Origin of the sequence: Micromonospora sp. NPDC005686, from assembly GCF_042871665.1 — a bacterium.
Taxonomy (GTDB): domain Bacteria; phylum Actinomycetota; class Actinomycetes; order Mycobacteriales; family Micromonosporaceae; genus Micromonospora.
Genome location: NZ_JBIAIY010000019.1, coordinates 1 through 51,934, shown reverse-complemented (window position 1 = coordinate 51,934; position 51,934 = coordinate 1). Strand labels below are relative to the sequence as shown.

54 protein-coding genes are annotated in these 51,934 nt (G+C 73.8%); 21 read left to right on the top strand and 33 right to left on the bottom strand.

The genetic code is table 11. From position 1 onward, the window contains the following. Nucleotides 1–118: 118 nt before the first annotated feature. The 8 genes from ACFYON_RS28525 to pgsA all read right to left on the bottom strand — a co-directional run bounded on the left by ACFYON_RS28525 (nucleotide 119) and on the right by pgsA (nucleotide 7,734). Complete coding sequence (locus ACFYON_RS28525; RefSeq protein ID WP_355096299.1) at nucleotides 119–1,780, bottom strand: recombinase family protein; 1,662 nt, start codon at nucleotides 1,778–1,780, stop codon at nucleotides 119–121. A gap of 20 nt (nucleotides 1,781–1,800) precedes the next feature. Then, nucleotides 1,801–2,550 (bottom strand): YebC/PmpR family DNA-binding transcriptional regulator, encoded by a 750-nt coding sequence (locus ACFYON_RS28520; protein ID WP_355096301.1) that lies wholly within the window; start codon nucleotides 2,548–2,550, stop codon nucleotides 1,801–1,803. Between the two features lie 230 nt (nucleotides 2,551–2,780). Continuing rightward, nucleotides 2,781–3,386: a pyridoxal 5'-phosphate synthase glutaminase subunit PdxT gene (gene pdxT, locus ACFYON_RS28515; RefSeq protein ID WP_355096302.1), complete on the bottom strand. Its 606-nt coding sequence runs from the start codon at nucleotides 3,384–3,386 to the stop codon at nucleotides 2,781–2,783. Between the two features lie 7 nt (nucleotides 3,387–3,393). Next, the gene (pdxS, locus tag ACFYON_RS28510; protein ID WP_355096304.1) at nucleotides 3,394–4,305 is read right to left on the bottom strand and encodes a pyridoxal 5'-phosphate synthase lyase subunit PdxS; all 912 of its coding nucleotides are present in this window, start codon (nucleotides 4,303–4,305) and stop codon (nucleotides 3,394–3,396) included. Between the two features lie 125 nt (nucleotides 4,306–4,430). Continuing rightward, entirely contained in the window at nucleotides 4,431–4,934 is a 504-nt protein-coding gene (locus tag ACFYON_RS28505) for a hypothetical protein (RefSeq protein WP_354867051.1), read from the bottom strand. An 83-nt stretch (nucleotides 4,935–5,017) separates the two neighbouring features. After that, nucleotides 5,018–6,178 carry a glycosyltransferase family 4 protein gene (locus ACFYON_RS28500; RefSeq protein WP_355096857.1) on the bottom strand — a complete coding sequence of 387 codons (1,161 nt, stop codon included), beginning with the start codon at nucleotides 6,176–6,178 and terminating at the stop codon, nucleotides 5,018–5,020. A 9-nt stretch (nucleotides 6,179–6,187) separates the two neighbouring features. Further along, complete coding sequence (locus ACFYON_RS28495) at nucleotides 6,188–7,117, bottom strand: phosphatidylinositol mannoside acyltransferase (RefSeq protein ID WP_357706861.1); 930 nt, start codon at nucleotides 7,115–7,117, stop codon at nucleotides 6,188–6,190. Beyond that, a complete protein-coding gene (gene pgsA / locus ACFYON_RS28490) occupies nucleotides 7,114–7,734 on the bottom strand; it encodes a phosphatidylinositol phosphate synthase (RefSeq protein ID WP_354867057.1) in 621 nt (206 codons plus the stop codon). Before pgsA ends, ACFYON_RS28495 begins: the two co-directional genes overlap by 4 nt. Nucleotides 7,735–7,986: 252 nt before the next feature. Between pgsA and ACFYON_RS28485 the strand changes: the two genes are divergently transcribed. Then, a complete protein-coding gene (locus ACFYON_RS28485) occupies nucleotides 7,987–10,143 on the top strand; it encodes an elongation factor G-like protein EF-G2 (RefSeq protein WP_357706864.1) in 2,157 nt (718 codons plus the stop codon). Between the two features lie 142 nt (nucleotides 10,144–10,285). Here ACFYON_RS28485 and ACFYON_RS28480 read toward each other — a convergent pair whose 3' ends face one another. The 4 genes from ACFYON_RS28480 to thrS form a co-directional block, all read right to left on the bottom strand. Further along, nucleotides 10,286–11,344 (bottom strand): aldo/keto reductase, encoded by a 1,059-nt coding sequence (locus ACFYON_RS28480; protein ID WP_354867061.1) that lies wholly within the window; start codon nucleotides 11,342–11,344, stop codon nucleotides 10,286–10,288. Between the two features lie 111 nt (nucleotides 11,345–11,455). Continuing rightward, nucleotides 11,456–12,094 carry a hypothetical protein gene (locus ACFYON_RS28475; RefSeq protein ID WP_355097600.1) on the bottom strand — a complete coding sequence of 213 codons (639 nt, stop codon included), beginning with the start codon at nucleotides 12,092–12,094 and terminating at the stop codon, nucleotides 11,456–11,458. Nucleotides 12,095–12,146: 52 nt separating this feature from the next. Continuing rightward, the gene (locus ACFYON_RS28470; RefSeq protein WP_387187862.1) at nucleotides 12,147–12,707 is read right to left on the bottom strand and encodes an HIT family protein; all 561 of its coding nucleotides are present in this window, start codon (nucleotides 12,705–12,707) and stop codon (nucleotides 12,147–12,149) included. A 64-nt stretch (nucleotides 12,708–12,771) separates the two neighbouring features. Beyond that, nucleotides 12,772–14,790, bottom strand: a complete 2,019-nt coding sequence (gene thrS / locus ACFYON_RS28465) for a threonine--tRNA ligase (protein ID WP_355097076.1) — start codon at nucleotides 14,788–14,790, stop codon at nucleotides 12,772–12,774. Between the two features lie 200 nt (nucleotides 14,791–14,990). Between thrS and ACFYON_RS28460 the strand changes: the two genes are divergently transcribed. Then, a complete protein-coding gene (locus tag ACFYON_RS28460; protein ID WP_354867067.1) occupies nucleotides 14,991–15,863 on the top strand; it encodes a DUF1775 domain-containing protein in 873 nt (290 codons plus the stop codon). Nucleotides 15,864–15,982: 119 nt separating this feature from the next. Here ACFYON_RS28460 and ACFYON_RS28455 read toward each other — a convergent pair whose 3' ends face one another. Then, nucleotides 15,983–16,912, bottom strand: a complete 930-nt coding sequence (locus tag ACFYON_RS28455; protein WP_355095913.1) for an ADP-ribosylglycohydrolase family protein — start codon at nucleotides 16,910–16,912, stop codon at nucleotides 15,983–15,985. A 73-nt stretch (nucleotides 16,913–16,985) separates the two neighbouring features. On the opposite strand from ACFYON_RS28455, the gene ACFYON_RS28450 reads away from it, so the two are divergent. The 3 genes from ACFYON_RS28450 (at nucleotide 16,986) to ACFYON_RS28440 (ending at nucleotide 19,600) form a co-directional block, all read left to right on the top strand. Next, entirely contained in the window at nucleotides 16,986–17,675 is a 690-nt protein-coding gene (locus ACFYON_RS28450; protein WP_354867071.1) for a response regulator transcription factor, read from the top strand. A 29-nt stretch (nucleotides 17,676–17,704) separates the two neighbouring features. Then, complete coding sequence (locus tag ACFYON_RS28445) at nucleotides 17,705–19,096, top strand: HAMP domain-containing sensor histidine kinase (RefSeq protein WP_354867615.1); 1,392 nt, start codon at nucleotides 17,705–17,707, stop codon at nucleotides 19,094–19,096. A gap of 228 nt (nucleotides 19,097–19,324) precedes the next feature. Further along, nucleotides 19,325–19,600: a hypothetical protein gene (locus ACFYON_RS28440; protein WP_354867072.1), complete on the top strand. Its 276-nt coding sequence runs from the start codon at nucleotides 19,325–19,327 to the stop codon at nucleotides 19,598–19,600. On the opposite strand, the gene ACFYON_RS28435 is transcribed toward ACFYON_RS28440, so the two are convergent. Beyond that, nucleotides 19,557–20,582 (bottom strand): adenosine deaminase, encoded by a 1,026-nt coding sequence (locus tag ACFYON_RS28435; RefSeq protein WP_355095915.1) that lies wholly within the window; start codon nucleotides 20,580–20,582, stop codon nucleotides 19,557–19,559. The genes ACFYON_RS28440 and ACFYON_RS28435 overlap by 44 nt on opposite strands. Next, nucleotides 20,579–21,370: a trans-aconitate 2-methyltransferase gene (locus tag ACFYON_RS28430; RefSeq protein ID WP_354867076.1), complete on the bottom strand. Its 792-nt coding sequence runs from the start codon at nucleotides 21,368–21,370 to the stop codon at nucleotides 20,579–20,581. Before ACFYON_RS28430 ends, ACFYON_RS28435 begins: the two co-directional genes overlap by 4 nt. 84 nt (nucleotides 21,371–21,454) lie before the next feature. Here ACFYON_RS28430 and ACFYON_RS28425 point away from each other — a divergent pair, with 84 nt between their 5' ends. Further along, on the top strand, nucleotides 21,455–22,438 hold the full coding sequence (locus tag ACFYON_RS28425; protein WP_355015141.1) for an aldo/keto reductase: 984 nt from the start codon (nucleotides 21,455–21,457) through the stop codon (nucleotides 22,436–22,438). A 79-nt stretch (nucleotides 22,439–22,517) separates the two neighbouring features. After that, entirely contained in the window at nucleotides 22,518–22,709 is a 192-nt protein-coding gene (locus tag ACFYON_RS28420; protein WP_355015140.1) for a hypothetical protein, read from the top strand. Nucleotides 22,710–22,781: 72 nt separating this feature from the next. Here ACFYON_RS28420 and ACFYON_RS28415 read toward each other — a convergent pair whose 3' ends face one another. From ACFYON_RS28415 to ACFYON_RS28385, 7 genes are all read right to left on the bottom strand, one after another. Next, nucleotides 22,782–22,985: a cold-shock protein gene (locus tag ACFYON_RS28415; protein ID WP_091424054.1), complete on the bottom strand. Its 204-nt coding sequence runs from the start codon at nucleotides 22,983–22,985 to the stop codon at nucleotides 22,782–22,784. 289 nt (nucleotides 22,986–23,274) lie between these two features. Continuing rightward, nucleotides 23,275–23,547, bottom strand: coding sequence for a DUF4235 domain-containing protein (locus tag ACFYON_RS28410; RefSeq protein WP_354867083.1), 273 nt, complete (start codon nucleotides 23,545–23,547; stop codon nucleotides 23,275–23,277). After that, nucleotides 23,544–23,885: a DUF3618 domain-containing protein gene (locus ACFYON_RS28405; protein ID WP_354867084.1), complete on the bottom strand. Its 342-nt coding sequence runs from the start codon at nucleotides 23,883–23,885 to the stop codon at nucleotides 23,544–23,546. Before ACFYON_RS28405 ends, ACFYON_RS28410 begins: the two co-directional genes overlap by 4 nt. Further along, nucleotides 23,882–24,316, bottom strand: coding sequence for a phage holin family protein (locus ACFYON_RS28400; protein WP_354867086.1), 435 nt, complete (start codon nucleotides 24,314–24,316; stop codon nucleotides 23,882–23,884). The genes ACFYON_RS28405 and ACFYON_RS28400 overlap by 4 nt, the downstream gene beginning before the upstream one ends. Before the next feature lie 239 nt (nucleotides 24,317–24,555). After that, entirely contained in the window at nucleotides 24,556–25,752 is a 1,197-nt protein-coding gene (locus ACFYON_RS28395; protein WP_355015139.1) for a mechanosensitive ion channel family protein, read from the bottom strand. Between the two features lie 78 nt (nucleotides 25,753–25,830). Then, nucleotides 25,831–26,652 (bottom strand): DUF1206 domain-containing protein, encoded by an 822-nt coding sequence (locus tag ACFYON_RS28390; protein WP_355015138.1) that lies wholly within the window; start codon nucleotides 26,650–26,652, stop codon nucleotides 25,831–25,833. A 65-nt stretch (nucleotides 26,653–26,717) separates the two neighbouring features. Beyond that, nucleotides 26,718–27,077 (bottom strand): hypothetical protein, encoded by a 360-nt coding sequence (locus ACFYON_RS28385; RefSeq protein WP_354867092.1) that lies wholly within the window; start codon nucleotides 27,075–27,077, stop codon nucleotides 26,718–26,720. 99 nt (nucleotides 27,078–27,176) lie between these two features. Between ACFYON_RS28385 and ACFYON_RS28380 the strand changes: the two genes are divergently transcribed. Beyond that, the gene (locus ACFYON_RS28380; RefSeq protein WP_354867094.1) at nucleotides 27,177–28,403 is read left to right on the top strand and encodes a cysteine desulfurase-like protein; all 1,227 of its coding nucleotides are present in this window, start codon (nucleotides 27,177–27,179) and stop codon (nucleotides 28,401–28,403) included. Then, nucleotides 28,400–28,687 (top strand): GNAT family N-acetyltransferase, encoded by a 288-nt coding sequence (locus ACFYON_RS28375; RefSeq protein WP_354867095.1) that lies wholly within the window; start codon nucleotides 28,400–28,402, stop codon nucleotides 28,685–28,687. The genes ACFYON_RS28380 and ACFYON_RS28375 overlap by 4 nt, the downstream gene beginning before the upstream one ends. 39 nt (nucleotides 28,688–28,726) lie before the next feature. Here the strand turns inward: ACFYON_RS28375 and ACFYON_RS28370 are convergent, their stop codons facing one another. Continuing rightward, complete coding sequence (locus tag ACFYON_RS28370; RefSeq protein ID WP_354867617.1) at nucleotides 28,727–30,226, bottom strand: glycoside hydrolase family 3 protein; 1,500 nt, start codon at nucleotides 30,224–30,226, stop codon at nucleotides 28,727–28,729. Between the two features lie 139 nt (nucleotides 30,227–30,365). Here ACFYON_RS28370 and ACFYON_RS28365 point away from each other — a divergent pair, with 139 nt between their 5' ends. The 5 genes from ACFYON_RS28365 (at nucleotide 30,366) to ACFYON_RS28345 (ending at nucleotide 34,952) form a co-directional block, all read left to right on the top strand. After that, complete coding sequence (locus ACFYON_RS28365) at nucleotides 30,366–30,488, top strand: hypothetical protein (RefSeq protein WP_013285408.1); 123 nt, start codon at nucleotides 30,366–30,368, stop codon at nucleotides 30,486–30,488. 97 nt (nucleotides 30,489–30,585) lie between these two features. Next, entirely contained in the window at nucleotides 30,586–31,536 is a 951-nt protein-coding gene (locus ACFYON_RS28360; RefSeq protein ID WP_354867098.1) for a TIGR03557 family F420-dependent LLM class oxidoreductase, read from the top strand. A gap of 50 nt (nucleotides 31,537–31,586) precedes the next feature. Continuing rightward, entirely contained in the window at nucleotides 31,587–33,218 is a 1,632-nt protein-coding gene (locus ACFYON_RS28355) for a RecQ family ATP-dependent DNA helicase (RefSeq protein ID WP_354867100.1), read from the top strand. A 63-nt stretch (nucleotides 33,219–33,281) separates the two neighbouring features. Continuing rightward, nucleotides 33,282–33,785, top strand: a complete 504-nt coding sequence (locus ACFYON_RS28350; RefSeq protein WP_354867102.1) for a hypothetical protein — start codon at nucleotides 33,282–33,284, stop codon at nucleotides 33,783–33,785. 123 nt (nucleotides 33,786–33,908) lie between these two features. Further along, on the top strand, nucleotides 33,909–34,952 hold the full coding sequence (locus tag ACFYON_RS28345) for a helix-turn-helix domain-containing protein (RefSeq protein WP_354867104.1): 1,044 nt from the start codon (nucleotides 33,909–33,911) through the stop codon (nucleotides 34,950–34,952). Nucleotides 34,953–35,128: 176 nt separating this feature from the next. Here ACFYON_RS28345 and ACFYON_RS28340 read toward each other — a convergent pair whose 3' ends face one another. From ACFYON_RS28340 to ACFYON_RS28305, 8 genes are read right to left on the bottom strand one after another with little or no spacing between them, the layout of a single operon-like run. Continuing rightward, on the bottom strand, nucleotides 35,129–36,118 hold the full coding sequence (locus tag ACFYON_RS28340; RefSeq protein ID WP_355015136.1) for a DNA topoisomerase IB: 990 nt from the start codon (nucleotides 36,116–36,118) through the stop codon (nucleotides 35,129–35,131). Beyond that, a complete protein-coding gene (locus tag ACFYON_RS28335; RefSeq protein ID WP_354867108.1) occupies nucleotides 36,102–37,061 on the bottom strand; it encodes a glycosyltransferase family 9 protein in 960 nt (319 codons plus the stop codon). The genes ACFYON_RS28340 and ACFYON_RS28335 overlap by 17 nt, the downstream gene beginning before the upstream one ends. Further along, entirely contained in the window at nucleotides 37,058–37,759 is a 702-nt protein-coding gene (locus ACFYON_RS28330; protein ID WP_354867110.1) for an SDR family oxidoreductase, read from the bottom strand. Before ACFYON_RS28330 ends, ACFYON_RS28335 begins: the two co-directional genes overlap by 4 nt. 55 nt (nucleotides 37,760–37,814) lie before the next feature. Beyond that, on the bottom strand, nucleotides 37,815–39,305 hold the full coding sequence (locus ACFYON_RS28325) for a PfkB family carbohydrate kinase (RefSeq protein WP_355015135.1): 1,491 nt from the start codon (nucleotides 39,303–39,305) through the stop codon (nucleotides 37,815–37,817). Further along, nucleotides 39,302–39,994 carry an SIS domain-containing protein gene (locus tag ACFYON_RS28320; RefSeq protein ID WP_354867114.1) on the bottom strand — a complete coding sequence of 231 codons (693 nt, stop codon included), beginning with the start codon at nucleotides 39,992–39,994 and terminating at the stop codon, nucleotides 39,302–39,304. Before ACFYON_RS28320 ends, ACFYON_RS28325 begins: the two co-directional genes overlap by 4 nt. Further along, complete coding sequence (locus ACFYON_RS28315) at nucleotides 39,994–41,211, bottom strand: glycosyltransferase (RefSeq protein ID WP_354867116.1); 1,218 nt, start codon at nucleotides 41,209–41,211, stop codon at nucleotides 39,994–39,996. Before ACFYON_RS28315 ends, ACFYON_RS28320 begins: the two co-directional genes overlap by 1 nt. Then, nucleotides 41,196–42,170, bottom strand: coding sequence for a glycosyltransferase (locus ACFYON_RS28310; protein WP_354867118.1), 975 nt, complete (start codon nucleotides 42,168–42,170; stop codon nucleotides 41,196–41,198). The genes ACFYON_RS28315 and ACFYON_RS28310 overlap by 16 nt, the downstream gene beginning before the upstream one ends. After that, the gene (locus tag ACFYON_RS28305) at nucleotides 42,167–43,831 is read right to left on the bottom strand and encodes an HAD-IIIA family hydrolase (RefSeq protein ID WP_387187853.1); all 1,665 of its coding nucleotides are present in this window, start codon (nucleotides 43,829–43,831) and stop codon (nucleotides 42,167–42,169) included. The genes ACFYON_RS28310 and ACFYON_RS28305 overlap by 4 nt, the downstream gene beginning before the upstream one ends. A 184-nt stretch (nucleotides 43,832–44,015) precedes the next feature. Here ACFYON_RS28305 and ACFYON_RS28300 point away from each other — a divergent pair, with 184 nt between their 5' ends. After that, nucleotides 44,016–44,462, top strand: a complete 447-nt coding sequence (locus ACFYON_RS28300) for an SRPBCC family protein (protein WP_354867121.1) — start codon at nucleotides 44,016–44,018, stop codon at nucleotides 44,460–44,462. Nucleotides 44,463–44,552: 90 nt separating this feature from the next. Then, a complete protein-coding gene (locus ACFYON_RS28295; protein ID WP_354867123.1) occupies nucleotides 44,553–45,320 on the top strand; it encodes a polyprenol monophosphomannose synthase in 768 nt (255 codons plus the stop codon). A 368-nt stretch (nucleotides 45,321–45,688) separates the two neighbouring features. Here the strand turns inward: ACFYON_RS28295 and ACFYON_RS28290 are convergent, their stop codons facing one another. After that, nucleotides 45,689–47,281: an NAD(P)/FAD-dependent oxidoreductase gene (locus ACFYON_RS28290; RefSeq protein ID WP_355095218.1), complete on the bottom strand. Its 1,593-nt coding sequence runs from the start codon at nucleotides 47,279–47,281 to the stop codon at nucleotides 45,689–45,691. Nucleotides 47,282–47,351: 70 nt separating this feature from the next. On the opposite strand from ACFYON_RS28290, the gene ACFYON_RS28285 reads away from it, so the two are divergent. Then, nucleotides 47,352–48,785 carry an aldehyde dehydrogenase family protein gene (locus tag ACFYON_RS28285; RefSeq protein WP_354867127.1) on the top strand — a complete coding sequence of 478 codons (1,434 nt, stop codon included), beginning with the start codon at nucleotides 47,352–47,354 and terminating at the stop codon, nucleotides 48,783–48,785. Nucleotides 48,786–48,845: 60 nt separating this feature from the next. Here ACFYON_RS28285 and ACFYON_RS28280 read toward each other — a convergent pair whose 3' ends face one another. Further along, entirely contained in the window at nucleotides 48,846–49,250 is a 405-nt protein-coding gene (locus ACFYON_RS28280) for a ChaB family protein (protein WP_354867129.1), read from the bottom strand. A 139-nt stretch (nucleotides 49,251–49,389) separates the two neighbouring features. Between ACFYON_RS28280 and ACFYON_RS28275 the strand changes: the two genes are divergently transcribed. From ACFYON_RS28275 to ACFYON_RS28260, 4 genes are all read left to right on the top strand, one after another. After that, nucleotides 49,390–50,442 carry a YihY/virulence factor BrkB family protein gene (locus ACFYON_RS28275; protein WP_354867131.1) on the top strand — a complete coding sequence of 351 codons (1,053 nt, stop codon included), beginning with the start codon at nucleotides 49,390–49,392 and terminating at the stop codon, nucleotides 50,440–50,442. 57 nt (nucleotides 50,443–50,499) lie between these two features. Next, on the top strand, nucleotides 50,500–50,916 hold the full coding sequence (locus tag ACFYON_RS28270; protein ID WP_354867132.1) for a DUF2795 domain-containing protein: 417 nt from the start codon (nucleotides 50,500–50,502) through the stop codon (nucleotides 50,914–50,916). Between the two features lie 55 nt (nucleotides 50,917–50,971). Continuing rightward, entirely contained in the window at nucleotides 50,972–51,433 is a 462-nt protein-coding gene (locus ACFYON_RS28265) for an SRPBCC family protein (RefSeq protein ID WP_354867134.1), read from the top strand. A 100-nt stretch (nucleotides 51,434–51,533) separates the two neighbouring features. After that, the gene (locus ACFYON_RS28260; RefSeq protein ID WP_354867137.1) at nucleotides 51,534–51,797 is read left to right on the top strand and encodes a hypothetical protein; all 264 of its coding nucleotides are present in this window, start codon (nucleotides 51,534–51,536) and stop codon (nucleotides 51,795–51,797) included. The last annotated feature ends 137 nt before the right edge of the window (nucleotides 51,798–51,934 follow it).

Genomic DNA, 51,934 nt, shown 5'->3' with positions numbered 1-51,934 from the left:
GCACAGCCAGACGCAACCAGCCGAACCACCTATCGCCACCCCTGCACCAGCCGGCAGCAGGTAACCACCGCTCCATCAAAGCGGGGGGAACTCACTGTCCCTTTCTCTATGGGAACTGTTACGCGCTCGACTGAGCCTTAATTCTTGCCGCCAGGTCACCATGCCAGCCGACCCACACATGGCAGCCTCCGGTGTCCTTAGGCTCAAAGTGCACCAGGACACGGTTACCCTCAGTAGCCGTCAGGCTATCCCACCACTGCGAAACAGCCTCAGGCTTCTCGGATTCTGTCATCTTCGCAGCGAAAATCCTTACATCAGACTGACGGAGCAACGCCCTGCGTGCCTCAACATCAGCAGCCGTCCACGCTTCAGCGTAGGTCTGCCCTGTGGACACGTACTCCCATCCGTCCGGACGGGACGGCTTAGCCGCTAGCTCTTCTCGCTGCTGCTCAAGGCTGGAATACATCTGCCTGAACTCAGCGGAACCCTGCTCGCCTCGGTACAGGCCTGCTTTGCGATCCTCCCGCAGCTCACTCATCCGCTCTTCAATGTCCGCTAGCTGCGCTGCTGTGTCGTCACCGGGCACGTACACCTTCCGCATCACGTCCAGATGCCCGACAGTGCCGTAGATGACATCTGAGACAGCCTGCTCGACCTGTTCGGCACGGGGAGCGGCAGCAGTGCAGCCGTTGTTTTTGCGGGTACGTCCCGAGCAACGGTAGTAGCGGTATTCCTGCTTCCTGTCAGGCTTGACCATCCAATGAAAGTGAAGCGGCTCCCCGCACTTCGGGCAGTCCACCTCACCGGACAGCAGCGCATTAGGCGCTGTCCGATGCTTTGGCTTCTTCACGCCGTTAATAGCGTCCTGCAAAGCCGACCAGTCTTCTTTGGAGATCAGCGGCTCACCACGCAGAACCGGATTGCCGTCGTCGTCACGAACAACCCTACGGTTTTCGTCGGTGAGGTAGCCAAGCATGACGGGATTGGTCAGCATCCTCCTGAGAGTCGTGTCAGTCCAAAGCTGAGGAGCTAGCGGCTCGCCGCTGTCCCGATCCTTGCGCGGCTCGCCAGTGTCACGCATAGCCGCATGATCCCTAGGAGACAGCACTTTCTTATTGTTCAGATCCTTGACGAGGCTGAGGATGCTGCTGCCCTTGATGACCTTACGGACCACATCACGCAGGATCGGCGCACTGACCGGATCATGCTCAAGCTCCAACGGTCCTCTAGGGGCACGCTGATAGCCGTACGGCGTCAGGCCTCCTGTTGAACGCTTCTGCTTCCTCAAGCGCTTAACGCGCGCCTGACTACGTGCCTTCATCCGTTGAAGTTCAGCCCTGGCGAACTCTGCCTTGATGAGGAAGTTCAGCCGGAAGCCTTCACCATCGGCAGAGTCAAGCCTGTCGTCATAGCCGATCAGCCGCACAGGTGGCCGGACAACCTTGCCTGTCTCCAAATCCTTGCCCTCTACCACGTCCAGGATCGTCGCTGCGACGTTTAGGCCTTCACGGGACAGCCGGTCTACGTGCCACGCCAATAAAACGTCAGCGCGCCCCTCAACGGCGTCAGCGAGCCATGCCCGGAACTCTGGCCGGTCACGGACGCCACCAGACTTGCCGTCATCGACGTGAAGCGCTACCTCAGCAAAGCCCCTGGCAGCACAAAGCGCCTGAAGATCATCAATCATGCCCTGCTTGGACAGGTTGCGATCATCGGACGCCTTGGACAGCCGGACGTAGAGGCTGGCACGCTGCCCGCGCAGCAGCTCAGTTGGAGTCATGCTGCGCAGGCTAGACAGTCTCAGGCCAGTTGTGCAACTATGTCGTCGGACACGTCGAAGTTGGCGTAGACGTTCTGCACGTCGTCGCAGTCCTCCAGCACGTCGATCAGCTTGAAGATCTTGCGCGCGCCCTCCTCGTCCAGCGGCACGTTCACGCTGGGGATGAGGGAGGACTCGGCCGACTCGTACTCGATGCCGGCGTCCTGCAGGGCGGTGCGGACCGCGATCAGGTCACCCGGCTCGGAGACCACCTCGTACGCCTCACCGAGGTCGTTGACCTCCTCGGCGCCCGCGTCGAGGACTGCCATCATCACGTCGTCCTCGGTCGTGCCGCCCTTGGGGACGATCACCACGCCCTTGCGGGAGAACATGTACGACACCGAGCCGGCGTCGGCCAGCGAGCCGCCGTTGCGGGTCAGCGCGGTGCGCACCTCGGTGGCGGCGCGGTTGCGGTTGTCGGTGAGGCACTCGATCAGCATCGCCACGCCGCTCGGGCCGTAACCCTCGTACATGATCGTCTGCCAGTCGGCGCCGCCGGCCTCCAGGCCGGAGCCGCGCTTGACCGCGCGGTCGATGTTGTCGTTCGGGACCGAGTTCTTCTTCGCCTTCTGGATGGCGTCGTAGAGAGTCGGGTTGCCGGCCGGGTCGCCGCCGCCGGTACGGGCGGCCACCTCGACGTTCTTGATCAGCTTGGCGAACATCTTGCCGCGCTTGGCGTCGATGACCGCCTTCTTGTGCTTGGTCGTCGCCCACTTTGAGTGGCCGGACATCTGTTACCTCCGTTGCTACCCGCCGTCTGCATCGACCGCACCGCACACGCCCCGCTCCCCCACCGGCGCACGTCGAGGTGCTGTGATCTTCGCTGGGGGCCGCGGCGGGCTGATGGCCCTGCCGAATCTCGGCAATCCTACCGGCGGCGGGCGGGTCGCTGTCACGCGCCGCACGGCACCGGCCCGTCCCAGGCCGCCCGAACCGGCACAACAGAGGACGGACCGGGTGCTCAGGAAGCGGCGTGGACGAGTTCCACGAAGTGGCGGTGCAGCCGCAGGTCGCCGGTCAGTTCCGGGTGGAACGAGGTGGCCAGCAGGTTGCCCTGCCGGACCGCGACGATCCGGTCGGCGGCCGGGCCGTCGGTCACCCGGCCGAGCACCTCGACGTCCGGGCCGACCCGCTCGACCCAGGGCGCCCTGATGAACACGGCGTGGAACGGGCCGCCGTCGACGCCGGTGAGCGCCACCGGGGCCTCGAACGAGTCGACCTGACGGCCGAACGCGTTGCGCCGCACCGTCATCTCGATGCCGGCGAAGCCGCGCTGGTCGGGGCGGCCGTCCAGCACCTCGGCCGCCAGCATGATCATCCCGGCGCAGGAGCCGTAGACCGGCATGCCGGCGGCGATCCGCTTGTCGATCGGCTCGCGCATCTCGAAGATGTCCACCAGCTTGCTGATCGTGGTCGACTCGCCGCCGGGCACCACCAGCGCGTCGACCGCGTCCAGCTCGCCGGGGCGCCGCACCGGCCGGGCGTCGGCGCCCGCGCCGGTCAGCGCCGCGACGTGCTCGCGTACGTCGCCCTGCAGGGCGAGCACGCCGATCACCGGTACGGTCACGCCCGGCTCACCAGCCGCGCTCGGCGAGGCGGTGCGGCTGGGGGATCTCGTCGACGTTGATGCCGACCATCGCCTCGCCGAGCCCGCGCGACACCTTGGCGAGCACGTCCGGGTCGTCGTGGAACGTGGTCGCCTTGACGATCGCCGCGGCCCGCTGCGCCGGGTTGCCGGACTTGAAGATGCCCGAGCCGACGAAGACGCCCTCGGCGCCGAGCTGCATCATCATGGCCGCGTCGGCAGGGGTCGCGATGCCGCCCGCGGTGAACAGCACGACCGGCAGCCTGCCCTGCTCCGCGATCTCCTTGACCAGCTCGTACGGGGCCTGCAACTCCTTGGCCGCGACGTACAGCTCGTCCTCGGGCAGCGACTGGAGCCGGCGGATCTCCTGCCGGATCTTCCGCATGTGGGTGGTGGCGTTGGAGACGTCCCCGGTGCCCGCCTCGCCCTTCGAGCGGATCATGGCGGCGCCCTCGGTGATCCGGCGCAGCGCCTCGCCCAGGTTCGTCGCCCCGCACACGAACGGGACGGTGAACGCCCACTTGTCGATGTGGTTGGCGTAGTCGGCCGGGGTGAGCACCTCGGACTCGTCGACGTAGTCGACGCCGAGCGCCTGGAGGATCTGCGCCTCGACGAAGTGGCCGATGCGGGCCTTGGCCATCACCGGGATCGACACGGCCTGGATGATGCCGTCGATCATGTCCGGGTCGCTCATCCGGGACACGCCGCCCTGCGCGCGGATGTCGGCCGGCACGCGCTCCAGGGCCATCACCGCGACCGCGCCGGCGTCCTCGGCGATCTTCGCCTGCTCGGCGGTGACCACATCCATGATCACACCGCCCTTGAGCATCTCGGCCATGCCGCGCTTGACGCGGGCGGTGCCGACGGCGGTGGCGGCGGTCGGGGCTGCGGACTCAGACACGGGACATCGCTCCTCGGCGCACTCGGGAGGTGACTGCGCAGGAATGCTATGGCCGGCGCGACGCCGGACCGAGCGCCAATCGGACCCCCGGTGGCCTGCGATGTGGCCGCCGTCACGGGCGACGGTCAGCCGGTGGTCACGTCCGCGGGGGAGGCCAGCGTCGGGTCGTCGATGTCGAAGTAGCGCGGCCACTCCCGCCCGCGTCCCATCCGGAACAGCCGCACCACCGGACGGCCGCGTGCCGAGCGGGCGTCGCGGACCAGATCGGTGTGCACCTGCCGGGCCAGCGCCAGCCGCCGGCTCGCCGCGATCACCGCCGCGCAGGCCGGGTCGTCCGGGTCCAGCCGCACCGCGCGCAACTGCCGGGTCAGGTCGTTCTCCGCCGCCTCGCGCTCCTCCGGCACGGCGTCCAGCGCGATCCTGGCGGCGGCGTACAGCTCCACGCCGTACCGCTGCTCGGCCAGGACCGCGGCGGCGGCCGCGCGGCGCAACAGGTGCGCGTCGAGCGCGCGGGCCGCCGAGTCCGCGCGGACCTGGAGCCGCTGCACCCGGCCGGAGGTCCAGATCAGGTACGCCGAGACCAGCCCGAGCACCACGATCGCGCCCACCACCCACCACATGCCCGGCATCGTAGTGCTGCTCCTCATCCCGGCCGGCCGGCGCGGTGCACCGGCAGACGCGCTCGTCACATCGGCCGCAGCGGCCACCCAGGTCAGCCCAGTCCCGCCCACTCCTGGTCCATGACCCGGCCGTCGGTGGCCTCGATCGCGGCTGCGTATACCTCCAGAACGCGGCGGGCAACCACGGGCCAGTCGAAATTCGCCACCACCTGGTCGCCGCAGGCGGTCAGCCCGGCCCGGCGGCCGGCGTCGTCCAGCAGCTCGGACAACGCCTCGCCCAGCCCGGCGGCGTCACCGGTCGGGAACAGCCGCCCGGCCCGCCCGCCGTCGAGCACCCGGCGGAACGCGTCGAGGTCGCTGGCGACCACGGTGGTGCCGGCGGCCAGCGCCTCGGTGAGGATCATCCCGAAGGACTCCCCGCCGGTGTTCGGTGCGACGTAGAGGTGCACGCTGCGCAACATGCGTGCCTTGTCCGCCTCGGAGACCAGGCCGAGGAACGTGACCCGGTCGCGCAGGCCGGCCGGGAAGCGCCCGTACAGCTCGTCGGCGTCGCCCGGCCCGGCGACCAGCAGGCGCAGCCCGGGACGGTGCGGCGCGAGCGCGACGAACGCGTCCCGCAGGATCGGGAAGCCCTTGCGCGGCTCGGTGAACCGGCCCAGGAACCCGAGCGTGCCGCCGGTGCCCGGGGCGCACTCCCCCGGCCAGCCCGGCAGCGGCGGCACCCCGGCGAACTTCGCCACCGCCACCCCGTTCGGGATCTCCACCGCGCCGCCGTCCATGTGCTCGACCTGCACCTTGCGGGCCAGCGCGCTCACCGCGATCCGGGCGGTGATCCGCTCCAGCACGATCTGGAGCGCGCCCTGCGCGGCCGACAGCACCCGGGAGCGGGTCATCGCGGTGTGGAAGGTGGCCACCACCGGGCCCCGGGCGCAGAGCACGGCCAGCATCGACAGGCTCGGGGTGAGCGGCTCGTGCACGTGCAGCGCGTCGAACTCGCCCCGGGTGATCCAGCGCCGCACCCGGGCGGTGGAGACCGGGCCGAACGCGATCCGGGCCACCGACCCGTTGTACGGCAGCGCCACCGCCCGCCCCGCCGAGACCACGTACGGCGGCAGCGCCGACTCCTCGTCGGCGGGCGCCAGCACGCTCACCTCGTGACCGAGCCCGAGCAGCGCCTCGGCCAGGTCCATGACGTGGTTCTGCACGCCGCCCGGGACGTCGAAGGAATACGGGCACACGATGCCGATCCGCATGGCGTCCCCCTAGACCGTCCCGGTGGTGGCCGGCGGCGCCGACGCGGGCGTGCCGTCCCGGCCCTGGTCCAGCCACATCCGCTGCAACATGTGCCAGTCTTGCGGATGCCGGGCGATGCCCGCCGCCAGACCGTCGGCAATCCGCTGCGTCACCGTGCGCACCCGCGCGTCGAGCGGGGCGCTGTCCGGGTCCGGAAGCGGCAGCGGGCCCTCGAGCGACGCGCACGCGGCGTCCGGTTCGTACCACAGTGAGGCCACGTAGAGCGGCGCGCCGGTGCGGATGGCCAGCAGCGCCGGCCCGGCCGGCATCCGGGTCCGGCCACCGAAGAAGTCCACCTCGACGCCCCGGGCCGACAGGTCCCGGTCGGCGAGCAGGGGCACCACGTACCCGGCGCGCAGCCGGTCCACCAGCACGTCGAACGCGGGACGCGGGCCGCCGCGGTTGGGCAGGATCTCCATCCCCAGCCCTTCCCGGAACCCGACGAACCGCTCGTAGACGCCGTCCGGAAGCCGCTCGGCCACCGTCGTCATCGGCCAGCCGGTGGCCGCCACCCAGGCGCCCGCGGCATCCCAGTTGCCGGCGTGCGGCAGCGCCACCACGGCGCCCCGCCCGGCCGCCACGTCGGCGGCGAGCAGTTCCTGCCCGGCGAGGCGGAACCCGGCGAGGATCTCCGCCCGGCTCAGGCCGGGCAGCCGGAACGCCTCCATCCAGTACCGGGCGTACGAGCGCAGCCCATCGCGCACCAGCGCGTCCAGTTCCGCGTCGGGCATCTGAGGGCCGACCACCCGGCGCAGGTTGGCGCGCAGTCGACGCGTACCCCCGCCGTCCTTGCGGTGGGCGCGGTCGGCGCCCACCCGGAAGGCCGCCGCCGCGACGGGCCGGGGCAGCGCCCGGACCAGGCGCCAGCCCGCGACGAAGCCCGCCTCGGTGAGGTTCACTCCGCGCCGACCCGCTGGGCCTGCCGGTACACGTGGGCCATCCGCTGCCCCACGGTGAAGATCGAGACGGCGGCGAGCAGCCAGAGCGCGATCTCCAGGGCGTGGGGGACGCCGACGCCGGTGAGCAGACCGCCGACACCGACGATGAGCAGCCGCTCGGTGCGCTCGGCGATGCCCACGTTGCAGGTCATCCCGAGGCCCTCGGCGCGGGCCTTGACGTAGGAGACCAGCCCGCCCGCGGCCAGGCAGATCAGCGCCGCAGCCACGCCCGAGTAGTCGTGCTCGGTGGCCAGCCAGTACGCGACAGCGCCGAACACCGCGCTGTCGGCGACCCGGTCCATGCTCGAGTCGAGGAACGCCCCGAAGCGGGTGGATCCGCCGCTCATCCGCGCCATCGTGCCGTCGAGCAGGTCGGTGAGGGCGAAGACCGTGACGATCAGCGCGCCGGCGACCAGATGGCCGCGCGCGCCGAAGCCGAGCGCGCCGGCGAGCACGCCGACGGTGCCGGTCACGGTGACCGCGTTGGGGGACACGCCCGCACGGAGCAGGGTACGGGCGATCGGCTCCACGACGCGGGTCATGCCCGCGCGGGCCGTCACTTGGAAGATCTTCGCCATGGCGGTCCCACGATAACGGCCCGCAACCGTCGGGGACACAGCCGGGCGTGCGACCCGCCCGACGGCCCTTGTGCCCGCACCCGCGCGGGTGTGAGATCGAGCCAGGAGGTGAGCCAGTTCACCGGATCACCGGTCCGCGTTCGCGTCCGGCAGCAGATCACCGGAAGATATCGCCGCGGCGCCCGTCCCGGGTCCGCTCCCCCGTCGCCCGCGGCGGTCGCCACCACCACCGGTTGAGGGAGGTGCGCCGCGATGGCGCAGAAGAACGAGAAGGGTGCCACCGGCGGCGCGCCGGTGGTGACGGAGCCCGGCAGGGTCCGCAACGTGGTGCTCGTCGGGCACTCCGGCGCCGGCAAGACGACGCTCGTCGAGGCGCTGCTGGCCGCCGGCGGCACGATCGGCCGCGCCGGCGCCGTCACCGAGGGCACCACCGTCTGCGACCACGACCCCGCCGCCGTACGCCAGCAGCGCTCGGTGAGCCTCGCCTGCGCCCCGCTGGTGCACCGCGACGTCAAGGTCAACCTGCTGGACACGCCGGGCTACGGCGACTTCGTCGGCGAGCTGCGCGCCGGGCTGCGCGCCGCCGACGCGGCGCTGTTCGTGGTCTCCGCCGTGGACGGCATGGACGCCGCCACCGCCGCCCTCTGGGAGGAGTGCGCCGCCGTCGACATGCCCCGTGCGGTGGCGGTCTCCCGGCTGGACCACCCGCGCGCCGACTTCGACGAGGCGGTGGCGCTCTGCCAGCGGGTCTTCGGCGACAACGTGCTCCCGCTCTACCTGCCCATGCTCGGCGACGACGGCGAGTCGGTGGCCGGTCTGATGGGGCTGATCACCCGCCGGGTGTTCGACTACTCCGGCGGGCTGCCGGCGGCGGTGCGGGAGCCGGACCCGGAGCACCTGCCGGCCATCCAGGAGTCCCGCAACGAGCTGATCGAGGGGATCATCGCCGAAAGCGAGGACGAGACCCTGATGGACCGCTACCTCGGCGGCGAGGAGATCGACCCCGAGGTGCTGATCACCGACCTGGAGAAGGCTGTCGCGCGCGGCCACTTCTACCCCGTGGTGCCGGTCTGCGCGGAGACCGGCGTCGGCCTGGACGCGCTGCTCGACGGGCTGGTCGCAGCGTTCCCGTCGCCGCTGGAGCACGAGCTGCCGGCGGTCACCGGCGTGGACGGCTCGCCCCGCCCGCCGCTGACCTGCGACCCGGACGGCCCACTGGTCGCCGAGGTGGTGAAGACGACAGTCGACCGGCACGTCGGGCGGGTCTCGCTGGTGCGGGTCTTCTCCGGCACGCTCCGGCCCGACCAGGTGATCCACGTGTCGGGTCACGGCATGGCCGAGCGCGGCCACCCGGACCACGACGCCGACGAGCGGGTCGGCCACGTCTACAGCCCGCTGGGCGCGACCCTGCGCGAGGTGGCCGCATGCGTCGCCGGTGACCTGTGCGCGATCACCAAGTCGGGCAGCGCGGAGACCGGCGACACCATCTCCGCCAAGGACGAGCCGCTGCTGATCGCGCCCTGGGAGATGCCGGAGCCGCTGCTGCCGGTGGCGATCACGGCACGCAGCCGGGCCGACGAGGACGCGCTGGCCCGCAACCTGTCCCGGCTGGTCGCCGGCGACCCGACGCTGCGGCTGGAACGCAACCCGGAGACCCACCAGCTCGTGCTCTGGTGCATGGGCGAGGCGCACGCCGACGTGGTGCTCGACCGGCTGCGCGGCGGCGGGGTCGAGCTGGACACCGAGCCGGTCCGGGTGCCGCTGCGCGAGACGTTCGGCGCCGCCGCCCGGGGGCACGGCCGGCACGTCAAGCAGTCCGGCGGCCACGGCCAGTACGCGGTCTGCGACATCGAGGTGGAGCCGCTGCCCCGGGGCGCCGGGTTCGAGTTCGTCGACCGGGTGGTCGGCGGCGCGGTCCCGCACAACTACATCCCGTCGGTGGAGAAGGGCGTCCGGGCCCAGATGGAACGCGGTCTGGTCGCCGGCTACCCGGTGGTGGACCTGCGGGTGACGCTCGTCGACGGCAAGGCGCACAGCGTCGACTCGTCCGACGCGGCGTTCCAGGCCGCCGGCGCGCTGGCGCTGCGCGACGCCGCCGAGAAGGGCCAGCCGGCGCTGCTGGAACCGGTCGACGAGATCACCGTGCGGGTGCCCGACTCGTCCGTCGGCGCGGTGATGGGCGACCTGTCCGGCCGGCGCGGCCGGGTGCTCGGCACCGAGCCCGATCCGGATGCCGAGGGGCGCACGCTCGTCCGCGCCGAGGTGCCCGCGACGGAGCTGCTGCGGTACGCCGTCGAGCTGCGCTCGATGACCGCCGGCACGGGCACGTTCCGCCGCGAGTTCGCCCGCCACGAACCCATGCCCGCCCACCTGGCCGACCAGGCCCGCAAGGAGTCCACCACCCACTGACCCCCTCCTCCGCCGGCCCTTCGCCCTCCCTCCCGGCCCTCGCGATCTTGCACTTACCGCCCCCCGCAAAAGCGGCATTCCGGTCACCTGAGGGGCCGCAAGTGCAAGATCGGCGGAAGCGGGACGGGCGGGAGGACGCGGGTCAGGGGCGGACGGCGGGGACTGGGGGCATCGGCCAGTACGGGCGGTCGGCGTCCCGCAGGGCGGCTCGCCGTACCGCCGCCAGTTGCCGCTCGACCTCGGCGAAGTGGTCCGGGGCGAGCGGGCCCCGAGCCAGCGCGGCCGCGTTCTCCTCGACCTGGGCGACGGTACGTGCGCCGGGGATCGGCACGGCCCGGTCGCTGCGCGCCCAGATCCACCCGATCGCCCCCTGCGCGAGGGTGCGGCCGTCGGCGGTCAGCGCGTCGCGGACGGCGGCGACCCGGCGCAGCCACTCCGGGGCGGGCCGGCCGCTGCGGAACCACTCCAGCCAGGTCGGCCCGAGTCCGCGTACGTCGTCGCGGGGCAGCGTCGACTCCGGCGTGTACTTGCCGGTGAGCAGGCCCATCCCGAGCGGCCCCCGGGCCAGGCCGGCGAGGTCGTGCTTGTCGCAGGCGTCGAGCATGGCCGGGGCGTCCCGCAGCACCGACAGGGCGTGTTGCACGGCGGCGGCGCCACGGGCGACCTCGGCGAAGGCAGCGGCCCGGTCGGCGCGGTCGGTGCTCCACCCGTACGCGCGGATCAGGCCGGCGTCGACCAGCTTGTCGAGCGTGCCGACGAGCGCCTCGGCCCGGGGCAGCGGCAGGTCGCCCAGGTGCAGCTGGTAGAGGTCGATACGGTCGGTGCCCAGCCGGCGCAGCGAGTCGGTCACCGCCCGGCGCAGGTAGTGCGGCGAGGCGTTCTCGCCGGTGGCCTGCCGGGCCTGCTCGTCGAACGTGTAGCCGAACTTCGTGGCGACGACCGCCTCGTCGCGCCGGCCGGCGAGCGCCCGCCCGAGCACCCGCTCGCCGTGCCCGGCGCCGTACGTGTCGGCGGTGTCGAACAGGGTGACGCCGAGGTCGAGCGCGCGGCGGACGGCGCGTACCGACTCGTCGTCGTCGACCCGGCCCCAGCCCAGCGGGCGGGCGCCCTCGGCCCACGGGCCGCCGATCGCCCAGCACCCCATGCCGAGGGCGCTCACCTCGATGCCGCTGCGCCCCAACTGTCGCGTGTCGACTGCCACCGCCGCATCCTGTCACCTTCCCGGCGACAGGGGGCCGATTCGTAGCCCAGGAGCCCGGCCACGGTCACGCCGTGTGACACCGAACGCTGGACGGTAACGGTGGGCGAGCCGTCAGCGCGCGTAGGCCAGCAGTACCGGCTCGTCCTGGCCGGGCCAGGTGCCGGTGAGCCCCCCGGAGCCCGGCACCTCGGCCGGCACGGGCTGCCGGACCACCGCCAGCTCGACGTCACCGACCCGAACGACCGTCACGCCGTCGTCGGCCGGACCTGCCGACACCGGAGCAGCCGACACCGGACCGGCCGGGACCGGACGGCCGGTACGGCTGCCGGACAGCGTCATGCGCGCCGGGCGCACCTCGCGCTTTCCGTCGACCTCGAAGTACTCCTCGGCCTGACCGGCGTCGGCGAGCACCGCGGCGGCCAACACCGGCGGGTACACCGGATCGCCGCAGGCGTCGTACGCCCAGCGGCGGCCGAGCACGGAGTGCTCGATGACGCCCACCAGGAAGTCGTCAGCTCCGGCCAGCGGCGCGCCCCGGTAGGTGAGCGGCGCCTGGAGCACCGGGCCGTCGCCGGCGCGCACGAGCAGCGTCTCGATGCCGACCTCGCCGGCGGGGTCGTCGAACCGGTACGCCGCGACGCCGCTGAGCGGCACGCCGGCCTCGCCGGCGAACCACTGCCGGCCGGGCAGCCAGGAGGCGAGCAGCTCCAGTTTCGAGGGGCGCAGTTCCGCGCGGTGCAGGAGAGCCATGCGCGAGATCGTACTGCCGCGAACAGCCGCCGTCAGGCCGCGAGCAGCGCCGTCAGACCGCCGCCCACGCCCCGGCGAGCAGGTCCCGGGTGTCGGCGAGCAGTTGCGGCAGCACCTTCGTCCGGCCGATCACCGGCATGAAGTTGGCGTCGCCGCCCCAGCGCGGCACCACGTGCTGGTGCAGGTGCGCGGCGATGCCGGCGCCCGCGACGCCGCCCTGGTTCATGCCCAGGTTGAAGCCGTGCGCGCTGGACACGTGCCGGACCACCCGCATGGCGGCCTTGGTGAACGCGGCCAGCTCGACCGTCTCCGGCTCGTCCAGCTCGGTGTAGTCGGCCACGTGACGGTAGGGGCAGACCAGCAGGTGTCCGGGGTTGTACGGGTAGAGGTTGAGCACCGCGAAGACGTGCTCGCCCCGGGCCACCACGAGGGACTCCTCCGGCGGCAGCCCGGGCGCCAGGCAGAACGGGCAGCCGGCCGGCTTCTCGTACCCGCCCTCGGGCCGGTCCTCGCCGGAGATGTAGGTCATCCGGTGCGGCGTCCAGAGCCGGTCGAGTCCGTCCGCCAGACCGTTGTCGCCGCCGTACCCGGTGTCCCGCTCCGCCCCTGTCACACAGGCGATCCTACGATCCGGGGCGAACCGCGCCGCCGCCCGGGCGGCGCGGCCGCCGGGCCGCCTACTCGGCGGCGGTGGCGGTGGGACCGGCGTTGGTGCGCGAATCCACCACCTCGCGGACGTGCGCCACGGCCTCGTCGATCGGCACGCCGTTGCGCTGCGAGCCGTCCCGGTAGCGGAACGAGACGGTGCCGGCGGCCACGTCGTCGTCCCCGGCGATCACCATGAACGGAATCTTCTGCTGCTGCGCGTTGCGGATCTTCTTCTGCATCCGGTCGTCGCCCAGGTCGACCTCGGCCCGGATGCCGTGCCGCCGCAGCGTCGCGGCGAAGTCGACCAGGTAGTCGCCGTGCTCGTCGCGGATCGGGATGCCGACCACCTGCACCGGCGCCAGCCAGGCCGGGAACGCGCCCGCGTAGTGCTCGGTGAGAACGCCGATGAACCGCTCGATCGAGCCGAACTTGGCGCAGTGGATCATCACCGGCTGCTGCCGGGTGCCGTCGGCGGCCTGGTACTCCAGCCCGAAGCCCTTGGGCTGGTTGAAGTCGTACTGGATGGTCGACATCTGCCAGGTGCGGCCGATGGCGTCCTTGGCCTGCACGGAGATCTTCGGACCGTAGAAGGCCGCGCCGCCCGGGTCCGGCACCAGCTCCAGGCCGGTCTCCAGCGCGCACTGCTCCAGCACGGCGGTGGCCGTGGCCCAGTCGGAGTCGGAGCCGACGAACTTGTCCGGCTTCGACTCGTCGCGGGTCGACAGCTCCAGGTAGAAGTCGTCGATGCCGAAGTCGCGCAGCAGGCTGAGCACGAAGCCGAGCAGGTGCTTGATCTCGGACGGCGCCTGCTCGCGGGTGCAGTACGAGTGCGAGTCGTCCTGGGTGAAGCCGCGCACCCGGGTCAGGCCGTGGATGACGCCCGACTTCTCGTACCGGTAGACCGTCCCGAACTCGAACAGCCGGATCGGCAGCTGCCGGTAGGACCGCCCGCGCGACCGGTAGATCAGGTTGTGCATCGGGCAGTTCATGGCCTTGAGGTAGTAGTCGCTGCCCTCCATCTCCATCGGCGGGAACATCGTGTCCTTGTAGTAGGGCAGGTGTCCCGAGGTGTGGAAGAGACCTTCCTTGGAGATGTGCGGGGTGCCGACGTAGTCGAAGCCCTCCTCGACGTGCCGCGCCCGGACGTAGTCCTCCATCACCCGCTTGAGCACGCCGCCCTTGGGGTGGAAGACCGGCAGGCCGGACCCGATCTCGTCGGGGAAGCTGAACAGGTCGAGGTCCGCGCCGAGCTTGCGGTGGTCGCGGCGGGCGGCCTCCTCGAGCAGCTTCAGGTACGCCTTGAGCTCGTCCCGGGTCGGCCACGCGGTGCCGTACACGCGCTGCAGCTGCGGGTTCTTCTCCGACCCGCGCCAGTACGCGGCGGCCGAGCGCATCAGCTTGAACGCGCCGATGAGCCGGGTGTTCGGCAGGTGCGGGCCGCGGCACAGGTCCGACCAGCAGACCTTGTCCTCGTTCGCGGCGAGGTTGTCGTAGATGGTCAGCTCGCCGCCGCCCACCTCCATCACCTCGGAGGAGTCCAGCCCTTCCCCCTTGACCTCGATCAGCTCCAGCTTGAACGGCTCGGCGGCCAGCTCGGACCGTGCCTCGTCCAGGTCGGCGAAGCGGCGGCGGCGGAACCGTTGGCCGGACTTGACGATCTCCTGCATGCGCTTCTCGAGCTTGGCCAGGTCGTCCGGCTGGAACGGCTTGTCGACGCCGAAGTCGTAGTAGAAGCCGTTCTCGATCGGCGGGCCGATGCCGAGCTTCGCCTCCGGGAAGACGTCCTGCACCGCCTGGGCCAGCACGTGCGCGGTGGAGTGGCGCAGCACGTTCAGCCCGTCCGGGCTGTCCAGCGCGACCGGCTCGACCGCGACCTCCTCGGCCGGGCGCCAGTCCAGGTCGCGGAGCTGGCCCTGCGGGTCGCGGACCACCACGATCGCCTTCGGCCCGCTCATCGGCAGGCCGGCCGCGGCCACCGCGTCGGCCGCCGTCGTCCCGGCGGCGACGACGACGGGGTCGGCCACGACGGGGTTACGGGGTGCGGACACGGTGACTCCTGTCGTCGACGGTTCAAGGCCGGTGACCGGCCACTGCGATGCTATCGGTCGCCGGGATCCGGGCCGTCGCCGACGCCGGTGCCCGTGCCCGATGAGTTCCGTGTCGTGTTGAACCTTTTCGCCCCGCCGCCCGAACTACCAGGTGGGGCCGGAGCCGGTGCCGATCCCAGTCGACAGGGATGGGGACGACCATGAGGATGACCCGTCGGGGCCGGTGGGCGGCGGCGTCGCTGGCGGCCGTACTCGCCGGGGCGGTCGGCTGGCCGGGCGCGGCGAACGCGGCCGGGGTGACCGTCACGGCCTCGCCCGCCCAGGTTCGCCAGGGCGACGCGATCGAACTGTCGGTGCTGGTGCCGGCGGACCGGCCCGGCACCCGGACCACCCGGATCGAGCTGACCATGCCCGCGGACGCCCCGATCGGCGAGGTGTACCCGCTGTCGGTGCCGGACTGGGCGCCGACCATCACCACCCGCACGCTCGACCAGCCGGTCCCCGGCATGCACGCGGCCGAGCTGAACCAGGTGACCCACTCGGTGAGCTGGCTGCGGATGCCGGGCACCGGCACCGGGCCGGCCCGGCTGCCGCTGGGCATGGGCCCCATGCCCGCCACCGACCGGCTCACGTTCACGGTCGTGCAGACGTACGACGACGGCACCGTGGTCCGGTGGGCGGACCCGGCGGGCGGCGCGCACCCCGCGCCGGCGCTCGACCTGCTGCCGCCGCTGCCGGGCACCGTGACGCACGACGGCGGCCCCGGCACGGACGGCGGCGGGCACGGCGGTCACGGGGGCGCGGGCGCCCCCGGCGCTGCCGATGGGGCGCAGGGCGGCACGGCACCGGCGGCCGACGACGGGCCGAGCGCCGACCTGCTGCTCGGGGGCGGCCTGCTGGCCGGCCTGGCCGGTGGCGCGGCGATCGGCTGGCTGCTCAGCCGTCGCCGGCGCGACACCATGACCCTCCCGCCGGACGACGACGGCACCCCCGACGCCACCGTGGCCCCCGACAGCGCGACCCCCGAAGCCGGCGAGCCCATCACCGCCGGCGCCACCCCCACGCGTCCCTGACCGCCACGCCGCCGGCCCAACAAGCGGAAACACCCATCCACGATGCGAGACCACCGAAGGTCCTGGTCCGAAAGCGCCCTCCTGGGGGCAGGTCCGTGACGGGGGTAGGGGCGGATCCGTCAGGCGGGGGTGGGGAGCCAGGCGGGCAGGGCCTCGCGAGCGGCCAGCCAGTCCTCCGGCACGCCGCCCGGGGTGCCGGCTCCGGTGTACGCGGCCACGATCCCGCCCACGATGGCGGCCGTGGTGTCCACGTCTCCGCCCGCCTGGACGCAGACGCGGATCGCGGCGGGATAGTCGTGCAGCAGCGTGGCGGCGACCCAGAGCGTGAACGGGACGGTGTCCTGCGCGGTGACCCGGGCGCCGTTGCCGAGCGCGTCGGCCGCCCCGGCGGCGGAGTGACCGAGCAGCGCGGCGGCCCGGCGTACCCCTCGGTGCACCTCACCGGCCGGGTCGAGCGCTCCGGCGACGGCGGTGAGCAGCCGGGCCGGGTCGGGCCGGTCGCCGTCGAGGCGGGCGCGGGCGGCGAGCGAGGCGGCCACCGCGACCGCCACCGCACCGGCGACGCCCTCCGGGTGGGCGTGCGTCACCTCGGCGGAGGCGCGCGCCTGCTGGGCGGCACGGCGGGTGGAGTCGGCGTGCCAGGCGCCGAGCGGCGCGACCCGCATGGCGGCGCCGTTGCCGCAGGAGCCCTGCCCGTCGAACGCGGACGCGGCGGCCACCGGCCAGGGCGTGCCGGTGCGGATCAGCCGCAGGATGGTCACCGCACCCGGCCCGTAACCCCGGTACGGCTCACAACGCTCGGCGAACGCCAGCGCCAGCCGATCCCTGTCGATCCGGCCCTCGGCGGCCAGCTCGGCCACCACGGAGCAGGCCATCTCGGTGTCGTCGGTCCACTCCCACGGCGGCTCGGGCAACCGCCCGGCGGCGAGGTCGTCCGGGTGCCGCCCGGGGACGAAGAACTGGGAGCCGAGGGCGTCGCCCACCGACAGGCCGGCCAGCGCGTCGCGGGCGAGCGTGAGGCGGGCGTCGGGAAAGAGCGTGAACGTCATCGCCGCCCCAGCTTGCCCGCTTCACCGGGCCGCCGCAACGCGACCGGCTTGCCACGCCGAGTACGGTGCTGACGTGGCAACCGTCCTGCTGGTCGAAGACGACCACGTCGTACGCGGCGCCATGCTGCGGTCGCTGACCGACCGGGGGCACGCGGTGCACGCCGTCGGCACCGCGCTGGACGCGTTGCGCCGGGTCGCCGCGGAGACACCGGATCTGGTGGTGCTCGACCTCGGACTGCCCGACCTGGACGGCTCGGACGCGCTGCGCATGCTGCGCGGCATCACCGACGTGCCGATCATCATCGCCACCGCCCGCGACGACGAGCAGTCTGTGGTACGGCTGCTGCGCGCCGGCGCTGACGACTACATGGTCAAGCCGTTCACCGGGGCGCACCTGGACGCCCGGATCACCACGGTGCTGCGCCGGGCCGGGCGGGCCAGCCGTACCGTGGAACCGGCCGTGCACACGGTCGGCGGCCTGCGGGTCGACGTGGGTGAGCGCAGCGCGGTGCTGGACGGGGAGCCGCTGGCCCTGACCCGTAAGGAATTCGACCTGCTGGCGTATCTCGCCGCGCGTCCCGGCCGGGTAGTGTCCCGGCGGGAACTCTTGGAGGAGGTATGGCGGCAGCCATCGGTCGGCGAGGACCAGACCATCGACGTTCACCTGTACTGGCTCCGCCGCAAAATGGGCGAGTCCGCGGCGAAGCCGCGCTTCCTGCGCACCGTGCGGGGGGTCGGCTTCCGGCTGGTGGCGCCGGACTGAGGCTCACGCTGGCCGGGCTCACCGCCGGGCTGTGCGGGCTGATCGCGCTCGCGTTCCTCGTCCCGCTCGGGCTCACCCTCGCCGACCGGACCCGGGAGGCGGAGCTGGCGGACGCCGAGCGCCGTGCCGCGCTGGTGACCGGCGCGCTGGCGGCCAGCACGGACACCGCGACGATCGAACGGGCGGTGGCCGCCGCGGCCGGCGACGATCCGGCCCTGCGTCCGGTCGTGCACGGCATCGGGGCGGACGAGTCCGCCGGCCGCGCGAACCCGCGGGTGCTCGCCGACGCCGCCACGCAGCGCCGCTCGGTGGTGACCGACGTGGACGGCGGGGTGCTGCGACTGGACCCGGTGGTGCTCGGTGACCGGGTCGCCGTGGTGGAGGTCTTCGTCCCCGACGACGTGCTCGACTCCGGCGGTGGCGGGCGGTGGCTGCTGCTGCTCGCGATCGGCCTGGCGCTGGTCGGCGCGGCCGTGGCGGTGGTCGACCGGGTGGCCGCCCGGGCCGTGGACGCCACCGGCGACCTGGTCAAGGCGGCGCTCGCGGTGGGCGACGGCGAGCTGGGGGTACGGGTCGAGCCGACCGGCCCGCGCGAGCTGGCCGAGGCCGGGCACGCGTTCAACCGGATGACGGAACGTCTGGTGGCGCTGCGCGCCGACGAGCACGAACTGGTCGCCGACCTGTCGCACCGGCTGCGTACGCCGCTGACCGCGCTGCGGCTGGACGCCGAGGCGCTGGAGTCCGACGACACCAGCATCGGCACGTTCAGCGAGGCGGAGCTGGACCGGCGGCGCGGCATCCGGCGCATCCGGCAGGCGATCGTCACGCTTGAGGGCGAGGTCGATCAGCTCATCAAGACGACCCGCAAAGCGGTCAGCCAGGAGACGGCGCCGGCGTCGTGCGACGTGAGCGAGGTGGTCCGGGACCGGATGGTCTTCTGGTCGGCGCTGGCCGGGGACCAGAACCGGCCGCACCGGGTGGTCGGTGCGCAGTTGCGCATCCCGGCACCCGTGCCCCGCGCCGAGCTGGCCGCCGCGCTGGACGCGGTGATCGGCAACGTGTTCCGGTACACGCCGCAGGGCACGGCGTTCGAGGTCGCGGTGAGCCGCCGGGACGGCTGGGTGGCGATCCGCATCGACGACGCCGGGCCGGGCATCGCCGACCCGGACCGGGCGTTGCGCCGGGGCGAGAGCGACAAGGGCTCCACCGGGCTCGGGTTGGACATCGCCAAGCGGGTCGCGTTGCAGGCGAACGGTTCGGTGAGCATCGACCGGGCCCGGCTCGGCGGGGCGAGCGTGGTGATGCTGCTGGCCGACCCGGACGCGGCGCCCCGGCCGGTGAACCGGTTCGGGCTGGTCGGTCGGATGGCCCGGGAGGCACGCGAGCCGCGCGCCGGGCGGCGCTGGCCGCGTCCGCGCTGAGCCGGTGACTGTGTACCGGCGCAAGTTCTCCTTAAAGGTGGTTTAACGACGGCCGCGAAACCGGCGTGAACTGCCAGGATCGCTGACAGAACCCATCAGTTCCGTCGGCCGGGACGCCCCGTAACACCTTCCGGCCGGCGGATCATGCGCGCGGCGGGAGTCCGGTCCCCCCACACCTCGCTCCCGTCGCGCGCGCTCTCCCGTCGATCCCGGGCGCGAGGTGACCGCATGCCACCGGCCGTCAGCCGTCTGCTCCGCTGGGCCACAGTCGTCGGCCTGGGCGTCGCGCTCACGCTCGCGGTCTGGCAGGACCCGGTGCTCGCGCACGGTCCGGCCCGGCCCGCGCCGGCCGCGAGCGGTCCGAGCCCCGCGCTCACCGCGCTGGCGCTGGCCGGGATGCTGCTGACCGCGCGACGCCGGCCGCCCCGGATGTCCCGGCGGCCGGCGCCCGTACGGCCGCTCAGCGGGCCGCGTTCGCCAGGTACGCGTCGATCTCGGCGGTGATCCGGGCCTGCTCGGCCGGCGCCAGGAACGCGGCCGAGACGGCGTCGCGTGCCAGGGCGGCCACCCCGTCCGGGCCGAGCCCCAGCAGCCGGGCGGCCACCGCGTACTCGTCGTCGAGCGTGGTGCCGAACATCGGCGGGTCGTCGGAGTTGATGCTGACCGGCACGCCGGCCTCGACGATCCGGGGCAGCGGGTGCGCGTCCAGGCTCGGTACGGCCCGGGTGCGCACGTTGGAGGTCGGTGCGATCTCCAACGGGATCCGCCGCTCGGCGAGGTGGGCCAGCAGCGCCGGGTCCTGCGCGGCGGAGATGCCATGACCGATCCGCTCGGCGCCCAGCTCGCGCAGCGCGTCCCAGATCGTCTCCGGGCCGGTGGTCTCACCGGCGTGCGGCACCGAGCGCAGCCCGGCCGCGCGGGCCTGGTCGAACCAGGGCTTGAACTGCGGCCGGGGCACCCCGATCTCGGGGCCGCCGAGGCCGAAACTGACCAGCCCGTCCGGTCGTTCGTCGAGCGCGATCCGCAGGGTCTGCTCGGCGGCGGGCAGGCCGGCCTCGCCGGGAATGTCGAAGCACCAGCGCAACGTGATGCCGAAGTCGGCCTCGGCGCGCTTGCGGGCGTCCTCGATCGCCTCGCAGAACGCCGGCGCCGGGATGCCGCGGTTGACGTGCGAGTACGGCGTGACCGTCAGCTCGGCGTAGCGGACCTGCTGGCGGGCCAGTTCCCGGGCGACCTCGTGGGTGAGGAGCCAGACGTCGTCGGCGTCCCGGATCAGGTCCACCACGCTGAGGTAGACCTCGATGAAGTGGGCGAAGTCGCGGAACGCGAAGTAGTCGGCGAGCGCCTCCGGATCGGCCGGGACGGGGCTGCGGCCCTCGTGCCGGGCGGCCAGCTCGGCGACGATGCGGGGCGAGGCCGAGCCGACGTGGTGCACGTGCAGCTCCACCTTGGGCAGTCCGGCGATGAAGGTGGGCAGGTCGGTCACGAGTTCTCCTCTGCGCGGGCGCCGGTGCGGGCCACCATGAAGATCCGGCGGAACGGGAAGTACACCTGACCCTGCCGCACCGGGTACGCCTGGGCGAGCCGCACCGCCAACTCGGCGCGGAAGGCGGCCCAGCCGGCGGCGTCCAGCGCGGCGCGGACGGGGCGCAGCGCGGTGCCCTCCATCCAGGCCAGCACCGGGTGGTCGGCGCCGGTGGCGGGCAGCAGGTGCACGTACGTAGTCTCCCAGGCATCCACCGCGCAGCCCGCGTCGGTCAGCAGCGTGGCGTAGCCGACCGGCTCGTCGACGGGCGCCTCGCGCAACCTTCCGGCGAGCGCGTCGCGCCACCGGTCCTGCGCGGCGACGGAGCGCAGCAGCCGGTGCGAGGGCGCGTCGAAGTTGCCGGGCACCTGGAACGCCAGCCAGGCGCCGGCCGGCAGCGTGGCCGCCCAGCGGCGGAGCAGGTCGCGGTGTTCCGGCACCCACTGGAGCACGGCGTTGCCGACCAGGACGTCCACGTCGGGCTCCGGCCGCCAGTCGCGGACGTCGCCGACGGCGTACCGGACCGGACCGCCGTCGGCGCTCGCCCGCGCGATCATCTCCGGGGACGAGTCCAGGCCGGCGACCCGGGCGCCGGGCCAGCGGCCGGCGAGCGTGGCGGTGAGCGTGCCGGGGCCGCAACCGAGGTCGACAACGGCACGCGGGTGCTCGGCGCCGACGCGGGCCAGCAGGTCGTGAAACGGCCGGGAGCGCTCGTCCCCGTAGCGCAGATAGGTGCGTGGATCCCACATGACAGCCTCCAAACCGTACGTACGTCTTGCTGGAAGGTACGGCCCGCCGAGCGCCACGGCAAGCCGCTCACTAGGCTCGACCGGGTGGAACAGCGCAGCTTCGACCGGCTCGGCCGGCACGTCGGCATCATCGGACTCGGCGCGTGGCAGCTCGGCGCAGACTGGGGCGAGGTCAGCGAGGACGCGGCGCTCGCCGTACTGGCCGCCGCCGTCGACGCGGGCGTCACCTTCCTGGACACCGCCGACGTGTACGGCGACGGCCGCAGCGAGGCGCTGATCGGCCGGTTCCTGCGCTCCCGCCCCGGGCACGGGCTCACCGTGGCGACCAAGATGGGCCGCCGGGTGGAGCAGACGCCGGAGGCCTACACGCTGGACAACTTCCGGGCCTGGACCGACAGGTCCCGGGCCAACCTCGGCGTCGACACGCTCGACCTGGTGCAACTGCACTGCCCGCCGACCGCCGTCTTCGCCGACGACCGGGTCTTCGACGCGCTGGACACGCTGGTCGCCGAGGGTCGCGTGGCCGGGTACGGCGTCAGCGTGGAGACCTGCGACCAGGCGCTCACCGCCATCGCCCGGCCCGGTGTGGCGAGCGTGCAGATCATCCTCAACGCGGTCCGGCACAAGCCGCTGGAGCGGGTGCTGCCCGCCGCCGCTGCCGCCGGGGTGGGGATCATCGCCCGGGTGCCGCTGGCGAGCGGTCTGCTCTCCGGCCGGTACGACGAGAACACCACGTTCCCGGCGAACGACCACCGCACGTTCAACCGGCACGGCGAGTCCTTCGACGTGGGCGAGACGTTCTCCGGCGTCGACTACGACAGCGGCCTGGCCGCGGTGCGCCGGCTCGCGCCGCTGGTCGGCGGCGACCGGACGATGGCGCAGTTCGCGCTGCGGTGGGTCCTCGACCAGCCCGGCGTGACGGTGGTGATCCCCGGCGCCCGCTCCCCCGAGCAGGCGCGGGGCAACACCGAGGCCGCCGGGCAGCCGGCGCTGACCGAGGTGGAGCTGGCCGCGGTGCGGGCCACCTACGACGAGCTGATCCGCCCGCAGGTGCACGACCGGTGGTGAGCCGGCCGGCCGGCGCGGCGACGCCGGGCGCCCGCGGTGGCGGGCATGCTGGAGCGGGACTGTCGTCGGAGGGGGAACGATGAGGGGTTGGTTCCGGCTCACCCTGGGGCTGCTCGCCGTGGTGCTCGGTGCGCTGTGGACGGTGCTGGGCCTCGGGTACGTCGAGGGCAGCGTGATGAGCGACCAGCGGATCTGGGCGGTGGTCGGCCCGGTGCTGGTCCTGATCGGACTGGCCGGGCTCTGGTTGGGGATGCGCGCGCGGCGGCGCTGAGACGCCGGGCAAGGCGAAGCCCCGCCTCCCGTACGGGATGCGGGGCTTCCGGCACCGGCCGGTGCGGTCAGCTCAGATGGGGCGGACCTGCTCGGCCTGCGGACCCTTCTGACCCTGGGCGATCTCGAACTCCACCCGCTGGTTCTCCTCCAGCGTGCGGTAGCCGCTGGACTGGATGGCCGAGAAGTGGACGAACACGTCAGCACCCCCGCCATCGACGGTGATGAAGCCGAAGCCCTTGTCAGCGTTGAACCACTTCACGGTTCCCTGCGCCATGTGTATCTCCTTCTAAAACTGGCGGCCGAGCACGCCGTGCGGCCGATTGGCCGTTTTCGAGCAGCGGCGCCTGAGGCGGCCTCCAATGCAGGAGACTTCTCTCAACCCACGCGTCTCTCAACAGCGTGAGACAGCAAACCACGTACGCAAAAACTTCGCACAGCCCTCCGGACGAAATTTCTCCGACATGTGACCTGAAGGCCGCGCGAACGCCGCTGCGCGGCCCCGCCGGAGCCATGCGAAAGGCCCCTTTCCCGCATTCGGGAAAGGGGCCTTTCTGGCCTTTACGTCAGTCCGGCCAGCGCCCGGTCAACCGGCGTACGCCCACCGCTCCACCTCTGTCGACGGCGGCCCGCACCACCGAGAAGATGGCGCCCTGCAGGGCCGCGGCGGCCAGCACCTCGCCCCAGCGGCGGTCCTCGTCGGTGGCGCTCGGCGCCTCGCCGTCGCCCGCCGTCACCTTCCAGACCTGGCGGAAGACCGCCCCCGCGACGGCGCCGGCGGCCAGGCCGAGCAGCACCCCCACCGGCTTGTACGCCGCCTTGCCGACCCTGCCGCTCACCTGCGCCTCCCTCGGACGATCACCAGCACCACCGCCGTCACCAGCGCGCCGGCCGCGATGGCCGCCCACGGCAACGGGTTGCGCCCGACCGCCTCGCCCTTCTCGTACGCCTGTGCCCGGACCAGCCGGGCCCGCTCCGCCGCCCGCCCGCGCACCCGGGCCGCGGTCAGCGACGCCTGCTCACGCATCCGCGCCTTCGCCGCCTCGGCCGAGTGCCGCACCAGCGCCTTCGGATCGGCCCTGGCCGCGAGCAGCTCCACCGTCTCACCGAGTTCCACCCGGGTCCGGCGGATCTCCTCCCGGAGCGCCGCCACGTCTCCGGTCCCGTTACCGGTCATGCCCGCCTCCCGTCCTTCACCGCGGCGGTGACCGTGTCGACGTCCGCCCGAACGCTGCGGACCGCCGCCTGGGGCACCGGCGGGACGGCACGGCTGACCTGCTTCTTGCCCACGAGCGCCAGGATCCCGGCGAGCAGGAACAACGCCACCGCCACGATCAGGGCGGCCAGCCACGCCGGCATGACCAGCGCCAGCAGCAGGATCACGGTGGCGACCAGGGCGCCGGCCCCGTAGAGCGCCATCACCCCGCCGCCGCCGAACAGACCGATCCCGATCCCGGCGTGCTTGCCCTTCTCGGTCAGCTCCGCACGGGCCAGGGCCAGCTCGTCCCGCACCAGGCGCGTGACCTGCTCGGTGGCGCGCTGTACCAGCTCGGCGGTGGACGGCTCGTTCCCGGTCCGCGACGTGCTGCGACTCGCGACGTCAGCCATGCTGTCCTCCTTTCCTCATCACCGCGCTGTATGCCCGGAGTCGCCGATCGTCAATCCTGCGCGGCGCGGCCGGTACACCCGGCCGCGCGCCGCCGCAAGCCGGTGCCGGGCACCGGATCCGGGGCGTGCGCACCACGTCCCCCGCCACGGCCCGGCCAAACCCGTGCGGCCGGAAAGCCGCCCGTACGCGGGAACCCCCGGCGCCAAGGGCTGCCGGGGGCTCCGCTCGGGGTACGGGTTCAGCGCCGCGCCTCGGCGTGCTCCTCCCGGCCCACGAACACCTCGCTGCGGGCGTCGCCGTCGTCGCTGCCGCCGAAGACCCGCGCGTCGTCGGGCGCCTCGGTGCCGGCCGGGGGGCGTGCCGGGCGTCGCGGCTGCACCGCCTGCCAGGGCAGCAGGCCGGCGACCTCGCCGACCTCGGCGCGCAGCCGGGGCAGGGCGGTCGGGCGCTGGTCGCGTACCCAGGTCACCAGGTGCTCGCGGACCAGGCACCGCAGGTCCCACAGGCTGCCCGCGTCGGCGGCGCTGACCAGCGCGCGGACCTTGACCAGGCCACCCGTCGCGTCGGTCACCTGGAGCACGCAGACCCGTCCGTCCCACAGCTCGGTGCCCTCGCACAGGCGGCGCAGCTCCTCCCGCATCGCCTGCACCGGGATGGCCCAGTCCAGCTCGAACTCGGCGGTGCCGAGCACCGCCGCCTCGGTACGGGTCCAGTTCTGGAACGGCCGGCTGGTGAAGTACGAGGTGGGCAGGATCAGCCGGCGGTCGTCCCAGACCTGCACCACCACGTAGCTGAGCGTCAGCTCCTCGATCCGGCCCCACTCCCCCTCGACCACCACCACGTCGTCCAGGCGTACCGCGTCGCTGAACGCGAGCTGGAGACCGGCGAAGACGTTGGCGAGCAGGCTCTGCGCGGCCAGCGCGGCGACCGCGGCGATCACACCGGCGGAGGTCAGCACACCGGCGCCGACCCCGCGTACGGCCGGGAAGGTCATCAGCATCACGCCGACCGTGAGGATCACGATCACCGCGATGGTCAGCCGGCGCAGCAGCACCACCTGGGTACGCACCCGGCGGGCGTGCCTGTTGTTCGGCACGTCGACCCGGAACCGGGCCAGCGCGGTGTCCTCCGCCACCACCAGCAGCGAGGCCACCAGCCAGGCGGTGGCCGCGATCGTCGCCAGCACCAGCGTGTGCAGGACGACCTGCCGCCACGGGCTGCCGACCGCGTACCCGGTGGTGAACCGGACCGCGAACTGCACCGCGGCCACCGTGAGCGTCACCTGGAACGCGCGGTGCGCGTGGTCGGTCAGCTCGGTCATCAGCAGCGAGCGGCGACCGAGGCGGCGGATGACCCGGTGCACCACCTGGGCCAGCACCAACGCGATCGCCGCCGCGGCGAGCGCGGCGGCGACGGTCACGACGTAACTCTGCACGAACTCTCTCTCCCCTCCGACCGGGCGGGAATCGGGCAAAGGCCCAATGGTGCCCGGCGGCCCGGGTATCGACCAGGATCAGACCTTGCGGTACCGGGACTGGAAGAAGCAGTAGACACCGAACGCGGCGATGCCGAGCGCCATGAGCGCCAGCAGCCACGGCCCGTACGACTGGTCGCGCAGCGTACGCAGGGCGGCGTCGAGACCACGAGCCTTCTCCGGGTCGTAGTTGACCGCGGCGACCACGACCAGCAGGCCGGCGATGGCGAACACCGCGCCTCGGGAGGCGTACCCGGCCATGCCGAGGCGGCGGGTGAGCTGCCGGGTCTTCGGGCTCATCTCGCCGGTCTTCAGGTTGCGCTCGAACTTCTTCTTCAGGCCGTAGATCACCATGCCGATGCCGAGCGCGGCGAGCGCCACGCCGGCCAGCCCGACCAGCCACCGGCCGCCGTCGGAGGCCATCAGCTTCTCGGAGAACTGCTGCTGCTGGTCGGAGGCGTTGGCGCTGGCGTCCTGGAAGACCTTGATCGCGGTCCAGCCCAGCCAGACGAAGACCACGACCCGGACCGCCGAGGCGATCCGCTCGAAGAGTCGTTCCTTGCCGGTCTTGGAGACGTGGCCGGAGATCGCCTCGAAGGCCTGCCAGATCGCCATGGCGAACAGGCCGACCGCCACGGCGATCAGGAGGAACTTACCGAGCGGCTGTTCACCGAGGGTGCGCAGCGCGCCGTTCTGGTTTCCCTCCTCGCCCGACTTACCGAAGGCGATCTGCAGCGCCAGCCAGGCGAAGAGGAGGTGCACAACCCCGTAACCGATGAATCCGGCACGGGTCAACAGTTCGAGCCACCGGCTGTTACGAGCCTGGGCGGCGGTGGCTCCGGCATTCCGGGTGAGAGACATGAGCCCTCAATCTCCCGGCGGGCGGTTTTCCAAACGTGACCACCCGCCGGGACGGCCGAAACGGATCAGCCGTTGAGGTCGCGGGCGACCCGCAGCACGACCTGCTGGTCGGTGACGCTGTCCAGGCTGACCTGGAAGCCGGCGACCTCGGTGGCCTGCTGGCCCACGGTGAGCGAGAGCTGTTCCCCCGCCACCTCGACTGTCACCTGGTCACCCTGGGCACCGACCAGCTTGGCCTCGACGCCGAGGATTCGCGCGCTGGCCTCGACGCCGCGGTCGAAGGTGATCGTGCAGGCGTCCAGACCGCAGTCGGTCTCGGCGCCCTCGGAGCTGCATCCGGCGAGCAGAGCGGCGCCGAGGGCCAGGCCGGCGAGCAGACCGGCGGCGCGGCGGGCGGGGGCGGAGGTGGCGCGTCGGATCGTCACCGGCCCAAGGATAGGCGGCACGCGCCATCGCGCCTTCGTCCACGGGCGCCGGGAGTCCGTGCCGGGCGGCGTGTCCGGGTTGCGCGCTAGGGTTCCGGAATGGCTTTCGACGTCGCCCGGGTCCGGGCCGCCTACCCTGCCCTGGGCGAGGGATTCGCCCACTTCGACGGCGCCGGGGGCACCCAGACCGCCGCCACCGTCGTCGAGGCCGTGGCCGGGGCGATGCGGGCCGCGACCGGCAACCGCAGCACCGCGTTCCTGCCCGGCCGCCGGGCGCTGGACCTGGTCGCCGGCGCGCGGGCCGCTGTCGCCGACCTGCTCGGCGCCCAGCCGTCGGGCGTGGTGCTCGGGCCGAGCGCGACAGCGCTGACGTACACACTGGCCCGCTCGCTCGGCGCCGGCTGGCGTCCGGGCGACGAGGTGGTGGTCTCCCGGCTGGACCACGACGCCAACGTCCGGCCGTGGGTGCAGGCCGCGCAGGCGTCCGGCGCCACGGTGCGCTGGGCCGAGTTCGACCCGGCGACCGGCGAGCTGCCCGCCGGGCAGTACGCCGACCTGGTCACCGAACGCACCCGGCTGGTGGCGGTGACCGCCGGCAGCAACGCGATCGGCACCGTGCCGGACGTGGCGACGATCGCCAAGACCGCGCACGTGGCCGGGGCGCTGGTCTGCGTGGACGGCGTGCACTCCGTGCCGCACGGCCCGACCGACCTGGCCTCGCTCGGCGCCGACTTCCTGGTGACCAGCGCGTACAAGTGGTCCGGTCCGCACCTGGCGGCCATGGTGGCCGATCCTGAGCGGTGGGAACCGCTGCGCCCGGCGAAGCTGCTCCCCTCCGCCGACGCGGTGCCCGACCGGTTCGAGTACGGCACGCCGAGCTTCCCGCTGCTGGCCGGAGTGACCGCCGCGGTGGATCACCTGGCCGGGCTGAATCCGGAGGCGACCGGCGATCGCCGGGCACGCCTGCGCGCCGGGCTGACCGCCGCGCAGGCGCACGAGGAGGCGGTCTTCGACCGGCTGCTCGCCGGGCTCGCCGACCGCCCGTTCGTGACCGTGTACGGCGCGCCGGCCCGGCGCTGCCCGACGGTGTCGTTCCGGGTGGCCGCCCTGGCCCCGGCGCAGACGGCGGCGGCGCTCGGCGAGGCGGGCCTGTGCCTGTCGCACGGCGACTACTACGCCTACGAGTACTTCGAGGGCATGGGGCTGCGCGCCGACGGCGGCGCGGTGCGGGCCAGCGTCTACCACTACAACACCGTCGACGAGGTGGACCGGCTGCTGGCCGAACTGGACCGGCTGGCCGGGCCCGGAGGGAGAATGATCCGGTGAGTTTTCTGGTCGAGGAGAACACCGCGAAGCGCCGCTTCGAGATCCTGGTGGACGACGCGCTGGGCGGATTCGCCGCGTACACGCCCCGCGGCGAGACGCTCGTCTTCACCCACACCGAGGTCGACGGCCGGTTCCAGGGCAAGGGCGTCGGCGCGGCGCTGGTCCGGGGCGCGCTGGACCAGGTCCGTGCCCGGGGCGGCCGGGTGGTGGCGCAGTGCCCGTTCGTGGCCGCCTTCATCGAGCGCCACCCCGAGTACGCCGACCTGCTGGCCGACGCGGCGTGAGGCCCGGCCGGGGGACTTTCCCACCCGGCCGGCCCGGAGTCAGCGTGCGCCGGTCAGCACCTCGGCGGCGGCCCGCGCCGCGGCCGCGGTGGCGCCGTGGGTGGCCAGGTGCACCGCGCCGGTGACCAGCTCGGGCACGCCCAGCTCGACCACCACCGCGTCCGGGCGGACGGCGAGCGCCCGGCGTACCGCGTCCCGCATCCAGTCGTGGCGGTGCAGGTCGCGCACCACGAGCACCAGCGGCCGGCCGGCCGGCGTCGCGCCCGGATCGGCCGGTACGGCGTCGGCGGCGTAGCGGGCGGTCGTGGTGCCCGGCGCCAGGTGGGCCAGCGGGGCGGCGATGCCCCACGGCGTCTCCTCGCCGATGGCGATGTTGCGCGAGGGCTCGAACTCCACCACGTGCGCCGGACCGGCCAGCGGCAGCAGCCCGGCGTCGCCGGTGACCCGTACCGCCCGGCGGGCGGCGGTGAGCCCGATCGGTGAGCCCTCGGCCGAGGGCGGTCCGGCGGTCCGGCGGGCGCGGGCGGCGACGCTCCACGCGGCGAGCTGACCGACGCGCTTGGCCGCCTCGGCGAGCCGCTCCTCGGGCAGTTCCCCGCTGATCACCGCCGCGACGATCGCGTCGCGCAGCTCGCGGGCGTCGGCCTCGGTGGCCCGTTCCCCGCCCACACAGATCGCGTCGGCGCCGGCCACGAGCGCGCGTACCGCGGCGCCGGTGAAGCCGTACCGGTCGGCCACCGCGCGCATCTCCACCGCGTCGGTGACCACCACGCCGCCGAAGCCCATCTCCTCGCGCAGCAGGCCGCCGAGCACGCGCGGGCTGAGTGTGGCGGGCAGCTCCGGGTCCAGCGCCGGCACCAGCAGGTGACCGGTCATCACCGCCTGCGCCCCGGCCGCGACGGCGGCGCGGAACGGGGCCAGTTCGACAGCGTCGAGGCGGGCCCGATCGCCGCCGATGAGCGGCAGGTCGTGGTGCGAGTCGACCCGGGTGTCGCCGTGTCCGGGGAAGTGCTTGGCGCAGGCGGCCACGCCGCCGGACTGCAGTCCTCGTACCCAGGCGGCGGTGTGCCGGGCGACGAGCGCCGGGTCGGCGCCGAAGGAGCGCACCCCGATGACCGGGTTGGCCGGGTTGGAGTTGACGTCGGCGTCCGGGGCGTAGTCGAGCGTCACACCGGCCGCCGCGAGTTCGGCGCCGAGGTCGCGGGCGACCTCCTCAGTCAGCGCCGGGTCGTCGACCGCGCCGAGCGCGTAGTTGCCGGGCCGGGAGCTGCCCCGGGCGGACTCGATCCGGGTGACGTCGCCGGCTTCCTCGTCGATCGCGACGATGACGTCCGGCCGCTCGGCGCGCAGGTTCGCGGTGAGCGTGGCGACCTGCTCGTTGTCGACGACGTTGCGGGCGAACAGGACGACCGAGCCGAGTCCTTCGCCGAGCCAGCGGCACACCCACGGTGGCGGCGTGGTGCCGACGAACCCGGGTTGCAGGACGGCGGCGGCGAGCGCCGCCAGGTCTCCGGTCGATCCCATGGTCCGCTCGCTCATCTGCTGTCGTACCCCCGTCTCCCCCACGGACCCGCCGGGGCTGGCGGGTGCTGCCATGGTCACACCGCGCCGCTAAATAGTCAACAATCCTTACTGTTAGCCGGTGGCGCCCCGCGACCACCCGTGGGAGAGTTCCCACATGTCCGCCCTGCCGCTCGCCGACGCCACCAGCGCCGCCGACATCCCCGGCGTACGCCTGCTCGGCCTGGTGGTCGGCGGCCTGTTCCTGCTGATCGCGATCCGGGCCATGTTCCGCCGCTGATCCCGCGCCCGACCGGGTTGGGGCCCGCCGCCCGGGGTAGGGCTTGCCGTGTCCGGACACGACGAAGCCGTCCGGTCACGGCGAGAGGGCACCCACCATGAAGATCGGCTACTTCCTGTCCAGCGAGGAGTACACCCCGGCGGAGCTGCTGGCCCAGGCGCGCGGCGCCGAGCAGGCCGGGTTCGAGGCACTGTGGATCTCCGACCACTACCACCCGTGGGTCGACGCGCAGGGCCAGAGCCCGTTCGTCTGGTCCACCATCGGCGCGCTCAGCCAGGTGTGCCGGCTGCCCGTGACCACCGCTGTCACCTGCCCGACCATGCGCATCCACCCGGCGGTGATCGCGCAGGCGGCGGCCACCAGCGCGGTGCTGCACGAGGGACGGTTCGTGCTCGGCGTGGGCACCGGCGAGGCGCTCAACGAGCACATCTTCGGCGATGCCTGGCCGCAGACCGACGTGCGGCTGGAGATGCTGGAGGAGGCGGTGGAGGTGATCCGCGAGCTGTGGCGGGGCGAGTTCGTCAACCACCACGGCAAGCACTACACGGTCGAGCACGCCCGCATCTACACCCGGCCGGACGCGCCCCCGCCGATCTACGTCTCCGGTTTCGGCCCGAAGTCGATCGAGCTGGCCGGGCGGATCGGCGACGGCTACGTCAGCACCATGCCGGACGCCGACATGGTGCGCCGGTTCCGCGAGTCCGGTGGCGGCGACAAGCCGTGCCAGGGCGGCTTCAAGGCCGCGTACGCCGACAGCGCCGACGAGGGCGCGCGGATCGCGTACGAGCGCTGGCCCAACGCGGGCGTGCCGGGCGAGCTGTCCCAGGTGCTCCCCTCCCCCCGGCACTTCGAGCAGGCCGCCGAACTGGTCCGGCCGGAGCAGGTGCGGGAGGCGTTCGTCTGCGGCCGGGACGCCGACGCCCACCTGGAGATGATCGACGAGTACGCCAAGGCCGGCTTCGACGAGGTGTACGTGGCGAACACCGGCCCGCACTGGCAGGGCCTGTTCGACCTGTACCAGCACGAGATCCTGCCCCGGCTGCGGTGAGCGGCGGTGCCGGTTTCGCGCGGGATCGCCCGGGGTAGCTGAGGCGCTTGATGAAACTGACCACGCACTCCACCAGCCTGCGCCGGGCGGCGCGGAACCTGTTCGGCTGGACCGCGCTGCGGCCCAACCAGCTCGCCGCCATGCGCGCCGTGATGAAGCGCCGCGACGCCCTGGTGGTGCTGCCCACCGGGGCCGGCAAGTCGGCGATCTACCAGATCCCGGCCAGCCTGATCCCCGGCCCGACGGTGGTGATCTCCCCGCTGCTGGCGTTGCAGCAGGACCAGATCGCCGCGCTCAACGAACGGCAGCGCCCGGAGCTGCGCGCGGTGCGGATCAGCTCGGACGAGAGCGCCGCCCAGCAGGCCGAGGCGATCGAGGACATCCGGGCCGGACGCGCGGAGTTCCTGTTCATCACGCCGGAGGCACTGAGCAACCCGGACCGCCTGGCCGAGGTGCGCGAGCTGAAGCCGGCGCTGGTGGCGATCGACGAGGCGCACTGCATCTCCGCGTGGGGCCACGACTTCCGGCCGGACTACCTGGCGCTGGGCCACCTGATCGACGGCCTCGGCCGGCCGCCGGTGGTGGCGCTCACCGCGACCGCCTCCCCGCCGGTACGCGACGACATCATCGCCCGGCTGCGGCTGCGCGATCCGGAGGTGGTGGTCTCCGGGCTGGACCGGTCCAACCTCTTCCTGGAGGTGGCCCACTGCCCGACCGACGACTACCGGTGGCGGCGGCTCATCGCGCTGCTGCGCGACGACGAGCGGCCCGGCATCATCTACGTGCCGACCCGCCGGGCGGCCGAGGAGCTGGCCGAGCGGCTCACCGGCGCCGGTTTCCCGGCCGAGTTCTACCACGGCGGCATGCCCACCGCGGCCCGGCACGAGCTGCACGAGGCGTTCCTGGCCGACCGGGTGCCGATCATGGTGGCCACGTCGGCGTTCGGCATGGGCATCGACAAGCCGAACATCGCCTGGGTGGCGCACATGGCGCTGCCCGACTCGCCGGACAGCTACTTCCAGGAGATCGGCCGGGCCGGGCGCGACGGCTCGCCGGCCCGGGTGCTGCTGCTGTGGCGCTCCGAGGACGTCGGGCTCCAGCGCTACTTCAGCGGCGGGCTGCCGGACGAAAAGGAGCTGACCGAGCTGGCGGCGGTGCTGCGCGGCAAGGCCCGCAACCGCAAGGAGCTGCGGGAGCTGACCGGCCTCGGTCCGCGCAAGCTGGGGCAGTACCTGTCCCTGCTGGAGCAGGTGGGCGCCGCCGAGCCACGGGCCAAACAGCGCATCGGCGCCCCTCGGTACGCCCCGGCGGCGGCCGAGTCCGGCCACGCGGCGCTCGCCGAGGCGGAACGTCAGCAGACGGTGACCCGGTCGCGTACCGACATGATGCGCGCCTTCGCCGAGACCACCGGCTGCCGGGGCCAGGCCCTGCTGGCGTACTTCGGCGAGCAGATGAGCGAGGTGTGCGGGCACTGCGACAACTGCCACGCGGGCACCAGCGTGGCAGCCGACGGCGCGGTCGGGCCGTTCCCGGTGCACAGTCAGGTCCGCCACCCGGAGTGGGGCGCCGGCCTGGTGCTCAGCTACGAGGAGGACCGGATGACAGTGCTCTTCGACGAGGTGGGCTACAAGACGCTGTCCGTGCGCGTGGTGTCCGAACAGGGCCTGCTGACGCTGGACTAGCCTGACCCGGGCGCCACGGGGGCGCCCGTCGACAACGACGACCACGGCGAAAGGGGCCTGATCGTGATCGAGCAGCCGGCGTACACCCGGTTCGGCGTCTCCGACGAGGAGTGGGGACTGCTTGTGGGGCTGCCGCAGTCGGTGCTCACCGCGGCGGCCGCCGCCGAGTCCGACGGCACCCGCCGGACCATGGCCGAGAACGCCGCCGGGCTGGGGACCATCGCCGCCGGCCGGGAGTCGGCGAGCCCGCTGGTGGCGGCGGTGGCCGGTGAGATCGTCGACCGGGTGGGCGACCCGGAGACCGGGGCGGAGCTGCCGGTGATCACGCCGGAAGACCCGAAGGCGATGATCGAGGACGTGCTGGCCCGGGCCGGGCAGGCGTCCGCGCTGCTCGGCGCGCGGGTGGACGAAGGGCAGGCCGGGGCCTACCGGCACTGGCTGGTGGAGATCGCCGAGCAGGTGGTGGGCGCCGCCTCCACCGGCGGCATCCTGGGTCTGGGCGGCGACACGGTGACTGATTCCGAGCGCCGGTTCCGGGACCGGCTTTCCCACGTGCTGAACGACTGAACGGACTCCTAACAGGAGGATCGCCGGTCCGTCAATGACGGACGTCACGCCCCACGGGTGTCGCTTTTCGACCCCGTGGGGCGTCCTGCTTAGAGCAGGAGTGACGAGCCACGGGGGTCCTTGATGGACGGAAAGCTGCAACGCCAGGTTCTCGACACGGCCGCGCTGCCACCACGGGAGCGCTTCGGCATGTGGCTGGACATGCTGGCGGGCAGCCCGACGCCGCTGCGGGTGCGCACCGCGCACGCCGACGACTTCGCCGCCCGCGCGGAGTTCATCGAACTGGGCCGGATGCGGCTCATCCGCTACCGCTACCCGTCGTTGGACTGCGTGCGCACCTCGAAGCTGATCCGGCGCTCCGACCCGGACTACTACCTGCTCGCGCTGACGCTCACCGGGACCAGTCAGGCCGTCCAGGAGGGGCGGCGGGCCCGGTGCCGCCCCGGTGACCTCACCTTCTACGACTGCTCCCGCCCGCACGAGGTCAGCCACCACGCCGACGCCGCCGGGCCCGCGTACGCCCGCTCCGTCGTGGCCCTCGTGCCGTACGACGCGCTGCCGCTGCCGCACCGCAAGCTCGCTCGCCTGTTCGCCGGCCGGATGTCCGGCTCCGAGGGCGTCGGCGCGCTGGTCGCCGACTTCCTCACCCGCATCACCGCGCACCCCGAGCAGTACCACGCGGCCGACGCGGAGCGGCTGGGCGCCGTCGGCCTGGACCTGGTCGCCACGCTGCTCGGGCGCAACCTCGTCTCCGAGGACGCGGTGCCCACCGAGATCCGGCGGCGTGCGCTGCGGGAACAGGTGCACGGGTACGTGCGCCAGCACCTCGGCGACGCCACGCTGGACCCGGGCAGGATCGCCGACGCGCACCACATCTCGCTGCGCTCGCTGCACCGGCTCTTCGAGGACGAGGAGACCACAGTGGCCGCGTACATCCGGGACGAGCGGCTGGCCCGGTGCCGTCGCGATCTCACCGACCCGGCACTCGGCGACCGCTCGATCCAGGTCATCGCCGCCCGCTGGGGATTCCGGGACAAGGCGCACTTCAGCCGGGTCTTCCGTGCCGCCCAGGGGGAGACGCCTCAGGCGTACCGGGCCCGTCACCTGGAATCGGCACGGATCGTCAACACCACGGCATCCGCCGTCAACCCGGCCCGTACATACTGAACTCGGGCCGATACATACCGCTCGCGGTGGCCCATGGATATCGGGGGGCCGTGGCGCGGCGCCCACGGCGGTTCGGCCGTGGGCGGCCCGCCCGGTGGTGCACCGGTACCGCACCCCGCGGCCACGATTTCCGGCCCCGTCGCGCATCCCCCCAGGACCGGCGGGGCCGGTCGCACTCAGCCGGCCTCCTGCTCCAGCAGCGCCAGCACCGACTTCTCCACCAACTCGCGCGGCATCTCCGGCCGCACCGGCGCCAGCACCCCGTCGTGGTAGAGGTCGACCACGCGCGGGTCCACGTACGAGGTCCGGGCCACCGTCGGGGTGTTGCCGAGCAGTTCGGCCACCGAACGCATCACCGCCGCCACGGCGCGCCTGCGGGCGGTGGCGAAGCGCTGCGGTCCCACCGCGGCCAGTTCTGCCGCGGCCAGCACCGTCGCATGCCAGGTGCGGAAGTCCTTCGCTGTCATCTCGCCGCCGCTGGCGTCGCGCAGGTAGTCGTTCACCTCGTCGCTGCGCACATCGCGCCAGGCCCGGCCGTCCCAGTAGCCGAACAGCCGCTCCTGCGCCCGCCGCCGCCGGCGCAGGTTGAGCAGCACCTGGCACAGCTCCGCGTCCTCGATCCGGCGGACCTGCTCGATGCCGCCCTTCGCCGGGAACTCGAACACCACGCGGCCGCCCCGGGAGCGGGCGTGCTCGGGGCGCAGCGTGGCCACCCCGAACGTGGGGTCGTCACCGGTGGCGTACTGGTCGCTGCCGACCCGGAACGCGCCCATGTCCAGCAGCCGGGCGACCGTCGCCAGCACCCGTTCCCGGCGCAGGCCGCGCAGCGCCAGGTCCTGCGTGACCCGGTCGCGCAGCGCCGGCAGCCGGTGCGCCACCTCCAGCACGTGGTCGAACTTGGCCTCGTCGCGCTTGCGCCGCCAGCCCGGGTGGTAGAGGTACTGCTTGCGGCCCGCCGCGTCGATGCCGGTGGCCTGGATGTGGCCGTTCGGGTAGGGCGAGATCCACACGTCCCGCCAGGCGGGCGGGATCACCAACTCGCGCAGCCGCGCCAGCTCCTCGGCGTCGCGCACCGGCTCGCCGGCCGGGTCGAGGAACAGCCAGCCCTTGCCGCGCCGCCGGCGGGCGTACCCCGGCCGGCCCGGATCGCTACGCCGCAACCGCACCGGAGACCCGTTCCACGTCGGCCACCGCGGCCACCACCTCGTCGATCCCGATGGCATTCAATGTCGGGTGGGTTCCTACCCCGCCTGACCCGGTCGAATCCCGGTTGACGGGGGTGAGACTGATCGTTCCGAGCGCCCGGTGCCGCGGCCGGTCAGGCGGTGGGCCCCAGTGCGCCGCCGGCACCGGGCCGAACAGCACCACCGAGGCGGTGCCGTAGCCGGTCGCGAGGTGGGCGACGCCGGTGTCCCCGCTGACCACCAGGCGCGCGCCGGCGACCAGCGCGGCCAGCTCGGCCAGTCCGGTCCGGCCCGCCAGCACCGCCCGCGGCGGCAGCCCGGCGTCGTGGGCGACCTGCTCGGCCAGCACCCGCTCGTCCGGCGAGCCGGTGACCGCCACCCGGTGCCCGCGCGCGGCCAGTTCCCGGGCCAGGCCGGCGAAGCGGTCCGCCGGCCAGCGCTTCGCCGGGATCTTGCCGCCCGGGTGCAGCAGCGTCACCCCGGCCGGTACGCCGGTCACCGCCGGCCGCCGCAGCGCCAGGTCCCCCGGATCGGCCGGCAGCCCGTACGCGTGCAGCAGCCGGCACCAGCGGCGCACCTCGTGCTCGTCCTCGTCCCAGGTGGGGCCGTGCGGGTGTCCGGCCTCCGGGTTGTGGTGGGCGAGCAGCCGGCCGGGACGGACGGCGGCCAGCGCCCGGTGCGACAGCGGTCCCCGGCCGTGCAGGTTGACCGCCACCTCCGGCGGCGGCCCGGTCCAGGCGACCCGGTCCGGTCCGGTGGTGGGCAGCACCCGGTCCACCGCCCCGGTCAGCTCCGCCAGCGGCGCCAGCCAGGCCGGAGCGGCCAGTACCAGTTCCCGGCCCGGCAGGCCGGCCCGGAGCCCGCGCAGCGCCGGCACGGCGGTGGCCAGGTCGCCGACCCCGAGCGCCCGCAGCACCAGGATCACGGGTACGAGGACTCCTGCGCGGCGCAGACCACCATCTCGCGTACCGCGCAACCGGCCGGCTGGGACAGCGCGAACATGACAGCGGCGGCGGTGTCGGCCGGCTCGTTGAGCACCGCGTCCGGGCCGGGGCGGTACTGCGCGTCGCGTTCGTCGAAGAACGCGGTACGCATCCCGCCCGGGATCAGCAGCGTCACGCCCACCGTGCCGGCCAGTTCGGCGGCGAGCGCCCGGGTGAAGCCGACCACCCCGAACTTCGCCGCGCAGTACGCGGTCGCGTCGCTGACCGCCTTCACCCCGAGCGTGGAGGCGACTGTGACGATGCTGCCCCGGGACGCCTCCAGCCAGGGCAGCGCGGCCCGGACCACCGCGGCGGTGGCGAGCAGGTCCACCGTGACGATCCGTTCCCAGGTCTCCGCCGGGATGTCGGCCAGCTTGCCCGGCACGTCCATCCCGGCGGCGGTGACCACCGCGTCCAGCCCGCCGGAGCGTTCCGCGAGATCGCGGGTGGCGGCCTCGGCGGCGCGGGTGTCGGCCAGGTCGCACTCGACCCAGGGCACCCCGTCGGCGGGACGCTGCCGGTCCAGCACCAGCGGGCGGCCACCGGCGCGGGCCACCGCGGCGACCACCGCCGCGCCGAGCCCGCTGGAGCCACCTGTCACCAGGACGGTCGGCCCGGCTCCGGGCGCTCCGGCGCTCACGTCGGCACCGTCGGGCAGGCGGGCGCGACCGCGCCGGGCCGGATGCGTCGCTCGTTCATCGTGTTCCCTTCGCCGTGGACCGGCCCGGCGCGACGGCCTCGGCCGGATCGACCGACCCGGCCGGCCGGCCGCTGCCCCACCCGGCCCGCGCCGCCGCGATCATGTCGGTGGTCGAGCGTCCGTCCAGGTACGGCACGACCACCGTGTGGCCGCCCCACCGGGCCAGGATCTCCGTCTCGGGCAGCGTCTCCGGCCCGCCGCCGCTGGCGTAGTCGCCGCCCTTGACCCAGATGTCCGGGCGCAACCAGGACAGCGCCGCCTCCGGAGTCGGCTCGTCGAAGATCAGCACCGCGTCGACGCAGCCGAGCGCGGCGAGCAGCCGCCCCCGGTCACCGTGCGGCACGACCGGACGTCCCGGCCCCTTGAGCCCGGCCACGCTGGCGTCGGAGTTGAGGCAGACCACCAGGCAGTCGCCGAGCTGCCGGGCCGCCTGCAGCGTCGCCAGGTGCCCGGCGTGCAGCAGGTCGAAGCAGCCGCCGGTGGCCACCACGGTGCCGCCGGCCGCGCGTACCCGGGCCACCACCTCGCCGGCCGCCCCGGCGCCGATCCGGTCCCCGCCGCCGGTGACCACGGCGGGGGCCACCGCCCGCACCGGCGCGGGCAGCGCGGTGGCCACGCCGCCCCCGGCCACGTACGCGGACGCCTCGGCCACCGCCTCCTGCACCGCCTCGGACACGAGCGCGCCCCGGGCCAGGGCCAGCGTCGCGGTGGACGCGAACCGGTCCCCCGCCCCGCAGGTGTCCCCCTCGGCGGGCGGCGCCGGGACCACCAGGGGCGTGGCGCCGGCATGGCTGAGCAGCGCGCCGTCCCCGCCGAGCGTCACCGCCACCGCGCGCGCCTGCCAGCGGCGGCGCAACGCGTGCGCGCTGCGGGACGCGACGGCCAGGCGGGAGCCGCCCGGCGGCGTCTTGGCCAGCTCGCGGGCCTCGGGCTCGTTCGGGGTGGCCAGGTGCACCCCGGGTACGGCGGCCGGCCCGCGCGGATGCGGATCCCAGACCACCGGCGCCCGGGTCGCGGCCAGCGCGGCGCGCAGCGCCGGATGCCCCGCCACGCCCCGGCCGTAGTCGCTGACCAGCACGGCGGACGCGTCGGCGATCAGCCGCAGCACGGCGTCGCTCGGCTGGCCCGGCGCACCGGCGCTCCCGCCCCCCCGGTCGTGGCGCAGCAGCACCCGGCCGCGCGCCCGCAGGCGGATCTTCTCCGGGGTGGCGCCGGCGAGCGGAAGCGCGTACAACCGCACCCCGGCGGCGGCGAGCAGCGTGCCCAGCCGGGCCCCGCCGGCGTCGTCGGCGACGGCGGTGACCAGCGCGACCTCGGCGCCCTGCGCGGCGGCGAAGACGGCGGCCAGCCCGGCGCCGCCGGGCCGGTCGAGGGACACGGTCTCGTCCAGCACCGGCACCGGGGAGTCCGGGCAGAGCCGGTTGACCAGACCTTCGACGTCGCGGTCCAGCAGCGTGTCGCCGAGCACCACCAGCGGTCCCCTCATGCCGGGCCTCCCCGCCCGGCCGGCGCCGCCGGGTCCGGCTCTGTGACGACGACCTCGACTCCGGCGCGTACCGGATCGGCCGGCGTCCGGGCGGCGAGCGCCGCGGGCAGCGCCAGTTCGACGTACTCGCAGAGCACGTGCGAGGCCACCAGGTGCAGTTCCTGCACCACCTGCCCGTCCGGCGAGTCGATCGCCAGGTGCTCGTGGCAGAGGTCGGCGAGGGGGTTGGGCGCGGGTCCGGTGAAGGCCCAGGTTCGCAGGCCGGTCTGGTGGGCGGCGTTGGCGGCGGTGAGGAGGTTGGCGCTGGTGCCGCTGGTGGTCATGAGCAGGAGGTGGTCGTCGGGTCGGCCGTGGGCGCGGACCTGCCGGGCGAAGGTTTCGTCGTATCCGTAGTCGTTGCCGATGGCGGTGAGGGCGCTGGTCTCGGCGTGCAGGGCGATGGCGGACAGGGGTTGGCGGTCGTGGCGGAGTTTGCCGACGAGTTCGGCGGTGAGGTGCTGGGCCTCGGCGGCGCTGCCGCCGTTGCCGGCCACCAGCAGCCGGCCACCGGCGGCGAGCCGGTGCGCCAGCTCCGCACCCCAGCGGGCCAGCATCTGTTCCGCCTCCCGCAGCGGCAGCAGCGCGGCGGCCAGCAGACTCAGGTGGTCCTCCAGCACCGTCGCGCCGGCGGCCGGCGTGGCGGGCGTCATCAGGCGACCACCCGGGTCGGGCGGCGCACTGTGGCCACCTCTCCGTACAGCTCGGTGAGGCGGTCCGCGGTGGTGGCCCAGGAGTAGCGGGTGCGGGCCCGCTCCAGCGCGGCGGTGGCGTAGGCGAAACGGCGGATCCGGTCGCCGAGCAGGCCCCGGATCGCCGCGCCGAGGGCACCCGGCTCCCGGGGCGGCACCAGGTCGCCGGTGCGTCCGGCCACCACCGTGTCGATCAGCCCGCCGACAGCCGTCGCGACCACCGGTACGCCACAGGCCATCGCCTCCAGCGGGGTGAGCCCGAACGGCTCGTACCAGGGGGCGGCGACGAGCACGTCGGCCGACCGGTACCAGCGGCCCATCTCCTCCCGGGGCGCCGCGCCGATCAGGCGTACCCGGTCGGCGACGCCCAGGGAGCGGGCCAGCGCGCGCAGGCGCAGCGCGTACGGGTCGGTCTCCAGCAGTCCGGCCGGCGGCCCGCCGACCACCACGCACTCGGCGTCCGGCACCTCGGCGACGGCCCGGATGACGTCCTGGAAGCCCTTGCGCTCGACCAGCCGGCCGACGGTGAGGACGCGGGCCCGGTCGCCGTCGCGGTCGGCGATCGGGCCGAGCGGGGCGAACGTCGTCAGGTTCACCCCCGACGGCACGACCGTCATCCGGGATCGGGGCACGCCCATCCGGACCAGTTCGGCGACCTCGTCCTGGCACTGGGCGACCACCCGGTCCACCGAGTGGCCCAGCTTCCGTTCGTGCTCGACCCGGCCCGGTGGGCTGGTGTCCTGCACGCCCTGGTGTCGGCGCTTGACGGTGCCGAGGGCGTGGTACGTCTGCACCACCGGCACGCCCACCCGGCGAGCCGCGGCGAGACCCGCCAGCCCGCTCATCCAGAAGTGCGCGTGCACCACCTCGGGCTGCCAGTCGCCGGTGCGCCACCGCTCGGCCAGCCACTGCCCGAACGCCGGCATGTACGGCAGCAGGTCGTCCTTGGCCACCGGTTCGGCCGGCCCGGCCGGTACGTGCACCACCTCGTACCCGTCCGGGGTGCGGACGCTCACCGGCAGGTCCACCGCGTCGAGCCGGGTGTAGACGCGCACGTCGTGACCGGCGGCCGCGAGCGCGGCGGAGAGCTCCGCGACATGCGTGTTCTGGCCACCGGCGTCCTCCCCGCCGAGGACGGCGAGCGGGCTGGCATGCTCCGAGATCATCGCGATGCGCATACTTCCTCCTCCAGCAGCCGGTCCCAGTCGGCGAGGAATCGCTCCAGGCCGTAGCGGTCCCGGGCGGCGGCCCGGGCGACGGCGCCCGCCCGGCGGGCGGACTCCGGGTCGTCCAGCAGGCCACGGGCGGCGTCGACGAGCGTGTCGACGCGGGTGGACAGCGCGCCCGCGGCGGGTGGCACCGCCTCCACCGCCTCGGTGGTGGCCAGCGCCACCACGGGCATGCCCATGGTCATGGCCTCGACGAGGCTGAGGCCGAGCGAGGTCCAGCGGCACAGGTGCAGGTACGCGCGCCGTTTGGCGAGTTCGGCGTGCATGGTGTGCTGGGGTACGTCGTCGTGGCTGGTCAGCCGGTCGGCGGGCAGGCCGAGGTGGGCGGCGAGGCCGTCCACCCTCATCCCGTAGACGTCCAGCGGCGCCAGCTCGGCGAACCGGGCGAGCAGGTCGGTGCCGGTGACCCGCCAGCGGCGTACCGGCTCGTTGATGACGACGGCGAGGCGGTCGAGTTCCCCGGTCCACTCGACGGCGGGTGGTACGACGCCGTGGTCGACGACTGTGGTGCGGGTGCCGCCGTTGTCCCAGAACAGCTCGTTGAACGCGGTCACGTGGGTCAGCAGCAGGTCGTCGCGGTCGGCCATCGGGTGCCGGGTGTTCGGCACGTCGCCCTTCGGGGTGTTGTGCTCGACGTAGATCGCCGGCACGTCCCGGCCGGGCCTGCGGCCGAGCCAGTCGGCGGCCAGGTCGAGTTCCTCCGGGCGTTGCACGATCACCAGGTCCACGTCAGCGTCGCGCAGGTCGGCCGGGGTGACCTCGGCGGCGTTGTCCGGCCACGGGTAGGTGCGCGCCCGGCCGAGCCCGTACGGGCCCCGGTCCGGGGTGACCGGCACCAGGTAGCGGTGCTTGCCGTGCACGAAGGACGTCGTCCACGAGCCGTGGACGTGCCACAGCAGGATGTTCATCCGGCCACCCCGCCCGTGGCCGGCGCCGGCACGCCGAGCAGCCGCAGCGCCTCCAGTACCCGGCCCGGCTCGACCGCCGACAGGCAGGGGTGCCCGGGGACCGGGCAGACGGTGGCGCGGGTGTCCCGGCAGGCCGCGCCCGCGTCACCCAGCCGCACCGTCGGCACCCGGTAGGGCCCCCACTGTCCGAACGGAACCGTGGGTGCGAACAGGCTCACCACGGGCACGCCGAGCGCGGCGGCCAGGTGCGCCGGGCCGGTGTTGCCGACCACCAGCGCGGCGGCTCCGGCGATCACCGCCGCCAGTTCGGCCAACCCGGTCCGTCCGCCCAGGTCGACGCCGCCCGCCGCGGCGACCCGCGCGGTCAGCTCCCGCTCGTCCGGTCCACCGGTGACCACAACCCGGTGACCGGCGGCGGCGAGCACCCGGACCACGCGGGTGGCCAGTTCCTCCGGGCAGGCGCGGGTCTCCACCGACGATCCCGGGTGCAGGACCACGTAGCCGGGCGGCCCGGCGGCCTCCGCGGGCGGCGGCAGCCGGTCGGTGCGGATGCGCAGTGCCGGTTCGTCGTGGCCCGGGAGCGCGTGGCCGGCGGCGGCGGCGAGGGACAGGGCGCGTTCGGGTTCGGGTACGCCGGGCGGGACGCGGTGGCGGACGTCGAGCAGGCTGCCGGGATAGTCGTCGCTGATCGCGCTGATGCGGGGTACGCCGGCCAGGCGCAGCAGCAGGGCGAGCGGGAGTGGGGACTGGTGGAAGGAGGTGAACACGACCGCCTCGTCGGCGCGTACCTCCGCGAGCCGGCCGGTCAGCGCGCGGACGGCGTCGGGGTCGACGGGTGGGGCGGGCGCGTCGATCCACGGCAGCGGCGCCTCGATGATCTCGTCCACGCCGGGCAGCAGTTCGGCGGCGGCCCGGCCGCGTGGCCCGCAGAGCAGCACCACCCGTCGCGCGCCCGCGGCGACCGCCCGGATGCCCGGCCCGGTCACCAGCACGTCCCCGGCCGCGTCGCTGCGGACCACGAGCACTGTGCCCCGGCGGGAGCGGCGAGCGGGTCGCGGGGCCGCCGTCAGGCGCATCCGGGTCAGCACGATGCCCACCGCGTCCGGCAGGTCGGCGGCGACTGTGGGCGCGGCGGCCATCTCGGCGGCCCTCGTAGCGGGCGTGGGCACCATGATCGCGGCGGCGCCGGCCGCCGCGGCGGCGCCCGTGTCCGCGCCGATGTCGCCGATCAGCACGCACCGGGTCGGCGTGGTGCCGAGCGCGCGGGCGGCCTCGTGCACCAGGCCGGGCGCGGGCTTGCGGCAGGAGCAGCCGTCGGCCTCCGCGTGCGGGCAGATCGCCCAGTGGTCGAACGGACCCAGCAACTCCCCGATCCGGGCGTGCACGGCGTGCATCTGTGCCTCGGTGAACAGGCCCCGGGCCAGGCCGGACTGGTTGGTGACCACCGCCAGCCGCAACCCGGCCGCCCGCAACCGGTCCAGCGCTTCCCGGGCGCCCGGCACCGGCCGTACCTTCTCCGGGTCGCCGTTGTACGGCACGTCCTCCACCAGGGTGCCGTCCCGGTCCAGCAGGACCGCGTCGTACAGGCCGGACGGGAACCGGTCAGCACCCGGGTCAACCCGGGCTGACCTGCACTGATCCCGCTCCTGGTCCCGTCGCACGGGCGGCGGGTTCCCGACGCCCCGAGGAGTAAACGTCAACGTCGGGCGCCAGGCTGCCCCGCCGGTGCCGCACGGCCGGGGCGCCCGACTGCCACGACCGGCCCGGTCCGGCGATACCCGCCGCCCCGGAGAAGCTAACCCCCGTCGCCGTTAGCGCCGGCCCACAGCGGGGTACCGGTCGGTGATGGCGGTTGTGGAGAAGGTGATCGACGCGCCCCCGGAGCAGGTCTTCGAGGTGCTCGCGGACGGGTGGACGTACAGCGACTGGGTGGTCGGCACGGCGCACGTGCGGGACGTGGACGACGCGTGGCCCCGCGTCGGCACCAACCTGCACCACCGGGCCGGGCCCTGGCCGTTCTCGCTCCAGGACAAGTCGACGGTGCTGGAGTGCGAGGCGCCGCACCGGTTGGTGCTGCGCGCCGGGCTGTGGCCGGCCGGGGAGGCGATCGTGGCGTTCGCCCTGGAGCCGCTGGAGGGCGGCAGGACCCGGGTGACGATCGGCGAGGACTTCGCCGCCGGGCCGTTGCGGTGGGTCCGTACCAAGCTCAACGACCTGGTGCTGCACCTGCGCAACCGGGAGACGCTGGCCCGGCTGTCCGACATCGCGACGCGGCAGAAGCCGGAGCGGTGATCGATCGCCGGCGGGGCGTCTGTGCGGCCGCCGTACGAGGGACTGGCTACCCTCTCAGGTGAACCTGTCGGCTGACCGAGGATGTCCGTGATGATCGAACCCGTGCAGTTACCCTCCCCGTGGGGGGATGCGCGCCTGACCGTCGTCGTTCCGACCTACAACGAGGCGGGCAACCTTCCGGTGCTGGTCGAGCGCCTGCTCGCGCTGCCGCTGCCGGGGCTGAAGGTGCTGGTCGCGGACGACAACTCCCCGGACGGCACCGGCGAGGTCGCCGACAAGCTGGCCATCGAACACCCGGACCGGGTGATGGTGCTGCACCGCCCGGGCAAGGAGGGCCTCGGCCGGGCGTACGTGGACGGCATCGGCCGCGCGCTCGACGACGGCGCGGACTTCGTCGCGCAGATGGACGCCGACCTGTCGCACCCGCCGGAGGCGCTGCCCGGCATGCTGGGCGCGCTGCTGTCGACCCAGGCTTCGGTGGTCATCGGCTCGCGTTACGTGCCCGGTGGTGAGCTGGACGAGAACTGGCCGCTGTACCGGCGTGCGCTCAGCGGCTGGGCCAACCTGTACGTGCACACGCTGCTGCGGGTACGCATCCGCGACCTGACCGCCGGCTTCAAGATCTGGCGGGCCGACGCGCTGCGCGCGATCGGGCTGGACCGGGTGCAGTCCAACGGCTACAGCTTCCAGGTGGAGATGCACTACCTCGCCACCAAGCTCGGCCACACGATCCTGGAGGTGCCGATCCGCTTCGAGGAGCGCCGCGACGGCGACTCGAAGATGACCACCGCCACGAAGATCGAGAGCGCGCTGATGCCGTTCAAGCTGCGTAGCCGGCACCGCAACCTCGACTCCTGACACCGCTCTCCCGCGCCTCCACCGCGCCCTCACGCTGCGTCATTGTCACCGTGCGTGAGGGCGCGGTCGTCCGGCCACGTCCCTCGCTAGCCCCTTTGCTCTGCAGCCATCGGCGCAGCACCACCCTGAGCAGGGGCGCTTTCCTGGACACCGTTTCGCCGAATGTCCGCTGCGGACACAGTGCGTGACCGATGCGGATATGGCTGCAGAGCAAAGACGGCGGTGCGGCCATACCCTCGGACACGGCGCTAAACACGCAGCGTGACGCCTCGGAACAGCCTCAGAGGTAGTACGGCGACGGCGATCAGCAGTTGGCGCGAGCGGCGGTCAGCGGCAGCGGGCGCGGGAGTGGTGGAGGTGCGATCGGGTCAGCGGTAGACGGCGCGGTGGGCGGCGGCGATCGTCCTGGCGTACAACGCTCCGGTGACGGCCCGGTCGCGGGCCAGCGCGGCCCGTGCCGCGTTCGCGCCCGGCGCGCCGTGCACACCGCCGCCGGGGTGGGCGGAGGCGCTGGCCAGGTAGAGCCGGTCCACCGGGGTGTCGGCCCGGCCCAGGCCGGGGATCGGCCGCAGGAACAACTGCTGGTACGCCGCGGCCGTGCCGCCGCCCAACGCGCCACCGACCAGGCTCGGCTCGGCGGCCTCCAGGTCGGCCGGGCCGGCCACGTGCCGCCCGACGATGGACGCCCGGAACCCGGGCGCCGCCGCCTCCAGCACCTCTTCCATCCGCTCCACGTGCCCGGCCACCTCCTCGGCGCGCCAGTCCCGGCGGAACGGCAGGTGGGTGTAGGACCAGAGCGACTCGGTGCCGGGCGGTGAGTGGCTCGGGTCGGCCACCGACATCTGCCCCACCAGCAGGAACGGATCCCGTGGGATCTCACCGCGGGCCAGCTCGGCCGCGTACGTGGTGAGGCCGTCCATGTCGGCGCCCAGGTGCACGGTGCCGGCGCCGGCCAGCTCGCGGTTCTTCCACGGCACCGGCGCGGACAGCGCCCAGTCGACCTTGAGCGTGGAGCCGTCCCACTTGAAGTGCGCCAGGTCCTCGACCATCCGGGACGGCAGCGCCGCCGCGCCGACCAGGTCGAGGAAGAGCGCCGGAGCGGGCACGTCGGCGAGCACCGCACGCCGGGCCCGCCAGTCGGTGCCACCAGCGGTGCGTACGCCCATCGCCCGGCCCCGGGCGGTGAGCACCCGCTCGACCCGCGCGCCGTACGTGATCCGGCCGCCCCGCTCGACCAGCCGGGCCACCAGCGCGTCGGTGATCCGCTGGGCGCCGCCGACCGGCACCGGCCAGCCCACCTGCTGGCCGAGCATGGCGAGCAGCCAGCCGTACACGCCGGAGCCGGCCTCCTCCGGGGACAGGTCGGTGTGCAGGGCGCAGCCGGCCAGCAGGACCGGACCACCCTCACCCTCGAACAGTTCGGCGCCCAGCTTGCGGACCGGGAGCACGAGGCGGCGGGCCAGCCGCAACGCGCCGCCGACGCGGAGCTGCCGCAGCATGCCCAGCCCGCCGCGCACCGGCGGGAACGGGGTGGTGATGGTCTGCAGCATCGGCTCGGCCACCTGACGCCAGTCGGCGTACGCGTGCCGCCAGCGCTCCCCGTCGCCGGGGGCGAACGCCTCCAGCGACGCGGCGGTGGTGTCCAGGTCGCGGTTGACCACCGCGGCCCGCCCGTCCGGGAGCAGGTGCGCCAGCACGTCCGGCGCGTGCGTCCAGGTCAGGCCGTGCCGTTCCAGGCCCAGCCCGTCGAGCACCGGTGAGGCGTAGCCGAGCGGGTAGAACGAGCTGTAGAGATCGCTGAGATAGCCGGGCGCTGTCACGTACGCGGAGCGGACCGCCCCGCCGGGCGCCTCGGTGGCCTCCAGGACCTCGACGTCCCAGCCGGCGTCCACCAGCAGGTTCGCGGCCACCAGGCCGTTGTGCCCGGCTCCGATGACGACGGCGTCCGCGGTGGAGGTCATCGGATCCGCCTACCCGGCCGGTCTCCGGGCGAAACGCGTTTGTCCCGCCCAGGTCGGGGCAAGCAGCCGCATGTACACGGTTGCGCAGCTCATAGGCGGAGTGTGGGGTGCCGGCGGCGAGGGCGGCGAGCTGGTCGTCCACGATCCGGCGGACGGGTCGCCGGTGACCCGGGCGCCGGTCGCCACCGCTGACGAGGTGGCCAAGGCCGTGGAGGCGGCCCGGGGCGTGGCCGCGGAGTGGGCGGCGACCGCATCCGCGGAGCGGGCGGTGGCGCTGCACCGCGCGGCGGACGCGGTCGAGGCGGCCGCCGGGGAACTGGCCGAGGCGACCACAGCGGAGATGGGCAAGCCTCTGGACGACGCACGGGGCGGGGTGGCGGCGGGCATCGGCGCGCTGCGACAGTACGCCGAACTCGCCCCGGTGCGCGGTGGCCGGACGCTGCACGGCGCGCACGACGCGCTGGACTTCATGGCCCCCGCGCCGCGCGGCGTGGTCGCCGCGATCACCCCGTGGAACGACCCGGTGGCGGTGTCCTGCGGCCTGCTCGGCGCAGCGCTGGTCACCGGCAACGTGGTGGTGTACAAGCCGAGCGAGCGGACCCCGGCCACCGGCTGGCTGCTGGCCCGCGCGCTGGACTCGGCGTTGCCGGCCGGGGTGCTGTCGCTGCTCACCGGCGGCAGCGAGGTGGGGGCCGCGCTGGCCGGGCAGGAGCTGGACGTGATCGCCCACGTCGGTTCGACGGCCACCGGGCGGGCGATCGCCGCCGCGGGCGCGCGTACCGGGGCGAAGGTGCTGCTGGAGAACGGCGGGAGCGATCCGCTGGTGGTGGACGCGAACGTCGACCCGGTCTGGGCGGCCGAACAGGCGGCGCTGGGCTGCTTCGCCAACGCCGGTCAGATCTGCGTGGCGGTGGAGCGGATCTACGTGCACCGCGACGTCGCCGAGGGCTTCACCGACGCGCTCGTGACGCGCGCCGAGGCGCTCACCGTGGGCCCCGGGCGTGACCCGGGCACACAGCTCGCGCCGCTCGTCGACCGGCGGCACCGGGACCACGTGCACGGGCAGGTCACCGCGGCGCTGGCGGACGGCGCCCGGGCACGCGCCGGCGGCGTGCTGCCGGACGGTCCCGGCGCGTTCTATCCGGCCACTGTGATCGAGGGCTGCCGCCACGACATGGCGCTGGTCCGGGAGGAGACGTTCGGGCCGGTCGCCCCCGTGGTGGTGGTCGACTCGTTCAGCGAAGGGCTGCGCTGCGCTGCCGACTCGCCGTACGGCCTGGCCGCCACGGTGCTGACCGGCTCGATGAGCCACGCCCAGCGCGCCTGGCGGGAGCTGCCGGTCGGCACCGTGAAGATCAATTCGGTGTTCGGCGGGGCGCCGGGCGGGGCGGCCCAGCCGCGCCGGGGCAGCGGCCAGGGCTTCGGGTACGGCCCGGAGCTGCTGGACGAGTTCAGCACCGTCAAGGCGGTGCACCTGGAGGCGCCGGGCGGCGGCCACTGGTGAGACCGCACGACACGAGCCCGGGACCGAGGCGGTCCCGGGCTCGGCGCGTACTCCCAGGGGTCAGCGGCCCCCGCGGGCCTTGCGGGTGGCGTTGTCGTTGGCCTTCTCGATGGCCTTGACGAGTTCCGGCTTGGTCATCCGGGACCGGCCGCGCACGTCCAGCTTCTTCGCCACCTCCATGAGGTGGTCCTTGGTGGCGTTGGCGTCCACGCCGCCGGCCGTCTTCGCGCGCCGGGCCGGACCACCGCCCTCGGCCTGCTTGTCGCTGGGGCCCTTGCGGCCCTTGGGCTCCCAGTGGTCGCCCACCTTCTCGAACTCGTGCTTGACCGCGGCGAAGGCGGTGCGGTGCGCCCGCTCCCCCTCGCCGTACGTCTCGACCGCCGAGTCGTGCGTCTTCTCCCAGGTCCGCTGCGCCTTCTCCGGGGAGCGCCGCAGCGTGCTGGGCAGTACCTCGCGCCCGGGCATCTCGTCCTCCTGGAGTCTCGATCGTCTGTCTTGCCTGATTCCCTGCCGCCCGGCGGGCAAACCGGCACCCGGTTTGTCGAATTCCCCCCGGGGGTACCGCCCGCCCACGCCCGGTGGCACGGGCCCGGAGGAGGCGGACATGACCGTGACGACACCACGGACGGCCGACGGCCGGACGCGGTCCCGTCTGCCGCGCCGGATCCGTCAGCTCAACTGGCGCACCTGGCGCGGCGTGCTGATGCGCAGCGGCAAGGGTTTCGTCACTGACAACTGCGCCGACTGGGCCGCGGCGCTCACCTACTACGGGGTGCTGGCGCTGTTCCCGTCCACGATCGTGGTGGTCGCGCTGGTCGGCCTGGTCTCCGACGGCCCGCGCACCGTCGACACCGTGATCGACCTGGCCCGGGAGATCGGCGCCGGCTCGGTGGTCGGCAACGACGCGTTCGTCGGCGTGGTGCGCAGCGTGGTCGAGCAGCAGGGTCCGGCGAAGGTGCTGCTCAGTTTCGGTCTGCTCGGCGCGCTCTGGTCCGCGTCCGGCTTCATCGGCGCGTTCACCCGCGCTTCCAACGCGATCTACGGGGTGCGGGAGGGCCGACCGTTCTACCGGCTGCGCCCGTTGCAGATCGGCATGGCCGCGGTGACGATCGTGCTGCTCGCAGTCGTGGCCACCGGGCTGATCGTCAGCGGCCCGGTCACCGACGCGGTGGGCGACCTGCTGCACGCCGGTGCGGTGGCCCGCACGACGTGGTCGGTGGCGAAGTGGCCGCTGCTCGCGGTGGTCGCGATGACCTTGCTGTCGCTGCTGTTCTGGATCGCGCCGAACGTCCGCCAGCCGCGGTTCCGCTGGCTCACCCCGGGCGGCGCGCTGGCGCTCGTGGCCTGGGTGCTCGCCTCCTTCGGCTTCGGCCTGTACGTGGCCAACTTCGGCTCGTACGACGTCACGTACGGCAGTCTCGGCGCGGTCATCGCGTTCCTGGTGTGGCTCTACCTGTCCAACTGCGCGTTGATGCTCGGCGTGCAGGTGAACGCGGAGCTGCAGCGCGGGCGGGCGATGCAGGCCGGAATCGAGGAGCCGGGCGACCCGGTGCTGCCGCCGCGCGCCCCGGCCGACGAGGACAAGACGGACGGGGAGAAGGCGGCCGGGGAAGAGGCCGGCAGCGAGAAGACCGCCGACCGGTTGCCGCCCGGATGACCGGCTCCCTCGGCCGGCGCCGGTTTACCGGCGGTCCCCCGGGGCATCTCCCAAGGCATGGAACGTGGCAGCAGCAAGCACTCGCCCAGGGTCGACGACCAGATGAGCAGTGAGGTCAGCGGTCTCGTCCAGAGCGCCGGGACCGGCGGCTCGCGGGCCGAGGAGTTCCGGATCCCCGAGCCGGCCGGCGAGGACCAGCCGGAGGCCACCACGGCGCCGGCCGGGGAGCTGCGCAGTGGCGCGCCGCAGGGCATGAGCTCCGAGGACGTCGAGGCGCGCAGCCGTCTGGGGCGGTTCATCACGATGACCGCCCTGCCCGGCGACCGGGAGGCGCTGCTGGCCAACGCGCTGGAGAACGAGGCGCCGACGGACATCGTCGCCGCCCTGGAGACCCTGCCCGAGGGCACCACCTACCAGACGATCTCCGAGGTGTGGGCCGCACTCGGGCACCGGAACGAGACGACGCGCTGGTGAGCGGGCCGACCCACGGCCTGCGACGAGACACCGGCGGAACAGGAGGAACCCCGAGATGAGTGGCGTCACCGAGCATGTGGACGTGCAGGTCCCGATCCGGACCGCATACGACCAGTGGACCCAGTTCGAGGAGTTCCCGCACTTCATGGAAGGTGTGCAGGAGGTCCGGCAGCTCTCGGACAGGATGACCCACTGGACCGTCGAGATCGCGGGCGTGAAGCGCGAGTTCGACGCCGAGATCACCGAGCAGTTGCCGGACGAGCGGGTGGCCTGGCGCTCCACCGGGGGCACCCAGCAGGCGGGCGTGGTGACGTTCCACCGCCTCGACGAGGGGCACACCCGGGTCACGCTCCAGATGGAGTTCGAGCCGCACGGCGTGGTCGAGCAGGCCGGCGACAAGCTGGGCGTGGTCGACCGGCGTGCCAAGGGTGACCTGGAGCGGTTCAAGCAGTTCATCGAGCGGCGCGGTCAGGAGACGGGCGCCTGGCGGGGCGCCGTCGACCGGCCCACCCCCTGAGCACCTCCCCCGTACCCGAGTCTGGATGGCCGCCGGCACCGCCGGCGGCCATCGCCGTGCCCGGCCGTTTGCGATCATCCGGTCCGGGTACCGCAGGGGAATGACCGACAACGACCGCCACGTGTGGCGCGACGAGGACCGCACTCCCCTGCACGAGCTGGACCAGGCCATCGCCCGGTCGGCCACGGACGGCCAGGGCGACGACGTCACCGCCAACGACGCCGACGAGGAGGCCGCGTTCGGCCACGGCCCGGAGGCGGTGGACCGGGGCGCCGGCCCGGAGGCCGAGCGGCGTGAGATGACCGATGCGGACCGGGCCTACCGGCCGTCGACGATCGGACGGACCGGCCCGGACAGCATGTGATCTCCGGGGGGGGGGGGGGGGGGGGGGGGGGGGGGGGGGGCGGCGCCGGCCCCCCCCCCCCCCCCCCCCCCCCACAAACCCATCAAAACAGCACAGAAAAAAAAACAAAACCAACAACACCACAACAGACCAGCGCA

What these genes read in the sequence shown, in the direction of transcription:
- ACFYON_RS28525 (WP_355096299.1), bottom strand. Translation starts at nt 1,780, where the DNA reads ATGACTCCAACTGAGCTGCTGCGCGGGCAGCGTGCCAGCCTCTACGTC.
- ACFYON_RS28520 (WP_355096301.1), bottom strand. Translation starts at nt 2,550, where the DNA reads ATGTCCGGCCACTCAAAGTGGGCGACGACCAAGCACAAGAAGGCGGTC.
- ACFYON_RS28505 (WP_354867051.1), bottom strand. Translation starts at nt 4,934, where the DNA reads ATGCCGGGCATGTGGTGGGTGGTGGGCGCGATCGTGGTGCTCGGGCTG.
- ACFYON_RS28500 (WP_355096857.1), bottom strand. Translation starts at nt 6,178, where the DNA reads ATGCGGATCGGCATCGTGTGCCCGTATTCCTTCGACGTCCCGGGCGGC.
- pgsA (WP_354867057.1), bottom strand. Translation starts at nt 7,734, where the DNA reads ATGGCGAAGATCTTCCAAGTGACGGCCCGCGCGGGCATGACCCGCGTC.
- ACFYON_RS28485 (WP_357706864.1), top strand. Translation starts at nt 7,987, where the DNA reads ATGGCGCAGAAGAACGAGAAGGGTGCCACCGGCGGCGCGCCGGTGGTG.
- ACFYON_RS28475 (WP_355097600.1), bottom strand. Translation starts at nt 12,094, where the DNA reads ATGGCTCTCCTGCACCGCGCGGAACTGCGCCCCTCGAAACTGGAGCTG.
- ACFYON_RS28460 (WP_354867067.1), top strand. Translation starts at nt 14,991, where the DNA reads ATGAGGATGACCCGTCGGGGCCGGTGGGCGGCGGCGTCGCTGGCGGCC.
- ACFYON_RS28455 (WP_355095913.1), bottom strand. Translation starts at nt 16,912, where the DNA reads ATGACGTTCACGCTCTTTCCCGACGCCCGCCTCACGCTCGCCCGCGAC.
- ACFYON_RS28440 (WP_354867072.1), top strand. Translation starts at nt 19,325, where the DNA reads ATGCCACCGGCCGTCAGCCGTCTGCTCCGCTGGGCCACAGTCGTCGGC.
- ACFYON_RS28430 (WP_354867076.1), bottom strand. Translation starts at nt 21,370, where the DNA reads ATGTGGGATCCACGCACCTATCTGCGCTACGGGGACGAGCGCTCCCGG.
- ACFYON_RS28420 (WP_355015140.1), top strand. Translation starts at nt 22,518, where the DNA reads ATGAGGGGTTGGTTCCGGCTCACCCTGGGGCTGCTCGCCGTGGTGCTC.
- ACFYON_RS28415 (WP_091424054.1), bottom strand. Translation starts at nt 22,985, where the DNA reads ATGGCGCAGGGAACCGTGAAGTGGTTCAACGCTGACAAGGGCTTCGGC.
- ACFYON_RS28405 (WP_354867084.1), bottom strand. Translation starts at nt 23,885, where the DNA reads ATGACCGGTAACGGGACCGGAGACGTGGCGGCGCTCCGGGAGGAGATC.
- ACFYON_RS28400 (WP_354867086.1), bottom strand. Translation starts at nt 24,316, where the DNA reads ATGGCTGACGTCGCGAGTCGCAGCACGTCGCGGACCGGGAACGAGCCG.
- ACFYON_RS28390 (WP_355015138.1), bottom strand. Translation starts at nt 26,652, where the DNA reads ATGTCTCTCACCCGGAATGCCGGAGCCACCGCCGCCCAGGCTCGTAAC.
- ACFYON_RS28380 (WP_354867094.1), top strand. Translation starts at nt 27,177, where the DNA reads ATGGCTTTCGACGTCGCCCGGGTCCGGGCCGCCTACCCTGCCCTGGGC.
- ACFYON_RS28370 (WP_354867617.1), bottom strand. Translation starts at nt 30,226, where the DNA reads ATGAGCGAGCGGACCATGGGATCGACCGGAGACCTGGCGGCGCTCGCC.
- ACFYON_RS28365 (WP_013285408.1), top strand. Translation starts at nt 30,366, where the DNA reads ATGTCCGCCCTGCCGCTCGCCGACGCCACCAGCGCCGCCGACATCCCC.
- ACFYON_RS28360 (WP_354867098.1), top strand. Translation starts at nt 30,586, where the DNA reads ATGAAGATCGGCTACTTCCTGTCCAGCGAGGAGTACACCCCGGCGGAG.
- ACFYON_RS28355 (WP_354867100.1), top strand. Translation starts at nt 31,587, where the DNA reads ATGAAACTGACCACGCACTCCACCAGCCTGCGCCGGGCGGCGCGGAAC.
- ACFYON_RS28345 (WP_354867104.1), top strand. Translation starts at nt 33,909, where the DNA reads ATGGACGGAAAGCTGCAACGCCAGGTTCTCGACACGGCCGCGCTGCCA.
- ACFYON_RS28325 (WP_355015135.1), bottom strand. Translation starts at nt 39,305, where the DNA reads ATGAGGGGACCGCTGGTGGTGCTCGGCGACACGCTGCTGGACCGCGAC.
- ACFYON_RS28320 (WP_354867114.1), bottom strand. Translation starts at nt 39,994, where the DNA reads ATGACGCCCGCCACGCCGGCCGCCGGCGCGACGGTGCTGGAGGACCAC.
- ACFYON_RS28315 (WP_354867116.1), bottom strand. Translation starts at nt 41,211, where the DNA reads ATGCGCATCGCGATGATCTCGGAGCATGCCAGCCCGCTCGCCGTCCTC.
- ACFYON_RS28310 (WP_354867118.1), bottom strand. Translation starts at nt 42,170, where the DNA reads ATGAACATCCTGCTGTGGCACGTCCACGGCTCGTGGACGACGTCCTTC.
- ACFYON_RS28300 (WP_354867121.1), top strand. Translation starts at nt 44,016, where the DNA reads ATGGCGGTTGTGGAGAAGGTGATCGACGCGCCCCCGGAGCAGGTCTTC.
- ACFYON_RS28295 (WP_354867123.1), top strand. Translation starts at nt 44,553, where the DNA reads ATGATCGAACCCGTGCAGTTACCCTCCCCGTGGGGGGATGCGCGCCTG.
- ACFYON_RS28290 (WP_355095218.1), bottom strand. Translation starts at nt 47,281, where the DNA reads ATGACCTCCACCGCGGACGCCGTCGTCATCGGAGCCGGGCACAACGGC.
- ACFYON_RS28285 (WP_354867127.1), top strand. Translation starts at nt 47,352, where the DNA reads ATGTACACGGTTGCGCAGCTCATAGGCGGAGTGTGGGGTGCCGGCGGC.
- ACFYON_RS28280 (WP_354867129.1), bottom strand. Translation starts at nt 49,250, where the DNA reads ATGCCCGGGCGCGAGGTACTGCCCAGCACGCTGCGGCGCTCCCCGGAG.
- ACFYON_RS28275 (WP_354867131.1), top strand. Translation starts at nt 49,390, where the DNA reads ATGACCGTGACGACACCACGGACGGCCGACGGCCGGACGCGGTCCCGT.
- ACFYON_RS28270 (WP_354867132.1), top strand. Translation starts at nt 50,500, where the DNA reads ATGGAACGTGGCAGCAGCAAGCACTCGCCCAGGGTCGACGACCAGATG.
- ACFYON_RS28265 (WP_354867134.1), top strand. Translation starts at nt 50,972, where the DNA reads ATGAGTGGCGTCACCGAGCATGTGGACGTGCAGGTCCCGATCCGGACC.
- ACFYON_RS28260 (WP_354867137.1), top strand. Translation starts at nt 51,534, where the DNA reads ATGACCGACAACGACCGCCACGTGTGGCGCGACGAGGACCGCACTCCC.